The sequence below is a fragment of the uncultured Jatrophihabitans sp. genome, from assembly GCF_964244045.1.
Classification (GTDB): Bacteria; Actinomycetota; Actinomycetes; order Mycobacteriales; family Jatrophihabitantaceae; genus Jatrophihabitans.
Genome location: NZ_CAXTHK010000010.1, coordinates 1 through 55512 on the forward strand (window position 1 = coordinate 1; position 55512 = coordinate 55512).

Here is a 55512-nt window from a genome sequence, read left to right on the forward strand (position 1 = left end):
CAACCGCGGCCTGATCAACACACCCCGAGAGTCAACCGAACCCGGGGCAGTCCCGTCTACATGACCACCGTGTTCACCTGCGGGGCGATCTGCTCGGCCGTCACCGGCGTGCTGCACGACGCCTACGGCTGGACGGGCGTGTGCTGGTTCGGTACCGCGTTGCCGCTGCTCGGCTTCGGCGTGTGGGCGCTGCGTCTGCGGCCCTCGCAGGCCCCGGACCGGACCGCAGTCGCCGAACACAAGTCCGTAACCGCTGTCTGATTCGGTCTGCTGCCACCCGCCGTCGCGGATACCGTCAGTCGCCGCGCAGCGCTTAAATTGATCGGCGCCACCGCGGCGGCCTCACTTGCCGCCGCCTGCTCCTCGTCGTCATCGAAAAGCACTCCATCGATCCGCAGTGGCAGCTCACCCGCGCCCGACGGGGAAACTGCGCGGCAGTCGAGCCCAGCGCCGAGCCTCGCCGTGTCCACCTTGGTCACGGGCACATGGGACATCCACGCCGCGCGCTACTCAGGCACAGCAACGACACCGTCCCAGGTGACGACCGGACACATCGTCGTGACGCAGGACTCGTGGCGTCTGAGCCTGGCGGATGTGGACGGCGGGGTGTCCCGTCCGTCGGACATGACTGGCAACTGGACATCGAACTCCACCGGTATCGCTGCTCCCGTGAACGGCAGCAGCGGATACCGATTCGAGGACGACGACGGCGGCCCGACGTTCACCGGATTCACCGCACTGTCCGCACCCGCCCACCTCGCGGTGCCGACCAGCAAGACTCTTCAGTGGCTACCCAAAGAGCGTTCGACAGCCATCGACTCACCTCATCAACTCGACGTTCGGGTATCCACCCTTTCGTTGCTAAAGCTGACTTGGGTCGAACCACCCTCCGACGACGACGGCGTCGAGGATCCGGGCAGGCACGTGCGCATTACCTGCACGAAGCGGCAGTGACTGCGGCTCGAGACATCAGCCAACACGGTCAGCTGACGGTGGCCTCGGCCCGGCGCGGCAGGCGCCATTCGGGCCGCGGGAAGTGGCAGGTGTAACCCCACGGGATGCGCTCCAGGTAGTCCTGGTGCTCGGGCTCGGCCTCCCAGAAGTCCGCCACCGGCTCGACCTCGGTGACGACCTTGCCGGGCCAGATCCCGGAGGCGTCGACGTCGGCGATGGTGTCGAGGGCGACCCGCTTCTGCTCCTCGTCGGTGTAGTAGATCGCCGAGCGGTAGCTCGCGCCGATGTCGTTGCCCTGACGATTGCGCGTCGACGGGTCGTGGATCTGGAAGAAGAACTCGAGGATCTCCCGGAAACTGGTGGCCGCTGGGTCGAAGACGATCTCAACCGCCTCGGCGTGGCTGCCGTGGTTGCCGTAGGTGGCATTCGGGACGTCGCCGCCGCTGTAGCCGACCCGTGTCGAGATCACCCCGGGTTGCTTTCGGATGAGGTCCTGCATCCCCCAGAAACACCCGCCGGCCAGTACCGCTCGCTCGGTGCTCATCGCACGCCTCCTCAGACGACCCGCGCGACCCGAACGGCCCGCGCGCACAGCTTAAACGAGCACACGAGGTACCGGAATTCCCGCGCGCGCGGTGCCCGGAACGCGCGCGTCGTAGGGTTCGACCAACCTCGATCGGACGGAGCCCGCCATGGCACTGAGCGACTTCCCTCGCCACCCGCTGTTGTTCGGGCCTAGCCCGCTTCATCCGCTCGAGCGGTTGAGCGACGAGCTCGGCGGCGCACGCATCTGGGCCAAGCGCGAGGATTGCAACTCGGGCCTCGCGTTCGGCGGCAACAAGACCCGCAAACTCGAATACCTCGTGCCGGACGCGCTGGCGCAGGGTGCGACGCACCTCGTGTCGATCGGAGGGGTGCAGTCGAACCACACCCGGCAGGTCGCCGCCGTCGCGGCGAAGCTGGGGTTGCGAGCGCGTCTGGTGCAGGAGAGCTAGGTTGACTGGCCCGACGCGGTCAACGACCGGGTCGGCAACATCCTGCTCTCGCGGATCATGGGCGCTCACGTCGAGCTGGTCGAGGCCGGCTTCGGCATCGGGTTCAAGCAGAGCTGGGAGAACGCGCTCGAGGAGATCCGCTCCGGGGGCGGCGTGCCGTATGCCATCCCGGCCGGCGCGTCCGACCACCGCCTCGGCGGCCTCGGCTTCGCCAACTGGGCCTACGAGGTGCAGCAGCAGGAGCAGGAGCTCGGCGTCTTCTTCGACACGATCATCGTCTGCAGCGTCACCGGTTCGACCCACGCCGGCATGATCGCCGGATTCGCCGGCCAGGACCGGTCACGCCGCGTACTCGGCATCGACGCCTCGGCGAAGATCGACGAGACCCGTGCGCAGGTAGCCAAGATCGCGCGCAACACCGCCGAGCTCATCGGCCTCGGCCGCGACCTGCGCGATGACGAAATCACCGTCCTCGAGGGCTGGGCCGGCGACTACTACGGCATCCCGGTCGACTCGACCCTCGACGCCATCCGGCTCACCGGCAGCCTGGAAGGGATGATCATCGACCCGGTGTACGAGGGGAAGTCCATGGCCGGGCTCATCGACCTCGTGCGCCGCGGCGACATCGGCCGGGACTCGACCGTGCTGTATGCCCACCTGGGCGGCCAGCCCGCCCTCAACGCCTACAGCGCCCTGTTCCGGAACTGACCGCCCCTCCAGCGCTCAGAGCCTGAGCAACCGCTCGGCGTTGCCCGAGCAGATCAGCTGCCGTTCGGTCTCGGACACGTCGGCGTTGTCGGTGAAGTCCGCGGCACGGCGCATGGCCATGAACGGGTAGTCGATCGAGAACAGCACGTTCTCGATCGACATCGCCGTGATGGCGTGCCGCAACGCGGCCGAGTCGTGAACCCCGGCGGTCGTGATGGCGACGTTGCGCCGCAGGTAGAACGACGGCAGTTCGGCCAGCGGCTTTGCCTTGTTCATGACCGACCACCGTTCGTCCATCCGCCAGAGCTGAAACGGCAACGCCTCGCCGAGGTGCCCGAGGATCAGCTGCAGTGCGGGGAAGCGCTCGAACACGCCGCTCGAAACGAGGCGCAGAGTGTGTGCCGCACACTCGACGGCCCACCCGAACGACGCGTTCTGCCACTCCGGGTAGGCGCGCAACGCCACCGGGTGCTCCGGCGGCCCGGGATGCAGGTAGATCGGGACGTCCAGCGCCACGACTGCGACCACAGCACGTCGTATTCCGGGTCATCGAGGGACCGTCCGTCGGTCTGCCCGTTGACCAGGGCGCCGACGAACCCCAGCTCAGTGACGCTCCGCCGCAGCTGCTGCCGGGTCCTGGGTGGGCAAGCTGGCGAAACCGCGCAGTCGGCTCGGGTGCCGGGCCACCATCTCGGCCACCTCGTCGTTGCTGCGCCGGGCGGCGCGGACCGCTTCAGCACGGTCCGCGACGGGACTCGTGTTGGACAGCACCTGCACGTCGATCCCAGCGAGGTCCATCTCGGGGATTCGGTGGTCCACATCGCGCAGCAACTCGTTCAGCTCGTTCACCCGTTCCGGTGCGCGCCGAGCTGGGGACCGAAACCGAAGCCCTGCGTCGCGACCGCCTCCTTCAACACGATCTTGCGTACGGGAGCTTCCTCGCGAGCAGGGACCTCGGCTTCGGGCGGCAAGACGTCAGCTGACCTTCCAGGCCTTCAGGTACGGCGCCTGGTAGGTCGGCGTGCCGAACCAGTCGTAGGTCGCCCCTTCGGCAGGGGTCTGCTTGATCGTGGTGATGTTGCTCGAGTCGAACAACCGGGTGACGAACGGGTAGTTGGTCGGCACGGAGTCGCCGCCGATCATCCGGCACAACCCGTCGGCGGCGTTCCAACCCGCCAGGTTGCCGGCCGCCGCCACTGCGAACGCCAGGTGACCCTGCTTGACGTTCAGCAGCCCACCGACGCCGCCGCTCGGGCCGCCGATCTTGACCTTCGTGGTGGCCCGGGCGCTGGTCAGACCGGAGTAGACGGGGTTGCCGAACACGTCGGCGTTCTCCGGCAGCACCCAGTCGATCTTCGGGTTGCGCAGCAGCGCCCCGCTGACGACCGACGCGGCCTGATCGACGTGCGCGGACGAGACGTTCGACGTCGACACCTTGCAGTTCGGGCACTTGGCCTTGATGCTCGCGACACGTCGGCCTCCACGCGGACGGGAGCGAAGAAGCCGTCGTAGTGCGGGGTGGCAGGGAACCGGCCGGCGAGGATCGCCGTCTGATCAGCCTCGAACATGGACGACTTCCATCCACGCGGTTGTTTGAATTTGGACCACAGTGCAAGACCGCACCGAAGTCCGCCGACTCTAAACACGATAGTTATTGTGTAGTCAACGGTTGCAAAGTCATGGAGTCGCTTGTGAGTGGCGGTGCCGTCGAGCCGATTGCTGAGCCCGGTGACGTCCGCGCGATCACCGACGGGCGGCGGGCACGGCGGCGCGAGGTGCTGCGCAACAAGGTCTACGACGCAGCGATCGAGCTGTTTACGAAGCAGGGTTACGACACGACCACCATCGACGCGATCGCCGAGCGTGCCGACGTGGCCCGCAACACCGTGTTCAACCACTTCCCGCAGAAGATGGCTTCCTGCAGGGTGGGGGTTACGGCGTCGAGCCATCACGGTGGCCGCGCTGGAGCTGGACGACGTGCACGACGTCCCCGACGTGCCGGCCGCAAATCGCTACGGCGATGCATGGCCGAGTTGGCAGCCCTCAGTACTGCAGACCGTCGGCAGACCGTCATGGTCATGGACGCCTCCGCACGCCACAGCGACATCCTGAGTAGGCAGCCGCTCGCCGCGGTCTTCACCCCGATCGTCGCGGCGGGTCAGGACCGGGGCGAGTTCTCGACGACGCCGCAGCCGGACCTGGTGGGCGCCGTGCTGGCCGGCATCTACTGCACGACGCTGCTGCGCTGGATCGCCGAGGAGCCGGCACCCTTCCACCTCGCCACGCAGCTCGATGCGATGCTCGACATCGTTTTCACCGGGCTCTAGTCCCCCTGACTCGGTGGCGCTGCGCCGACAACCCGTCGCTCGGCACCGCCCTGCCGACTGCCCGCGACCCGCGTTGACTGCGCCGTCCGGAGGGCGAGCGCCGAAGCCCGGAACGCCGCCACCGGAAGGTGGCGGCGTTCGCTGGGCGAGCGGTGGGGCTGTGCCAAACGATCAGCTGCAGCCGCTGGTGCTGCCGCAGCCTTCACACACGAAGCAGCTGCCGGCCGGGCGCATCTTGGTGCCGCAGTTCATGCACAGCGGTGCGTCGGCGGAACTGCCGGTGATGAGCTCGAGCAACTCGGTGGAGCTGTGCGCTCCCGCTGGGGCGGGCAGCTCGGCGGCGTCGGCCTCGTCGATGACGTCGGTCGCCTTCGTGACCGGCGCGGACTGGGCCAAGGCTTCCATGTCGAGCTCGTCGGACTCGCTAGGAGCGTAGGAGCCCGTGTCGAGCTGGCGGGTGCGCTCCTGCGCCGTGTAGATGCCCAGCGCCGAGCGGGTGTCGAAGTCCAGGTGGTCCAGCGCCAGGCGGCGGAAAATGTAGTCGAGGATCGACTGCGCCATCCGCACGTCGGCATCGTCGGTGAGACCCGCCGGCTCGAAGCGCATGTTGGTGAACTTCTGCACGTAGGTGTCAAGCGGCACGCCGTACTGCAGCGCGATCGAGATGGCGATGGAGAAGGCGTCCATGACCCCGGCGAGCGTCGAGCCCTGCTTGCCCAGCTTGAGGAAGACCTCGCCGAGTTCGCCGTTGTCGTAGGTGCCGGCGGTCATGTAACCCTCGGCGCCCCCGACGGCGAACGACGTGGTGCGCGAATTGCGCGCCTTGGGCAGCCGGGTACGCGTCGGACGGAACTCGATGACCTTCTCGCTCGACGCCTGCGTCGTGGTGGCCTCGGCGCCGTTGTTGTCGCCCTTACCGGCCGACAGCGGCTGGCCCACCTTGCAATTGTCGCGGTACACCGCGAGCGCCTTGAGACCGAGCTTCCAGCCCTGGAAGTAGACGTCCTCGATGTCCTCGACGGTGGCCGTCTCGGGCAGGTTGACCGTCTTGGAGATCGCGCCGGACAGGAACGGCTGGACGGCCGCCATCATCCGCACGTGACCCATCGCCCTGATTGGTCGCGCTCCCATCGCGCAGTCGAAGACCTCATAGTGCTCGGTACGCAAGCCCGGCGCGTCGATGACGTGCCCGTTCGCGGCGATGTATTCGACGATCGCCTCGACCTGCTCCTCCTGGTAGCCCAGCAGGCGAAGTGCACGCGGGACGGTCTGGTTGACGATCTGCATCGACCCGCCGCCGACGAGCTTCTTGAACTTCACCAGCGCGAGATCGGGTTCGACCCCGGTGGTGTCGCAGTCCATCATCAATCCGATGGTCCCCGTCGGTGCCAACACACTGGCCTGCGCGTTGCGCCATCCGTTGCGCTCACCGATCTTGTTGCCCGCGGCCCACTCGGCCGTGGCCAACGTCAGGACGTCGCGGTCGTTCTGGTGCAGCGAGCGGACCGAGTCGTTGGCCGCAGCGTGCTTGCGCATGACGCGGGCGTGGGCTGTGGCGTTGCGGGCGTATCCCTCGTACGGGCCGACGATGCCGGCCAGCTCGGCCGAGCGACGGTAGGCGACGCCAGTCATCAGCGAGGTGATGGCGCCGGCCAGCGCGCGACCGCCGTCGGAGTCGTAGGCCAGGCCGGTGGCCATGAGCAGCGCGCCGAGGTTGGCGTAGCCGATGCCCAGCTGACGGTAGGCCCGGGTGTTGTCGCCGATGGCCTGGGTCGGGAAGTCGGCGAAGCAGATCGAGATGTCCATCGCGGTGATGATCAGCTCGACGGCCTTGACGAAGCGCTCGGAGGCGAAGGTGTTGTCCTTCTCCAGGAACGTCATCAGGTTCAGCGAGGCCAGGTTGCACGAGGTGTTGTCGAGGCTCATGTACTCCGAGCACGGGTTGGACGCGTTGATGCGGCCGGTCTCGGGGTTGGTGTGCCAGTCGTTGATCGTGTCGTCGTACTGGATGCCCGGGTCGGCGCACTCCCACGCCGCCTGCGCGACCTTACGGAACAGGCCCTTGGCGTCGACGGTCTCCAGAACGCGGTTGTCGCTGCGAGCCCGCAGGCCGAAGCCGGTGCCCTCGTCGACCGCGCGCATGAACTCGTCGCTGACGCGCACCGAGTTGTTCGCGTTCTGGTACTGCACGGAGGTGATGTCCGAACCGCCGAGGTCCATGTCGTAACCCGCGTCGCGCAGGACGCGGATCTTGTCCTCCTCGCGCGCCTTGGTCGAGACGAACTCCTCGATGTCGGGGTGGTCGATGTCCAGAACGACCATCTTGGCCGCGCGGCGCGTAGCGCCGCCGGACTTGATGGTGCCGGCCGAGGCGTCGGCGCCGCGCATGAAGCTGACCGGGCCGGACGCGGTGCCGCCGGAGGACAGCAGCTCCTTGGAGGAGCGGATGCGGGACAGGTTCAGCCCGGCGCCCGAGCCGCCCTTGAAGATCAGACCCTCCTCGCGGTACCAGTTCAGGATCGAGTCCATGGTGTCGTCGACGGCGAGGATGAAGCAGTTGTGCACGCGGAGGCCGCCCGAAGACAAGTACTCCCCGCTGTCGGTCTGGATGTCGTATACGTCCATCTCGCCGCGCGAGGTGATACTGGCGATCTCGAGGCGCTTGACGTCCTTCGCGGACCGCCCTGGCAGGTCGAATGACGCGTCGAGCTTGGCGGTCTTGACCGGGTCGAGGAAACCGATCTCGTCAGCGAAGATGCGCCGGTCCCCGGCGTTCTGAATGCGAATCTCCCAGGTGTCATGCCGGTCGGCCCGCTTCTCGAGCTTGTGCCCAACGCGGGCGAAGATCCCGAACCGGCTCAGCAGTGCCTGAATCCCGCGCACCAGGTCCTCGCCGATCATCGCCATGCCGATCATCGTGGAACGTTCGCGGGGCGATACAAATCCTTCGGCCTGGAAGATGCTGCGCAGGTAGGCAGCCACCACCGGCAAGGGTGCGCTGAACAGTTGCGCGGGCACGACCTGCTCAGTGCCGCGTGCCCGCAGATCCCAGCGGGTGACGAACTCATCAAGCACATTTCCGTAGAGCCGCGTGCGACGGCAGTCAAGATCCGGACTCTGCGTGCTGACCCGACGCTCGTGCCGATGCACGTCTGGGAACACCGTGTCCAGCGCGGCGGTCACCCAAGACAGCTCGGCGTCGTTGACCGTCATGGCCTCGATCGTCAGCGAGCGGTTCGTGCCTTCGTACTGACCGACGAACCCGTCGCTCTGCAGCCAACCGGCCAATGCTGCCTCGGCGACACCGAGTGAGGTGATCTCCGTTTCCCCGTGCGCGCTGCGGCGGTGCCATTCGAGCTGGTCTCCGACGCGCAGCTCCCCTGCGGGCACGAATGACCCGGTGCCCTCGCCGGTGCTGCGCCACACCAGGTGATCGGCAGTGACGTCAAGGGCGTGACCGGCTTTCGTCACGACGCGCAGGACCTCTTTCACCCCGTTGTGCTTGGTGGCAAGGACGCTCGTCAACCCGTGCGCGTCGAACACCTTGGCGCCCACCGCGTCCCGCTCGACGAGCTCACCGATCGGGACGAGACCGGCCGGCGTGCTCACCAACGCGTCGTACGGCTGGCACGCGCTGACCTGTTGCGGCGAGGTGGTGCCGACGTTGAACCAGACTGGTGAGTTGAAGCTGAACACCTGGTGCAGCAGCATCCACGTCAGCTCGTGCTCGAAGACCTCCGCGTCGCGCGGCGAGGCGAAGTAGCCGTTCAGCTCGCCGGCCTCGCGGTACTTGTGGACGACCCGGTCGATGAGCTGGCGCAACGACCATTCGCGCACGTCGCTGCCGACCGCGCCACGGAAGTACTTGGTCGTGACGATGTTGGCCGCGTTGACCGACCAGAAGTCCGGGAACTCGACGCCACGCTGCTCGAAGTTGATCGAGCCGTCGCGCCAGTTAGTCATGACGATGTCGCGACGCTCCCAGCTGACCTCGGCGTAGGGATGCACACCGTCGACGGTGTAGACCCGCTCGACACGCAGACCCTGCTCGGAGAAGACGGGTGTGCCACTGGACGCGGGGTCTCTGGACGCGGGGTCTTCGGAACCCGAACTCGCGGAGTGGGTCAGGTCGGCCTGGGTCATGCGGTGTCCTTCCGGGACGGTGGGCAGAGCGCGGGTCCGTGCTGTCGAGGTCGAAGCAGCGGTCGAAACAGGGGTCGGTGCAGGGGGTTGAACTAGCCGGCGGGGGTGCTCCCGGTGGCGGACGGATCGGTGCGGTTGCGCAGGTCGACGATGGCCTTCTCGAAGTCCTCAGCCGAGGTGAAGGCCTGATAGACGCTGGCGAAACGCAGGTACGCGACCTGGTCCAGTTTGCGCAACGGGCCGAGGATGGCCAGGCCGACGTCGTCGCTCGGGACCTCCGCGACGCCGGTGGCGCGGATGGCCTCCTCGACGGTCTGAGCCAGCTGGGCTAGGTGGTCCTCGTCGACCGGCCGGCCCTGGCACGCGCGCCGGACGCCGCTGATGACCTTGGCCCGCGTGAACGGCTCGGTGACGCCGCTGCGCTTGATGACCGCGAGCGTCGCTTGCTCGACCGTGGTGAAACGGCGGCTGCACTCGGGACAGGAACGGCGCCTGCGGATGACCTGGCCCTCGTCCTGCTCACGGGAGTCGACGACGCGCGAGTCGGGGTGCCGGCAATACGGGCAGCGCATGCGGGCTCCTCTCGCGATGGACGTACGGTGCGGCCGAACCGAGCAGATCTGTGGACGGAGCTGTCCAGAACCTGGGGACCAGCCTGTGGACCACTACCGCTTGCTGTGGACGGTGCACCCCAACCTGTGGACGAAGTACAACAGTGTAACTACTACATGTAGGGGTGAACCGTAGAACGACCACGGCTGTTCCGCAAGAGCCGACTGCGGCGCGTCGAGAATTGGCTATCGGCCGCGCGGTCAGCGCACGCGTAGGACCTGGCCCGGCATGACGCTGGGGTCGGTGAGGTGGTTCAGGCGCCGCAGGTCGGCGACCTCGGCCCGCGGGTCGCGCTCGGGCGCGATCCGCGACGCGAGCGCCCACAGGGTGTCTCCGGAGTGCACGGTGACGGTGGCCGGGCCGGCGCTCGTCGACCCGGCGGCCGCGGCATGGGGCGCCGACAGTGCGGCCAACCAGACGAGCAGCGCCCCGGCGATGGCGGTGAGCGCGGCCAGCACCATAACTCCGCGGCGGGTGAGCCGTAGCGGTGCGGCGATGGAGGACGGGGACGGCGCGTACAGCACGGACACCGACGGAGCGATCAATGTGGACGCATCGCGATCCGGTCTGGCGAGAGCGCGCGGTGCGTCGCCCACTGCCGGTTCGCACGGCACCACGCGCAGGCTCGGACGACGGGCCGGGACGGGTTGCGCCACGAGCAGGGAATCGAGATCCAGAGCGACCGACATGCCATGCTCCTTGCGGTTCGTAGGGCCCGTCCGCATCGAACAGGCATTCGAAAGAACGTCTGATCGAATGTGTACCAGCGGGGTCTGACAAAAACCATCGACGACGGCGTGTCGTTCGAACAGATGTTTGAGTTCACAGCGCGTCGGGGCTAGCGTCGGTGCCGTTCGATAAACCAGATTCGAAAGCACACAGGCGCTAGGAGGCCATCGGTGGCACAGGACAGAAGCGTTCGCGGCAGCCGCGGCGCAGCGACGGACGAGACGGCAGCTGCGGAACCGGTCAAGCGCCGCCCGGGGCGTCCCAAGGTCACCGAACTGCCCGACCCGGTTACCGGCCTGACCCGACGGCAGCAGGCCATCCTCGACGTCATCCGGGATTCCGTCGAGCGGCGCGGCTACCCGCCGAGCATCCGCGAGATCTGCGAGTCGGCGGGCCTGGCCTCGACGTCCAGCGTCGCCCACCAGCTGGCGATGCTCGAACGCAAAGGCTTCCTGCGCCGCGACCCGAACCGCCCGCGCGCCGTCGATGTACGTGGGCCCGGCTCGGACCGCACCGCAGGCACCGGTGCCCCGAAGCCCAAGGCGGCCCGCCGCGCAGTCGCGGTCACCGACGACGCTCCACGCGGCGAGACGCCGGTGTTCGTCCCGATGGTGGGGCGCATCGCCGCAGGCGGCCCGATCCTTGCCGAGCAGATGATCGAGGACGTCTTCCCGCTGCCCAAGTCACTGGTGGGCGACGGCACCCTGTTCATGCTGAAGGTGGTCGGCGACTCGATGGTCGACGCGGCCATCGCCGACGGCGACTGGGTGGTCATCCGCCAGCAGGAGAACGCCGAGAACGGCCAGATCATCGCGGCCATGATCGACGGCGAGGCGACCGTCAAGACCCTGCAGCGGCGCGACGGCAAGGCCTGGCTGCTGCCGCACAATCCGGCCTACTCCCCCATCGACGGCGATGACGCCACCATCCTCGGCCGCGTCGTCTCGGTCCTGCGCAAGATCTGAAGGGCAAGAGACCGCGCGCCGTCAGGCCTGATCGACAGCGCGTGCGGTCTGCACCAGCACCGAACCCAACCGGCGGTGCACCAGCCGGCCACGTCCAGGCGGCAGCGACTCCATCTTCTGCGAGCCCAGCACCGCACCTTCGTCCTTGCTGCCCGAGAGCAGGATGCCGGGCGTGCCCATGTCGCGCAGGTTGCGCAGGACCGTCTCGTACATGCCCTGACCCGCCCCACCGGCAGAGCGGGCGAGCACGACGTGCAGTCCGATGTCGCGGGCCTGCGGCAGGAATTCGACGATGGCCGGCAGCTGGTTGCCGGCGCTCGAGGCGATCAGGTCGTAGTCGTCGAGCAGCAGGAACAGCTTCGGCCCGCTCCACGTCGGCACCTCGCCGGCGACCGGGTCGACCTGGATGCCGGCCAACCGGTCGCGCAGCGCGGCGACAATGTTGCCGACGACGTCCGGCGCGTTGACCGAGTTCATGACGTAGCCGATCTGGTGCCCGGTGGTGACCGCACCCAACATGCCGCGCCGGAAGTCGAAGGTGATGATCTTCGCCTCGTCCGGCGTCCACCGCGTCGTGATGCCGCGGGCGATGGTGCGCAACAGGTTCGACTTCCCCGACTCGACATCGCCGATGACGATGAAGTGCGGCTCGGCGTCGAAGTCGACCGACACCGGCGACAGCGTGTCCTCGTCGACGCCGATCGGCAGCGACGCGCCCAGCTTCCGGATCGGCGGCAGGTCACGGTAGGGCAGCTCGCGGGGCAGCAGCCGGACCGGCGGCGCCACCGGCCCGCGCCACGCACCGTGCACCGCACTCACTAGCGACCCGACGCCGTCGACAAGGTCGTCGACGGAGTTCGTGCCGTCGATGCGTGGTAGCGCGGACAGGAAGTGCAGTTTGTGCGGGCTGATGCCGCGCCCGGGCGCGCCCTCGGGCACGTCCTTGGCGACCCTGCGATCGAACTCGGACTCGCTCGGATCACCGAGGCGCAGCTCGAGGCGGTTGCTGATCAGGTCGCGCAGCGACGGGCGCAGCTCCATCCAGCGCTGGATGGACAGCACGACGTGCACTCCGTAACCCAGTCCCCGCGCGGCGATCTGGGTGATCGCTGTCTCGAGGGTCTCGTAGTCAGCGCGCACGGTGCCCCACCCGTCGACCACGAGGAAGACGTCGCCGAAGCCGTCACGGGGCACGGAACCCGCGGCCGCGAGCCGGCGGTAGGACGCCATCGAGTCGATGCGGTGGGCGGTGAACAGTTCCTCGCGCTGGGCCACCAGTGCGTTGATCTCGGCGATTGTGCGGCGTAAGCGCTCGGGTTCGAGCCGGGTGGCCACCGAGCCGACGTGCGGCAGGTCGGACAGGCCGGTCAGGGTGCCGCCGCCGAAGTCCAGGCAGTAGAACTGCGCCTGCTCGGGCGTGTGGGTGAGCGCCATGCCGGCGATCAGCGAGCGCAGCACGGTGCTCTTGCCGCTCTGGGGGCGTCCGACCACGACGAAGTGCGAGCTGGCCAGCTCGATCCAGTGCGGGTCGCGGCGCTGGTCGAAGGGCCGGTCGATGATCCCGATGGGCGCAGCAAGACGGGGGGCAACGGTCCAGTCGACCGGACGCAGGCCGAGCTCGTTCTCCACCAGCGGCGGCAGCAGCTCATTGATGGTCGGCGGGACGTCAAGCGGGGGCAGCCACACCTTGCGGGCCGGCGTCCCGGCACCCTCGAGCCGCTCGACGAGGATGTCGAGCATCGTCTCGCCCGGCGCAGCAGCGGCGAGCGGGTCGGGACCCTCGTCCACCTCGGGTTCGGGCTCGGGCTCGCGGGAGACGATCGGTGCGATCTGGTAGGGCAGCACCTGGTGCCGGGACCAGCCGTCGCTGATGTCCGGGCCTGACCGCGACGAGCGGACGTAGGCGCCGGAGACGTAGGCGGCCTTGAAGCGCACCAGGCCCTCGGTCGCCTCCTTCAGATAGCCGTTGCCAGGGGCGCTGGGCAGCTCGTAGGCATCCGGCACGCCGAGCACGACCCGCGACTCGATGGCCGAGAACGTACGGAGCCCGACGCGGTAGGACAGGTGCGTGTCCAGGCCGCGCAGCTTGCCCTCCTCCAGCCGCTGCGAGGCCAGCAGCAGGTGCACCCCCAGCGAGCGGCCGAGGCGGCCGATCATGACGAAGAGGTCGATGAAGTCCGGCTTGGCCGAGAGCAGCTCGCTGAACTCGTCGACGACGATGAACAGCGATGGCATTGGTTCGAGGGCCGCACCCTGCTCGCGAGCCCGTTCGTAGTCGCGTAGCGAGGCGTAGTTGCCCGCCGCGCGCAACGCCTCCTGGCGGCGCACCATCTCGCCGGCGATCGCGTCCTTCATCCGGTCGACGAGTATCAGCTCGTCCTCGAGGTTGGTGATGATCGCCGAGGTATGCGGCAGCACGTCGAGGCTGGCGAACGTCGCGCCACCCTTGAAGTCGACGAGGACGAAGTTCAACGTCTCGGACGAGTGGGTCAGCGCCAGCCCGAGCACCAGGGTGCGCAGCAGCTCGGACTTGCCCGAGCCGGTAGCGCCGATGACCAGACCGTGCGGGCCCATACCGCCCTGCGCGGACTCCTTGATGTCCAGCTCCACCGGCTGGCCGTTCGGTCCTAGCCCGATCGGCACCCGCAGCCGGTCGCGGGGGGCGCGGGGTCGCCACGTCAGAGACGTGTCGACGTCGCGCGGATCGCCGATGCGCAGCAGGTCGGGCAGGCTCAGGTCGACGGCGAGTGCGTCCTCGTGTTCGGCGGTGGCTGCCGACACCCGCTTCGGGCTCATCCGGCGCGCGAGTGCCTCTGCCTCCACGACGCTCAGCCGGTCCGGGGTGCCGAGTGCGGTGCGCTGGTCGCGGCCGTTGGCGTCTCGACGCGCCAGGGTGACCTCGTCGGCCGACACCTCGAGCCGCGCCACGCCCGGGCCGAACTCCGGCCCGGTGGCGTCCGACAGGTCGAGCACCGTGACGCCCTGGACGAGGCTTTGCGACAGTTGCGCCTCGGCCGGCACCCGGCCGCCGTCGACGACGACCACCACGTGCGGACCCTCGGTGCTCGCCCCGACGCCGAAGCGCGCGCGGCTCGTCAGGGTCTCGCCGACCAGGGCCTCCACGGCGAGCAGGTCGTCGCCAATCAACCGGGTCTGCCCTACCGCGTCGTGCTCGACCGGGCTGAGCGCGTGCGGGGCCCACTTGAGCCACTCCCACTGCGCAAGCGCATCCTGGCCCGCGCACACGGCAACGACCACGTCGTCGGGGGTGTGGAAGGCGAGCAGCTGCGCCACTACAGAACGGGCAAGGGCACGTGAGGACGAGCGGGACCCGCTGAAGGCGAGTCGACCGAACGAGGTCAGGGCCAGCGCGACCGGCAGATCGGGCACCGAGCCGTGGGTGCGCACGAAGCGACGCAGCGCCGCCGCGGAGATGGGCTCGAGGTCCTCGATCGGTTTGGTCTCGGGAACGACGAGGCTGACTGCCAGGCGCTGCGGGCCGCGCCCGATGCGGGCAGTGAGGAAGTCTTCGTCGCCCGGCCGGCGCTCCCACAGCCGCGAGCCGACCGCGATGCACCACAGGGTGTCGGGATCGGGGTGGTGCCAGAGCCGGGCGACGCGCTGCTGCTCGGCGGCGGCGCGTACCCGGCGGCGCACCTGCTCGAGGTAGCGCTGGTAGTCGCGCCGATCGCCGTCCAGCCGGCGGCGCTTCTCACCCGAGCCGCGCCCCACGCTGCCCGCGGCCATGCCGACCATCGACAGGCCCATCATGCCGCTGGCCAAGTAGGTGACCGGTGATCCGCCACCCCCGCTGACGAACAGTCCGGTGGCGCCGGCCCCGGCCAACATGGGCAACATCGTCAGCGCCTGGCCGGCGCCGCCCCCGGCGACGGTCTCGGGCAGCTCAGGTGGGGACTCCAGCACGATCTCGCCGCGGGGTTCGGCCGGTGCTCGACGTCGCGCAGGGCGACGGAACAGCTCGGTGCCCAACGACGTCCTCCGTTAGCGTGTGACCCACCGGCCCTGACGAGCGGTGTCGGCAAGATCGTAACCGCGCAGTAAAGCGGCGCCCGAACGTCGATCGAAGGGTTGTGCATGACCGTCTCGACGTCAGCCAGTGTGGTGGCCAACAGCTGCCGGCTGACCATCATCTCCTCGACCCTGCGCGTGGACCTCGCAGTCCCGGTGCAGATCTCCGTCGCCGAACTGCTCACCATCGTGGTCACCAGCCTGGGCCCGGAGGCCGCCGACCTCGGCGCCAGCGAGGGTGGCTGGGTGCTGCAGCGGACCGGATCGGAGCCGTTGAACCCGGCAGAGACCCTTGCGGCGAGCGGTGTCGTCGACGGTGACGTCCTGCACCTGCGCACCCGCTCGACCAAGCTGCCCGAGCTGGCCTTCGACGACGTGCTCGACGCCGTGGCCGACGGCGTCCTCACCCGCACCCACCGGTGGACGGCGACACAGACAGCCCACGGCGCGACGATCTTCGCCGGCGCGTTGCTCGTGTTCACGGCAGGTACCGCGCTGCTGGTCGGCCCGCGCTGGATCGCGTCCGCGATCACGCTTGGCGTCGGCGCGGTCCTGCTCGGGCTGGCCGCGGTTGCCGTGGGTCGCATCTTCCACCGCCGCGGGCCGGCCCTGACGGCGGCCGCCTTCGCGATCGCCTACGGCGCGGGGTGTGGTGCAACCGCGCTGGGCGGCCGCCGCAGCATCGTCGACTTCGGTGCGCCGCAACTGCTCGTGGCCGTCAGCGTGGCGCTGCTCGCCGCAGTCGCCCTGCTCATCGTGCTGGCCGACGGCCTCGCCGGGTTCGTCGCCGTCGCCGCGCTCACCCTGCTCGCAGCGGTGGGTACCGCCTTCGCCACCGGCCTGGACCTACGACCCGCCGCGACCGCGGGCGTCGTCGCGGCGGTCGGGCTCGCGTTCTCGCCCTTCCTGCCCACGCTGTCGTTCCGGCTGTCGCGCCTGCCGCTGCCGGTGATCCCACTCGACGCCGCCGACCTGCGTCGCGACGTCGGCACCATCGACGCCCGCCAGATCCTCGGGCAGGCCGTACGCGCCGACCAGTTCCTCACCGGCCTGGTCGGCGGGGTGTCACTGGCCATCGCCGGGTCGGCCGTCGTGCTCGCCGGCCAGGGGGTGTCCGAGGAGGTGCTCGCCGTGGTGGTCGGCCTCATCTGCCTGCTGCGGGCCCGCCTGTTCACCGGGCGCGGTCAGCGCATCCTGCTGCTGGTCTCGGGTGGCGTGGCGCTCGTCGCCGAATTGGTCGCGGCCACCAGCGAGGCACACGGCTCGGTGCGGCTGCTCGCCTTCGCGGTGCCGGCCGCGATCGTCGGGCTGGTGCTGCTGGGGCTGACCATCGTGCTGCCCGGACGCCGATACGCGCCGCCCTGGTCGCGCGCCGCCGACGTGCTCGAGTCGCTGCTCGTGCTGTCGGTGATCCCGCTGGCCATTGGCGTGATGGGCGTCTACGGGTCGGTGCGCCAACTCGTCAGCTGACGGGGCGGTTCACGGCACGGCAGGTAAAAGCTGTGCCTCGGCCGACGTGGGGTTCAGCGACACGTACTCGATCCGCCCCCGGCGCAGGACGGCGAACGATGTCGCGTCCAGGCGGGCCAGCGATTCGGCCGAGCGGACCGGGATCTCGAACGCCCGCGCGACGCCTGGCACGAACTCGGCCGGCAGCGCCCCGAACACCGTGATGTCGCCGTGCGCGAAGCCGCCCAGCTGGGCCGGCGTCCACTGCGGGCGCAGGTCGAGCCGGCACTGCCAGGGCAGCAGCTCGACGGAACCCCGCGGGTGCGCCGCCCGGTCGTCGACCACGAGGGTGGGGCCGCCGGCACCAGCTCGCGTCTCGGTGGCCGTCACCAGGTGCCCGCCGTCGCCGCCGAGCAGCGGGCGCCAGAAAGCCGGCCGCTCGGTGACCACCTGCACCGGCGTCCCCGCGGCGGCGACCCGCACGACGAGCAGCTGCGCCGGCACCAGCCGTGCGGCTACCACGACCCGGGTACCGCCGAGGCGGAACAGCCGTAACCGCACCGGGCCGCGCTGCCCTATCCCGAGCTGCACGCCCGACATCGGCGCGCCGATCTCGACCTGGTCGTCGAGGCAGGCGTCGAGGATCCCCCGCTTCACGCCCCCACCCATCGTTGATCAACAGCGTCGAATCGTCGCTGAGCGACGGTTCGACGCTGTTGATCACGAAGGGCGGGGGTGCTCATGCGGCCTCCCCCATCCCGACGGGGACGGTCGCCTGCAGCAGCGCGCCCTGCTCGCCACCCGAACGCTGAACGACCAGGTCGTAGGCGCGAGCGAGCAGCATCATGGCCTGGCCGGCATCGGCGTCCGCTGCGGAATCCGGAACGCTGAACCGCACGATGATGGCCGTCTCGAGGTCGGCGACCTGCACTCGGCGGGCACCTGTCGTGACCTGTATCCGGTCGCGGCCAGACCTGCGGCGTAACAGCAACGCCGAGCCCACAACCGCCGTCGGTGCCGCCGCGGCCAGTCGGGCCACGCGCTCCGGGACGTCGGCGCCCGTACCGCCGATCGCGAAAGACACCGACCGGGTCCCGGCTACCCGCACGTCACCCCAGGACTCCCCCGCGCGATCGCTGCGCCGGCCTCCGGACACGCCGGCGGGGCCCAGCCAGGTGGCGAACAGGTTGCGTACGGCCGGCTCCTGCAGTCGGTGCACGGTCACCCCGGCGGTGGACAGGGTCTGCTCGGCCTGCACGGCGCAGCGTCGAAGGATTTGGTTGACCGCGTTCTCGCCGCCACCGCGCGCCGCGATCGCCTCGCTCGCCCGACGTGTGTCGAGGGTGATCAGGCAGTAGCGCGCCGCGATGGGGCAGAGTGCTCGCTCGGGACCCGCCGGGGCCTGCGGCGGCACCTGCGCCGGCGTGGTCAGCGTGAACAGCCGCACGCTGGACAGCGGGACGTCCTCGACCTGCATCAGCTCCGCCAGCAACCGGATCGGCACCGGCGGGTCGTCGTTGAACACCCCGTCCAGGCCCAGGACGAGCGGCAGGCACCACGTCGTGCCGGCGCGCACCGCCGCGAGGTCGCCGCCGCTGCTGCCGCCGGGCACCGTGACCACGGTGTGCTCTCCGAACAGCGCCTCCAGACCCGCGCGCCGGCCCAGGCGGCGTCGGCGCCGGATGAGGCCCAGCCAGGACGCGCCGGCCTGGTACAGCCACCGGCGCTGCACCGGGACGATCGCCGCCAGCAGCACCACGGTGCCGACGGCAGGCCCGACAATGCGTCCGACGCCGCCGTACGCAAGGCCCCCCAACGCCGCGGCCGCGGCGAGCTCGAGCAACGCGAGCTGCGCAAAGGCAAACCTCGGCACGCGTCCTCCCCTCGCCGTCATGCTGCACGTCCGGACGGCGCGCAAGGTACGGCCGGCCGTCGGGCGCCGATCATCGCATTCCGTTCGGTGAGGCTGAGCGCGCCCGTATCGTTCTGCACGTGCAGACCCGCCGCGATCAGCTGCAGGCCTACCGGTTCCAGAACCGTCGGGCCCTCGCCGCGCTGGTCACCGGCGAGCCGAACGGGGTCGAGGCGCCGATGCGCCGGCTCACCGTCACCACGCTGTCCGGGATCATGATCGCGATCCTGGTCGTCGCCGGCTTCGCGGTGTTCGGTCTCATCAAGCCCGCGCCCAACGACGACTGGAAGGCCAACGGAGCGGTCATCGTCACCAACGAGACAGCCGCGATCTTCGTCCGCCTCGACGGCGTGCTGCACCCGGTGCTGAACTACGCCTCCGCCGTGCTCGCGGTGTCCGGCAGCGGCAGCCAGCAGGCGAACGTCGTGCACGTCGACAGAGACGTGCTCGACGGCGCCAAGCGCGGCTCGACGATCGGCATCCCGGGGCTGCCCACCTCGCTGCCCTCGGCCGACGGTCTGGTGACGGCACCGTTCACCGTCTGCTCGCGCACCCAGGCCGGCGCGGGCACGACCCTGACCACCAAGGTGTCCGTCGAGATCGGCGACGACCTCGGGTCCACCCCCCTGTTCACTGGCACCGGCGTCGTGGTGCGCTCGGCGGGCGACGGCACGAACTACCTGCTTGCCGGGGGCCGGCGCCTGGCGATCGGCTCGAGCCAGGTGGCGACCTCGCTGCAACTCAACACCTCGCAGGTGGTCACGGTGGGCACCGCGTTCCTGGACGGCGTGCAGGCCGGTACCCCCCTGCGCACCCCGACGGTCCCCGGTGCCGGCACGCCGTATCGCAGCCCGGTCAGCGGGCGCGGCGTGAGCGTGGGCCAGCTGCTCTACAACACCGACGATCGCCGGTACCTGCTGGTCCTGCCGGATGGCGTGGCCGACCTGACCGAGGTGCAGGCCCGGCTGCTCGAGACCCTGCCGCTGCCGCCGCGCAACGCAATCGCGCCGCCCGTCGAGGTCTCGCGTAGCGACGTCATCGATCTCCCGCAGTCGACCACGACCTGGTCTGCGGTGTCGCAGCAGTTCACCGGCCTGCCCTCGAGCATCCCGCGCACCAGCGCCGTGCCCGGCCAGCGGGGTGGGGTGTGCGCGCTGTATCGCGGAAACTCGAGCAATCCGACGCTCTCGGTGCCGCCGAGCCTGCTACCCAGCTACTCCTTGCCGCAGGTGTCGCAGTCGGCGCTCTCGGCCCGCGGCACCGCCGACAGCGTTGCGGTGTCGGGCGGCAAGGCTGCGATCGTCCGCTCGAACGACCACTCGGCGACCACGTTCCTCGTCGCCGAGCCCGGACGTCGCTACGCCGCGGCGTCGTCCGACGTGCTGGCCGGCTTCGGTTACGCCGACGTCACCCCCGCGACCATCCCGGCACAACTGCTGGCACTCATCCCGGTGGGCCTGGCGCTGGACCCGGTCGCCGCCCGGACGCCCGTGGCGAACTGACGGGTTGTCCACAGGATGGTCAGATCGGCGTTGTCGGTCGCGGTATGGGGCATATAAGCATTCTGTAACCCGGAAAGCCAGTTGTCCGATAGCTGGCATGCGCGGGTTTTAGGTACCTTTCGCACGGCAGAATCGATCACCACCGCCGACGCCGGCTCCGGCGCACGCGCACCGTCTCACGAGGAGGAACGACCGTGCCGCAGTACACAACCAGCCAGGAAGCCATGGCCGCTGGCGCCACCAAGGTGGAGAACGCCGCCACCGAGATCCAGGGTCACATCGGCGCGCTGCGCTCCGAGGTCGAGACCATGATGGGCGGCTGGCGCGGCGAGGCCGCGTCCTCGTTCATGCAGGTGCACGAGGCGTTCGAGTCGCAGGCCAACAAGATCAACACCGCGCTGCGCCGCATGCACGAGGCGCTCCTGGCGACGCACAAGACGTACGGCAGCCAGGAGAGCAACCAGACCCAGACGCTGACCGGCCTCGCCGGCCAGATCAACGGCTGACCAGACCGATCATCGAAACGGGAGAGGCATAGTCATGGGCGAGATCAGCGTCAAGTTCGAGGCCCTCGAGGCCGGCGCCACCGGAATCCGCAGCAACTACACCAAGCTCACCGCCACCATCGAGCAGCTCGAGACCGACCTGCAGCCGATGATCGCGTCCTGGAGCGGTGCGGCTCAGGAGTCCTACCTGGCCTGCAAGAAGCAGTGGGACGACGCCGCGACGGCGCTGTCGCAGGTGCTCAACAGCATCGGCCAGGCCGTCAACGACGCGCACCAGAACTACACCGCGGCCGAATCCGCCGCGCAGGCCAACTGGAGTTAACGGCCGGGAGCTGACCGGATCGGGTGGGCGTACTCGCGCCCGCCCGGCCGGCCCAAGCGTCGTCTGACCCATAACGAGAGAACGAGGACCATGCCCGAGATCGAGGTCAACCTGGGAACCCTGCAGGCCGGCCAGCCGGCGTGCAGCAGTTGTTCACCCGGTTGCAGGGCACCCTCGACCAGCTCGAGGCCGATCTCAGGCCGATGATCGACAGTTGGAGCGGGGCGGCCCAGGAGTCCTACCTGGCCTGCCACCGGGAATGGTCGGAGGCGGCGCAGTCGCTGACCACCGTCCTGAACACGGTGGGTCGCGCTGTCGGCTCCGCCCACGAGAACTACTCGGCGACACACCAGGCCACCATCCAGGTCTGGGCATGATCCGAGTCAAGACCAACCGCAGCCCAGCGCGGCCCGTCGAAAGGGAGCACTGATCGCTTTGAGTTTCGGAGTCGACACCGACGCCATGCAGCGCTCGGCGGGCCAGATCGGCGCGGCGGCCGAACAGCTCGACGCACTGCTGTCCAAGATGCGCACCGACGTGAACGAGATGCTGTCGGGTTGGTCCGGCGCCGGTGCCTCGGCCCACCGCGACCTGCACGCCCGTTACGAGGCCGACGTCGTTGCCATCAACAAGAACCTGCGCCAGATGCAGGCTGCGTTGCAGCGCACGCACGGGCTTTACGTGAACCAGGAGAACGAGCAGTCCGGCGACCACGTGGCCATGCGGACGACGATCAACAGCTGAAGGGGGGCGCGACATGTCCGGCAGAAATCCAGCCAGCGATTCAGCCAGTGACATCTACGTCGAGCACGCGAAGATCGAGGCCGCAGCCGGGCACCTGCGCGCGCACAAGAAGAGCTTCGACGACATCCTGTCCACGCTCGAGGGCGACCTGGCCCCGATGGTGGCCACCTGGTCCGGCGAGGCCCGCGATTTGTATCTGACGAAGAAGCGCAACTGGGATCGTGCCGCGGCTGATCTCACCGCGCTGCTCGCGCACATCGCCACGATCACCGAGACCGCGCACAACACATACACCGCCACGGTCACCGAAGTCGGCGAGATGTGGGTCTGACGAGCGTCGATCCATCGATTGGAGAGCACCATGGCCAACCCCAGCAAACCCAGCACCGTCAAGATCAACGTCATGAAGCGCGTGCTCGAGGACCTGCAGTCGATCCAGTACGACATCCAGAACCCGCCCGTCGACTCCTTCGAGTCGATCACCGGTGACATGCACGCGCTGTTGAAGAAGTCCGACGACACCGGTCTGCAGGAGAACGGGACCAAGGTCGCCGGTGACCGCTACCACTCGAGCGTGCACTACCTCCAGCAGGGTTGGCGGGACACAAGTTCTGGCGTCAATGCGCTGGTCACCCTGCTGCAGGCGACGATCGCCAAGCACAGCGCTGCGGACGGCCAGGCGGCCGACAACGCCTCGAACACGAACACGTCCACGTCGGGCGCGAGCAAGGGGGCCTGACCACGATGGCGTACGGATTCGATGGCGGAAACTATCACCACCTGTACGAGACCGAGGGCAAGGAGCCGATCGACGGCACCTTCCACTTCACCCGGCACAGCTTCCTGGGCTCGGAGTACAACGACGGCAAAGCCGATGCCTTCCGCAAGGTCAAGGAGGGCATCGACGTCGAAGGGCTGCAGGAGCAGGCCCGCGGCTGGGAGAACGTCCACACCCGTCTAGCCGGCATCTACACCAAGCTCGACACGGCCTACCAGGACCTGTTCTCCCAGGGCTGGGACGGCGACGACGCAGACAAGGCGAGGAAGACGTTCGGCGACACAACCGCGTCGGTGCAGTCCATCCGGGACTCCGCGGATCAAATGCGCGCCGGCACCAAGCGGATCGCCACCGCCGCCGCAGCGGCCTGCGGCACCGAATCCGACGGGCCCAGCGGCGGGGCGAAGTTCGTCAACGCCACGATCGGGCCCTTCGGCGGTAACGGCGACGGCGGCGCCGACGAGCAGGCCTACTTCACGCTCGTCGGCGAGGTCGACGGCGGTCGAGACCAGATGCCCGCCCAGCTGGAATGGCAGACCAAGACCAACGCCGGCGGCGGCGACAACACTCCGACCACGAACTACGGCGGTACCGGATCACACGGGTCCGGGTCGGGCGGGGGCGGCGTCGGCGCCGTGAGCGCGCCGAACAGCGGCGTGGGCACACCAGCCCACACCTCGACGCCCACGCACTCCATCGGGCAGTCGGGTCAGTGGCATGTCGCCAAGACGCCGAAGCCGGTCCAGCCCTCGCATCCCGACCCCGGCCCGGGAGGAGTCAGCGGCGTGGACGGCAGCGGAGGAGTTCTCGACACCGGCACGGATGGGCTGGCCAACGGCGGCGGCTCCGGCTTCGACAGCAGCAGTGTCAGCGGTGCCGGGATCGGCGGTCACGGGGTCGGAAATCACGGCGTCGGTCTGGACAGCGGGTCGACGCTGGCCGGTTACGACGGATCGGGTCTCGGCGGCAGCGGTTCTGGGGCCGGTGTCGGCGGTCCTGCGGGTGGTTTCGGCAGTTCGGCCAGTGGCTTGGGCAGCTCTGCGGCCGGTCTCGGCAGTGGTTCAGCCAGTGGTCTTGCCGGAGGGCTCGGCGCCGGTTCCGCAGCAGGTCTGAGCAGCGGGTCCGCGGGAGGTCTCGGTAGCAGGTCTACCGAAGGCAGCGGTGGTGGATCGGGTCGCGGCGCGGCCCGCGCGGGCACGGGCGGACGCGGCGTCGCCGGTGGCCAGATCGCTCCCATGCGTGGCGGCGGTGGCGCAGGCGGCGACGAGAGCGAGCGCGACCGCACCACCTGGCTGCAGGAGGACGAGGACGTGTGGGGCGAGTCGGACGCACCGCCGTCGGTGATCAGCTAACAGATGCCGCTGTCCCCCGGCCGACGCCACGCACCCCCGCGAGGACCACGTCGGTTACTCGCCCTCCTGGCCGTCCCGATCCTGCTTGCTGCGCAGCTGTTGGTCGCGGCGGCGGCGTCGGCGCAGGCGCTGCCGAAGGGGGCGTACTGGTACCAGCTGCTCGACCTGCCGAAGGCATGGCACACGAACGAGGGGGCCGGTGTCACCGTCGCGGTGATCGACCAGGGGGTGCAGGCGGATCTTGGTGACCTGCAGGGCCAGGTGCTGCCTGGGCTCGACCTCACCGGTCGCGACCCCCGAGGCCAGCGCGACGATGCCGAACCGGACACCGGCGGATTCGGTCACGGCAGCGACATGGCGGCCCTGATCGCCGGTACCGGCCGCGGCGCCGGGCTCATCGGCGTCGCACCCGAGGCCAAGATCCTGCCGGTGGACGCCTCGACGAACGGGACGTACGACATCGCCGACGTCGCCCGGGGCATCAGCTGGGCGGCCGATCACGGGGCCGAGGTCATCAATCTCAGCCTGGGCCGCCACGGCAGTTGCCCGACGGTGCTCGCCCAGGCGATCCGACACGCCTACGACCGGGACGTCATCGTCGTCGCGGCGGCCGGTGAGCCGGCCGGCCCGGTGTCCGCACCGGCCAACTGTCCGGGCGCGTTGGCCATCAGCGCAGTGGACTCGGCGATCAAGCCGTGGACGAAGACGGCCAGCGGACCCGAGGTCGCGTTCGCGGCGCCCGGCTACGGTCTTGTCAACGAGCTGCTGACCAACAAGCTCTACGGCCCCGACCCGCTGAACTCGGGCACCAGCCAGGCCGCGGCAATCGCCTCCGGCACGTTCGCACTGCTGCGGGCCGAGTTCCCGTCCGAGTCAGCGCGCCAGATCGTCACCCGAGCGCTGTACAACACCCACAACGGCCTGGGCGAGAAGTACTTCGGTACCAGAGCCGACGACTACCTGGGTTACGGCATGATCCTGCCGCGCTACGCCCTCACCGACCCATTGCCGGCGAACGCGCGCAATCCGATCTACGACCAGTGGGCGAAGGACTTTGCGCGCTCGGGCTCGGTAGCGCCCGCTACGCCGTCTTCGAGTGCACCGTCTTCGAGTGCACCGCCTGCCGGTTCCGGCTCGGCGTCTCAGAGCCCGACGGTCACGGCATCGGCCGACGGCGGCGGCGGGTTGTCCCCGGTCCTGATCGCCGTCCTTGTCGTGGTGGTGCTCGGTGCGGTGGCGATCGCAATCCTGCGGGTCCGTCGACGTGGCGCCATACCGCCCGGCTACGGGCGCTGAGCGGTGGGTATCGAGTTGCCAGGTGAGCTGACCGAGCCGCTGGGTTGGATCGGACTGATCTGGCCACAGGCCGACGAGGACAAGCTCTTCGAAGCGGGCCAGACGTGGCTCACCTATGGCTCGACGCTGCGCGGCCACGCCGAGCAGGCCGACGCCACCGCGCAGAGCGTGTGGGGCGAGCATGCCGGCGAGGCGATAGACGCCTTCCGTACATGGTGGATGAAGCAGGACGGGCCGGGGCTCACGCTGCCCGACAACGCCACCGCTGCCGAACTGATCGGCGCCGGGCTCATCGTGATGGCCGGCATCACGCTCGCCCTGAAGATCCTGTTCATCGCGCAGTTGATCATCCTGGTCATCGAGGTGGCCCAGGCCATCGCCACCGCCGTCGCCACCTTCGGTGCCACCGCTGCCGAGATCCCCGGCTTCGTCGCCGCGACGCGCGCGATCTGCCGTGAGGCGCTCAACACGGTGATCTCGATGGTCGAGCGCGAGATCGCGAAGCTGTTCGAGCAGGCCGCGAAGCTGTTCGAGAAAGTGGGTGCCAAGACGCTGGCCGGCGACACCGCCAAGCTCGGCGAGAAGATCGCCACCGGATCGGCGCAGACCCGCGAGTTCGCCGGGCTCATCGGCAAGGCGGAACGGATGGATGTCAGCAGTCCCAAGGACGGCGCGGTGTTCTGGTCGGGCCGCGACGCCGACAAGGTCAGCATGCGCACCTACGCCGAGAAGAGCACAGACGGCGTCACCAGCACGACCCTCGAGCAGACCCAGGGCGGCAAGTACTTCGACGACCTCGACCTCTACGGCTCCAACGAGGGACTCGTCAGCAGCTCCCAACGCGACAAGATCTGGGGTCGACTGTCCGAGCGGTACGGCCAGAACGCATCAGGCGACGTCACCGCCTACGTGCACGACGCGCGTCCCGGCGGCTTCTGGAAGACCCGCGAGGTGCCGGCGCTGCGCGAGAACCCGAACGTCACCACCATCACCGAACGCGACCCCGTCGGGCCCGGCGGCCCGACCGACACCCGTATCTTCGGCCGATGACTCGCCCCCCCGCCCCGGGACGCATCGTGCAGACCGGCCCGCCAGGGCGCGTCGGCCCCGTGCGGTGCCACGACACCAGTACGGGCGCCGACATCGTCTCGGCGGGCCGTGCCGAGCTGGCCTACGAACTCGGTGGCCGCTCGGCGCGGATCTTCGTGGAGTACGGGGTGCACGAAACGGTGATCGTGTACGGCGTCTCCGACACCTGGGACGACGGCAGTGCCCTGACCCCGGACCAGCGCCGCGACCTGGCCGAGACCCTGCAGCTGGTGGCCGATTTCCGGCACTGGAGGCTCGACGTCGTGTACGACCTCGTGACCGGGGAGAAGCGATGATTGTCGAGGAGCTCGGTTCGCAGGCCGTCGCGCACGACAGCGGCGCGATCGTGGCCAGCGTGGCCCGCGACAGCTTCGTCTACGCCCGGGCCGGGCGCACCATCTCGCTGCCGGTCGAACCGCTCGACATCTACTACGTTCGGTTGCCCGACACCGCGGTCTGGAGCGACGGCCGCCCGCTGGGCGCCGACGAAGCCCAGCAGCTGCTAGCCGACGTCACCGCCACCTTCGAGCACTGGGGTGAGCGCTGTGAGTTGGTCCGCCCCGACGACCCGCGCATCCTGCGCACGCTGGATCAGCTCGTCACCTACATCCGTGCGGAGGCGGGCGGGACATGAGTGAGGTGGGACCCGAGATCTTCGACGGGCAGCGCAGCACACTGACCCGTCGCCAGGCCGACCTGATCTGGGACCGGATGAGCGCGCGTTACGCGGCGCAGGCTTCGGGCCAGGTCACCCTGCACGCGCACGACGTGCTGGTGCCCAGCGTATTCCTGCAACGCGACCTGCCCGCCTTGCGCGCGAACCCGCAGGTCACCAGTCTGCGCATCGTCGATCCGGTGACGGGCGACGAGCGGGTACTCGAGCGAGGGGAGTTCTGATGGCAACCGACGACGTGGCGGCCCGGTTGGCCGATGCCCGCCACGAGGCGCACAGCGACGACGCGTCGATGACCGCCGTCGTCGACGGATCAGGCCAGGTGCTCGACATCGCTCTGGAGCCGAAGGCGATGCGCCTGAGCGCCGAGACGCTGGGCGCATCGATCGCCGAGACGGTGCGCGCCGCCCAGGCGGCGGCCCGGGAGGCGCTGCCCGAGGCGCTGCTCGACACCGCCGCCCCGTCGCCGGACGTCGAATCATTGGGTCGCCTGGCCACCGAGCTGGGGGCGGGTGCCCAGCAGCGGCTGAGCGACATCTCCAGCACCCTGGACCGGCTGCTCGCGCGGGACAGCACTCCCCGGACGGAGGCCTGACGTGCTCACACCGATGCAGGTGACGCCCGAGACGATGAGCAGCCAGGGCGCGCAGCTGACGACGACCGGCGAGGCCATGGCGTCCGGGCTGCAGAGCCTCGCGGCGACAGTCGATGGCGACGGCTATCCCTGGGGCGGTGACGAGCAGGGCACCCTATTCGCCGGGCTGTACCAAACCGTGCTCAGCAAGGCTTTCGACGCCATCTCCTCGCACGTCGAGCAGGTGCAGTACGCCGGCGCGGCGCTCGGCGCGCAGGCCGAGAGCTACCGCGGTGTGGAAGCCGGACTGACCCAGGGCTTCACCTCGGCGGCCGGCGAGATCGCCGGTTGACGGGCCGTTACCGGCGCACAAGCGTCCCGCGATCGCGGTCGGGCTCGCTCGGGGGTAGCGGTCCGGCCCGGCGTCGACCGCCGGCGCGCAGAATGCCCGCGGCCACCAACGTCAAGACCGTCAGCCCGATCAGCCCGAAGGCGAGCCCGAGCGCGACGTGCTGCAGGGCGCGGTCGGCAGGCTTCGCGGCCTGCGGGGCAGGCAACGGCGTCGCCTTGGACGGCCGGGGCAGCGCCACCGAGCCGTCGCGCACCGTGGTCACCGCAAGATAGGGATTGACGATCCCGTAGCCGTACAGCGGGTCGGGCACATCCGCGGGCGGCGCGTCAGCGGTCACTTCGAGCCGGTCGCGCACGTCGGCTGGTGTCATCGGACTGGTGCCGGGGTCCTGGGCAGCTGCGGCGAGCATCAGCGCCACGGTGCCGGTGACGTACGGGGCCGCGAAGCTCGTGCCTGCCGCGTTCTCGTAACCGCTGAGGCTCGACGGGACGGGCACGTCCTTGCCGGGCGCGGCCACCGTGACGTAACCGCCGGCGTTCGCGAAGTCGGCAACCACGTCGTTGCTGTCGGTGGCCGATACGGCGATCACGTTGTCGAAGGTCGTCGAGTAGGCCGCCGGGTAGGCCTTGGCCCTGGACTGCTGGCCGTCGTTACCGGCGGCAGCGACAATGACCCGGCCCTTGGCTCGGGCCTGCGCAACGGCAGCGGTGAGATCGGGTGTCGGGGCGTTGACCTCGACCGAGATGTTGATGACCTGCGCGCCGGCGCTGATCGCGGCCCGAATCCCGGCTGCGATGCCTGCGGGCTGACCGGACTTGTCGTCCTTGGTGTTGGTCTGCTTGATCGGGATGATCGTGACGTCGGGTGCCACGCCCAGGAAGGTCTGATCGGCCAGCGGTCGGGCGGCGATGATGCCGGCCACCGCGGTGCCGTGCCCGACGCAGTCGCGGGTGGTGCGGTCGAATGTGGGGATGACGCTAACGCCGGTCTCGTGCCGGATGCCCCGCAGCTGCGGGTTGATGAAGTTCACGCCGCTGTCGACGACGGCGACCTTGACCCCGGCGCCGCGGGTGATGCCCCATACCTGCTGGAAGTCGAGCCGGCGCTGCGGCCAGATGTCACCGACGGCCGTGCCGGGCTTGAAGGTGCAGTCGCTCGGGTCTGCTTCGGCGCGTTGCGACGGGACCGCGACGACGGCGGTGCTCATCGCAAGCAGGACAGCCAGCGCGCCGCGAAACAAACTCACGGGACCGCTCAGCGGGTGCCGATCACTGGCCCGTCTGGCGCGCTTCGCCATTGGCACTGGACGCCGTCGGCCGGGGGGTAGGGCGCGGACGGGACGGTCCGGCCGCATTGGGGTTCTTGATGATCTGGGCCGGCGGGGGCTCGATGGCCTTGGGTGTCTCGGCCTCGGCGCGTTCTTTGTCGTCCTGGCTCATGCCCTTGATCTCGGTCTTGAACACCCGAAGGGAACGGCCCAGGGACCGCGACATGTCCGGCAGCTGCTTCCACCCGAAGAACAGGAAGGCAATGACGATGGCCAGGACAACAAGGTGTCCGGGCGAGAAGAGCTCCATCGGGCCTGACCTCCGGGAACGGGTGGGTGATCGAAGCCGAGCCTACCCCTCGGGGCGTTACGGCACCTGAACGAACGCGTACGGCGCCAGCAGCCGGGCCAGCGCCGGGCCGACCCGAGCCCGGACGAGGGTGCCGCCGCCGGTGTGTTCGGTCGTCAGGATCTCGCCGCGCTCGTGCACGCGCGCCATGAGGTCTCCCCGGGTGTAGGGCAGCAGCACGGTGACCTCGATGTCCGGACGGGGCAGCCCGGCATCGATGCAGGCGCGCAGCTCGTCGAGCCCGCGGCCGGTACGGGCGGACACGAACAGCGCGTCGGGGGCCAGATGGCGCAGGCGCAGCACGGTCTCGGGTTCGGCGGCGTCGGCCTTGTTGAACACCAGCTGCTCAGGCACGTTCAGCGCGTCGATGTCGGCCAGCACCTCGCGAACGGCGCGGATCTGCGCCTCGGGATCGGCATCGGACGCGTCGACGACGTGCAGGATCAGGTCGGCGTCGGCGACCTCCTCCAGCGTCGAGCGGAACGCCTCGATCAGCTGGGTGGGCAGGTGCCGCACGAACCCGACTGTGTCGGCCAGCGTGTAGACGCGGCCGTCGCCGGTCTCGGCTCGGCGCACCGTGGGGTCGAGCGTGGCGAACAGCGCGTTCTCAACGAGCACCCCCGCGTCGGTCAGGCGGTTGAGCAGCGAGGACTTGCCGGCGTTGGTATAGCCGGCCAGCACGACGCTGGGGATGCTGCGCGTGCCCCGCTGACTGCGCTTGACGTCGCGGGCAGTCTTCATGCCCGCGATCTCCTTCTTCAACTTCGTGACTCGCGCCTTGATCCGCCGGCGGTCCATCTCGATCTTGGTCTCACCCGGGCCGCGGCCGCCGATGCCGACGCCGTTGGCTGCGCGGCCACCGACCTGGCGCGACAGCGACTCACCCCATCCGCGTAGCCGCGGCAGCATGTATTGCATCTGCGCGAGCTCGACCTGCGCCTTGCCCTCGCGAGAGCTGGCGTGCTGGGCGAAGATGTCGAGAATCAGGGCCGTGCGGTCGACGACCTTGACCTTGGTGACGCCCTCGAGCTGGCGCAGCTGGCCGGGGGTCAGCTCACCGTCACAGATGACGGTGTCGGCACCCTCGGCCACCACGATGTCGCGCAGCTCCTTGGCCTTGCCGGAGCCGATGTAGGTGGCAGGGTCTGGTTTGTCGCGGCGCTGGATGATCCCGTCGAGCACCTGCGAGCCGGCGGTCTCGGCCAGCCGGGCCAACTCGGTCAGCGAGTTCTCGGCCTCGGTGATGGTGCCGGTGGTCCAGACGCCCACGAGCACGACCCGCTCGAGGCGCAGCTGGCGGTACTCGACCTCGGTGACGTCCTCGAGCTCGGTGGACAGCCCGGCGACCCGGCGCAGTGCCTGGCGCTCCGCAAGGGCGCTCGTGGAGTCCCACCCGCCGTCGGAGAAAGGCGCGCCGTCGGTGTCGCGTACCTCGTCGAAGTCAGTCATCAACTCCATGGTGGCACGCGGGGGTGGCGGGTGCGACCGAATTCGCCGCGCTCAGTGACGGTTGGCGAGCGCGCGCAGCCAGGTGTCGTCGACCTCGAGGTCGGCGACGAGAACGGCCGGGCCCGTGAGCAGCACGCCGTCCGGTTGCCATTGGACGTCACATCGGCCGCCCGGGACGTCGACCCGCCACAGGACACCGTCGTCGGCCACCCCGTCACTCACCGCGGCGGCCACGGCGGCGGCGCAGATGCCGGTGCCGCAGGAGCGGGTCTCGCCGACGCCGCGTTCGTGCACGCGCAGCTGCAGGTGCCGCTCGCCGAGGCGCACCACGAACTCGACGTTCTGCCCGTTCGGCAGACCCGGTTCGACCCCTGGGGCCTGGGTGAGGTCGAGGTCGGCGAGCGCTCGGGCGTCCGGGACGGGCACGACCACGTGCGGGTTCGGGATTTCCAGGGCCGCCCCCACCGCGCGGTGGGACGGTCCGACGTGAGAGGCGGCGGTGACGATCGGCCGGTCGGCAAGAATCCGGGGCAGACCCATCTGCACAGTGACGTCTCCGTCGCCGCAGGCCCACGCACGTCGGACTCCGCCGCGAGTCGCCACCGCCGCACTGTCTTCAACGAGCGACTCGCGTTGGAGATACCGTACGAAAACGCGGACGCCGTTCCCGCACATCTCGGCCACGCTGCCGTCAGCGTTGCGGTAATCCATGAAGAACGGTGCGTCGGCCGCGTAAACCTTGGCCTCTGGGTCGTTCTCGCTGCGTACGACCCGCAGGATTCCGTCCGCGCCGACGCCCGCGTGCCGGTCGCACAGTGCCCGGACGAGTGCGGGAGTGAGGTCCAGATCACCATCGAGGTCGGGCAGGACGAGGAAGTCGTTCTCCGTCCCGTGCCCTTTCACGAGATGCATGACGCTCAGAGTACGGACCCGACACTCGCCAACGCCTGGTCGAGCAGGTCGGTGTCAGCAGCGTCCAGCCAGCGCACCCTCGGGTCGCGACGGAACCAGCGGCGCTGGCGCCGCACGAAGCGCAGGGTGCCCCGCACCGTCTGCGCGATCGCGTCGTCGAGGTCGCCGGCCACCTCGCCGGCGTCGTCGAGCACGGCCAACAGCTGCTGATACCCCAGGGCCTTGCCGGCGGTCGGGCTCTCGCGCAGGCCGAGCGGCAGCAGGGTGCGGATCTCGCCGATAAGGCCGAGCTCGATCATGCGCTGCACGCGCAGCTCGACGCGGTCGTCGAGGTCGCTGCGGTCCAGCCCGATCTGCGTCGTGTCGAAGATCGACTCGAAACCCGGCATCCGGGCCATGAACGGTTGCCCGGTGAGCTCGACGACCTCGAGCGCTCGAGCGATGCGTCGACCGTTGGTCGGCAGGATCGCTGCTGCGGCGACGGGATCGACCTCGGCGAGGCGGGCGTGCAGAGCCTCGGGCCCGATCTCGTCGAGCGCGGCGTACAGGCCTGCACGGAGCGCGGCGTTCTCGCCGGGGAAATCGAGGTCATCGAGGGCGCCGCGCAGGTACAGGCCCGAGCCGCCGACGAGGATCGGCAGGTGCCCGCGGGCGTGGATGTCGGCGATCGCGGCCCGGGCTCGGGTCTGGTATTCGGCCACTGCGGCGGACTTGGCCAGCGGCCACACGTCGAGCAGGTGGTGCGGCACGCCGCCGCGCTCGTCGAGCGGCAGCTTTGCCGTGCCGATGTCCATGCCCGCATAGAGCTGCATCGAGTCGGCGTTGATGATTTCGCCGCCGAGTCGCTGGGCGAGTCCCACGGCGAGGTCGGACTTGCCGGTCGCGGTGGGTCCGATGACGGCCAGGACGCGGATGTGGCTCGTGTCGCGGTGCGCGTCAGCCACGGGCCGTCCACGACGCAACGAAGTAACCGACGCCGTAGGGCGCATCGTCGTACAGCAGCTCGGCGTGCCACAGCGTGCCGCCGGCGGCGCGTGCAGTCAGCTCGTACGCCGCAGCGCATGTCGCGAGCAGAGCGGCCGCGTCACCGGCCTGCCAGAGGTGCAGCTGATCCGGGTCGCCGTCGGCCAGGGCGCGCGCGATGCGAGCGTCGAAAGCCTCGGCGCGCTCGTCGAAGTAGCCCGGCGCCTTGACGCTGCGGCGGGCGCTGCCGTCGCCCAGGACGAGGAGGCCAAGGTCGCCGCCGTCCCAGTGGTCGTCGATCTCGGACGGGTCAGCGATCGAGTACCCGACGGCGCCGCAGTTCGGGCCGAGCGCGTCGCGCAACAACCAGGCGCCCACGGTCAGCGAGGGCGGCAGGTCGACCGGCCCCGGCTCGTCCGAACCCAACGACACCGCCAGGTCGAGACCGAACCCCGCAAACGTGCCGCGCGACGTCGACGCGAATCGTGCATTCGCTGCTCCGTCACCGAGGACGACGAGCTGCCGGCCGGGTGCGACCAGCCGGCGGATTGCCGTGCGGCAGGCCGTCCGCAGATCGTCCAGCTCACCGGCCGCGCCCTGTGCAACACCCGGCACGAGCACCGGTGCTTGCGGGCAGAACGCGACGGCTGAGATCACGGCCTCACTCCGTTCGCCCGGCAAAGCCTGCGCCAACGGTTCGCTGCGCAACCTTCGCTCACCTCCGCGAGGCTAGTCGGCCCGTTCCGCCGCGCCCGTCCGTTCTCGTCGGTCGGGGGATCGTGTTCAATGCTGTGTCATGGAATGGGGACGGATCGACGAGGACGGCACCGTCTACGTTCGGACGGCCGACGGTGAGCGGGCCATCGGCTCCTGGCAGGCCGGCGACCAGGCCGCGGGCCTCGCCTTCTACACCCGGCGCTACGAGGATCTCGCGACCGAGGTGACGCTGCTTGAGAAACGTCTGGCCTCAGGCGCCGGTGACCCGGCGAGCACCCGCACCCAGGCAGGCGCACTCAAGGGCAGCCTCGACACGGTGGCCGCGATCGGCGACCTCGCTGCGTTGGCGACCCGGCTCGACGCGGTCACCGGCAAGGCCGAGGAGAAGGCCGGCGAGGCCGCGGCCGCGAAGCAGCAGGCGCGTGCCGACGCGATCGCCGCGAAGGAGGCGCTGGTCGCCGAGGCCGAGAAGATCGCCGAGTCCGCCACATCGTGGAAGAGCTCCGGGGACCGGCTGCGCCTGATCGTCGAGGAGTGGCGCCAGATCAAGGGCATCGACCGCAAGACCGACGACGCGCTGTGGAAGCGTTTCGCAGCGGCCCGCGACGCCTTCGGCCGCCGGCGCGGGCAGCACTTCGCCCAGCTCGACGTCGAGCGCGACACCGTCAAGCAGGTCAAGGAACGGCTGATCGCGCGCGCCGAGGAGCTGTCCGGATCGTCGGACTGGCGCGACACCGGCAACGCGATGCGCGACCTGATGACCGAGTGGAAGGCTGCCGGGCGCGCCGGCCGCGATGTCGAGGACGCGCTGTGGACGCGCTTCCGCGCCGCGCAGGATGCCTTCTTCGCGCGCCGCTCCGAGGTGTTCGCCGAGCGCGACTCCGAGCAGGTCGCCAACCAGCACAAGAAGGAAGAGCTCATCGCCGCGGCCGAGAAGGTCGACGTCGGCAACCCGAAGGTCGCGCAGAGCGCCCTGCGCGACCTGCAGTCCCAGTACGACGAGGTCGGGCACGTGCCGCGCGATGCCATGCGCCGTCTAGATGACCGGATGCGCGCCGCCGAACAGCGCGTCCGCGATGCCGTCGACGCCGAATGGCGGCAGAGCAGCACGTCTTTCAACCCGTTCCTCACGGCCATGAAGGACCGCCTGGCCGAGGCCGAGGCGAAGCTCGCCCGCGCGGTCAAGGCCGGCGACGCGGCGCGGATCACCAAGGCCGAGGCCGAGGTCGCGGAGCGACGCGCGCTCATCCCCGACTGATCGGCCCGCCGCTCGCTACAGCGCGACGCATGGTCGCGGTCGACCTATGCTCGGCGGATGGTGCTGGGACCCTCCACGTCTCGCAATCCGCTCACCACCCCGACCGCGCCGCGCGACGTCGTCGAGGCCTTTCTCGACGCGCTCGCCGATTCCGATCTCGAGCGCGCGAGCGAGCTGATCGCCGAGAACATCGACTACGTCAACGTTGGACTGCCGGTAATCCGCGGCCGAGAGCGGGTGCTGCGGGCACTTGCCCTGATGGACCGGCCGTCGGCCTCCTTCGAGGTGTACGTGCACGCCATCTCGGTCAACGGCCCAACGGTGCTGACCGAGCGCACGGACGTGTTGAGCTTCGGTCGCTTCCGTTCCCAGTTCTGGGTGACCGGCCGCTTCGACGTGGTCGACGGGCGCATCACGCTGTGGCGCGACTCGTTCGACTACCTCGATGTGCTGCGGGCGAGCGTGCGCGGCCTGGCCGCGATGGCCGTCCCGGCGCTGCGGCCTGCCGCGCCGGCCGAGACCGATGCCCCCGGGCGTCCGAAACGGCACTGACCCGGGTCCGCGCACCCCGTTGAGTGTCGGGTTACGCGTCGAGTGTCGATTTGTAACCCGACACTCGACGCGTAACCCGACACTCAACCGGGGTCAGGTGGGTGGGCGGCTGCCGATGGTGAGCAGCGCGGGCGACGGTACGGTGTGCTCCGACTTTCCCGCGCCACGCCAGCGGCGGTGCACGGTGACACCGGCGTCGGCCACCAGGTGGTGCGGCGCCGCGTAGGTGACGGTCGAGGTGACGACGTCGCCCGGGTGCACGATCGTCGGGTCGGCGCCGACGTGGACCAAGCGACCGTCGCGCGCGCGTCCCGAGACGCGGCCGGTGGCGCCGTCCTTGCGGCCGTCGGTGGCGTTGACCAGCACCTCGACCTCGCCGCCGAGCAGGTTCGTCGCCTCGGCGCCGGCGATGTCCTCCTGCAGCGCGATGAGGCGCTCGTAGCGCTCCTGCACGACGGCCTTGGGCACCTGGTCGACCATCGTTGCCGCGGGCGTACCGGGGCGCGGTGAGTACTGGAAGGTGAACGCGTTGGCGAAGCGGGCCGCGCGCACCGTCTCGAGCGTCTGCGCGAAGTCGTCCTCGGTCTCGCCGGGGAATCCGACAATGACGTCGGTGCTGATCGCGGCGTCCGGCATGGCCGTGCGAACCCGGTCGATGATGCCGAGGTAACGCTCGCGACGGTACGAGCGACGCATCGCGTTCAGAACCCGGTCGGAGCCCGACTGCAAGGGCATGTGCAGCTGCGGCATGACATTGGGCGTCTCGGCCATGGCCGCGATGACGTCGTCGGTGAAATCGCGGGGGTGCGGGCTGGTGAAGCGCACGCGCTCGAGCCCGTCGATCTCCCCGCAGGCCCGCAGCAGCTTGCCGAACGCGAGCCCGTCACCGAAGGACCGGCCGTAGGAGTTGACGTTCTGCCCGAGCAGCGTCACCTCGACAACCCCGCTGTCGACCAGTGCCTGGATCTCGGCCAACACTTCACCGGGCCTGCGGTCCGTCTCGGTGCCGCGCAGGCTCGGCACGATACAGAACGTGCAGGTGTTGTCGCAGCCGACGCTGACCGACACCCAGGCGCTGAACGGCGACTCGCGGCGCGTCGGCAGATCAGACGGGAAGTTCTGCAGCGCGTCGACGATCTCGACCTCAGCCTGCTTGTTGTACCGGGCCCGCTCGAGCAGCACGGGCAGCGAGGCCAGGTTGTGCGTGCCGAACACGACGTCGACCCACGGCGCCCTCTCGACGATGCGGCCGCGGTCTTTCTGGGCCAGGCACCCGCCGACCGCTATCTGCATGTCCGGGTTGGCGGCCTTGGCCGGGTAGAGGTGGCCGAGGTTGCCGTACAACCGGTTGTCGGCGTTCTCGCGCACCGCGCACGTGTTGAACACGACGAGGTCGGCGGTGTCGGTGCCCTCGTGGCGCTGGTAGCCGGCGTGCTCGAGCAGCCCGGCGAGGCGCTCGGAGTCGTGGACGTTCATCTGGCAGCCATAGGTGCGGATGTCGTACGTGCGGGCGCTCATAACGAGTCGAGGATAGGCGCTCGAGCTGATCTACTTCCCCGCACGGCACGCACCGAGGTCGTGCTGCGCGCAGCGCAGGACGGGGACGAGGACGTCCTGTACCGCTGGCACACCGACCTGGACGGGTGGGAGCAACGCACGCCACGGCGGCCCGTCCGGTGACCCGTGAGGAGTTCCGGGCGAGGCGGGCCGAGGGCGGGGCCGACGAGGACAGTGTCGAGTTCGTCATCGAGGCGGCCGGTCGCGCGGTCGGACGCTGCGGGCTGTTCGGTTCTGACGACCTTGCCCGCCACGCCGAGGTGGGCATCTCGCTCGTCGCCCAGTCGCGGGGTCAGGGCATCGGAACGGCGGCACTGTCTCAGTTGGTCGCCTTCGGCTTCGAACGCTGGAATCTGCACCAGTTACACCTGGTCGTGCCGGCCTCCAACGAACCGGCGCTCGCGTCCTATCGTAAGGTCGGCTTCGTCGAGGAGGGCCGCCGGCGCGAGCACGCGTGGGTCCTCGGACAGGGGGACGACGAGGTGCTGATGGGCCTGCTGCGCGCGGACTGGCACGCGACCCGCCTGTAACGCCGTCAGTGGGCGATCTCGGTGCTGCGGGACTCCCTGACGACGGTGACCCGGATCTGGCCGGGGTAGGTGAGCTCGTCCTCGATCTGCTTGGCGATGTCGCGCGCGAGCACGGACGCGCCGAGGTCGTCGATCTCGGACGGCTGCACCATGACCCGCACCTCACGGCCGGCTTGCATAGCGAACACCTTGTCGACGCCGTCGTGGGCGGCGCCGATCTCCTCGATGCGGGCCAGCCGTTTGACGTAGGACTCCACGGATTCGCGCCGCGCGCCGGGACGTGCGGCTGAGCAGGTGTCGGAGGCCTGGGTCAGCACGGCCTCGATGGTGCGCGGTTGCACTTCGTTGTGGTGGGCCTCAACGGCGTGCACGACGGCCTCGTCCTCGCTGTACTTGCGCAGCAGGTCGGCTCCGACGATGGCGTGGCTGCCCTCGACCTCGTGGGTGAGCGCCTTGCCGATGTCGTGCAGGAACGCCGAGCGCTTGACGAGCGTCGGCTCGACGCCGAGCTCGGCGGCCATCACCCCGGCGACGTGGGCGGTCTCGACGAGGTGGGCCAGCACGTTCTGGCCGTAGCTGGTGCGGTACTTGAGCCGTCCGAGATAGGGCATCAGCCGTTCGTCGATGGCACCGACGCCGACCTCGGCCACCGCGTCGCGCGCCGCGCGCAGGCACAGCTCATCGACCTCGATACGCGACTGCTCGTAAGCCTCCTCGATGCGGTGCGGGTGGATGCGGCCGTCCTGCACCAGCTTGGCGAGGGTCAACCGCGCGGTCTCGCGGCGGACCGGGTCGAAGCAGGACAGCAACACAGCCTCAGGGGTGTCGTCGATCAGCACGTTGACGCCGGTGACGGCCTCGAAGGCGCGGATGTTGCGACCCTCGCGGCCGATGATCCGGCCCTTCATCTCCTCGCCGGGCAGGTGCAGGACGCTGACGACAGCCTCGGTCGTCTGTGCGCTGGCTACCCGCTGCACGGCCTCGACGACGATCTGCCGGGCGCGGTCGGTGCCCTCGGCCCGAGCTTCACCCTCGATGGAGCGCACGAGCGCTGCGGCGTCACGGCGGGCGGTGTTCTCGACGGCGGCCAGCAACTCGGTGCGCGCCTGCTCGGCGGTCAACCCGGCCACGCGTTCCAGCTCGCGCTCGGCCGCGTCCGCCGTGGCTTGGACGGCCAGGCGCTCGGCGTCGAGGTCGGCGGCCTGCCGGTCGAGGTCGGTCTTGGTGGAAGCCAGGTCGGCGCTGTGCTTCTGCAGGCCTGCGGCCCGTTGGTCGAGACGGGCCTCCTGGGCGTCGAGGCGGGCCTCGACGTCGTCGAGTCGGCTCATCCGCGCCGCGAGTGCCGCCTGCTGGCGCGCCAGGTCGGCCGTCAGGGCCTCGCTCTCCCGCTCGCCCGCGCGGCGGGCCTCAGCGAGCAGTTCAGCGACCTGCTGGCGTGCATCCGCCAGCACGGTCTGGGCCTGGGCGCGGGCCGCGGTGGCCTCACCGCGTGCGGTGTCGGCGTCCGAGCGCGCAGCCTGACGCAGTGTCTCGGCTTCTTCGCGCGCCGCACGGCGCAGCTCGTCGGTCTCGTCGGGTGTCGTCGCCCGTGCCGTTTTCGCCGCCGATACGGGATGCGCCGACGGCGGCCCGGCATCGTCGTTCTGTTCAGTGCCGTCTGAGGTGAGCGGGCGGGCGTCGTGCTCGCTGACGCCGTGGCGGCCGGCCGGACTGGTGCTGCGCCGGGCGTAGACGACCAGGAAGAGCAACCCCAGGATGAAGGCGGCGCCGATCGCTGCGTACCAGACCCCGTGCATACGTACCTCCTGACCGCTTGGACGTCCCGATGGACGCCACTGACCAGGACCCGCGTGCTGACGGGCGCTCATGCGCGCCGCGTGGTCGGCGCACAGGCATGCAGTCGTTCGCGGACGTGACCGGCCGGTCATGTCCGGGTGGGCAGCTCCTCTCGGGCTCGGCTGTTGATCGGTCTAGCTATCGGGCCCGTGGGCCGCGCAACGTCGGACGGGTCGTCCATTGAGTGATTTCTGTATTCGAGCGTTACTCCTGGTATCCGTCGAGGTTATTAATGCCGGACTCACAAAGCAAGTACCGATGCGGTCCGGGAGCGTCCGAGGCGAGCCGGCGGGGTCAGATACCGCCGGAATCCAGGTTGAAGGCGTCTTCGTCGGCGGCATCGGCCAGCTCAGCCCGCACGATCTCGTAGGTCATGCCAGACGGGTAGCCCTTGCGGGCCAGCAGGCCGATCAGCCGTCGGGTCTGCACCTCGATCGGCAACCCCGACAGGGCGCGCCGCCGCCGGGCGACCAGCTGGTGCCCCCGCCGTCGCTCGTCGTCAGAGTCGATCCCGGTGAGCGCCTCGGCCACAACCTCGTCATCGAGGCCACGCTGACGCAGCTTCGCTGCCACGGCACGACGGGCGAGCCCCCGTTCGCGATGCACCGCGCCGGCCAGGCTCTCGGCCAGCGCGGCGTCGTCGATCAGGCCGACGTCGGCGAACCGGTCGAGTACCCGGCCCGCCGCGTCGTCAGGGACACCGCGCTTGGTCAACGCCGCGGCTAACTCGGAGCGACTGCGAGCCCGCTGGTCCAGCAGTCGCAGACAGACGATCCGAGCCACAGCCTCCGGGTCACCCGGAGGCTGTGGCTTGCTCTCGGCCGACGCACTGGACGCCGATGGCCACGAGCGCACGATCAGAAGTCGACCGGGGCCGGCAGCGGTTCGATCGGGGCCGCTGCGCCGTCGACGCGAGCACCGATGCCCAGCTTCTCCTTGATCCGCTTCTCGATCTCGTCGGCGAGGTCGGGGTTGTCACGCAGGAAGTTGCGGACGTTCTCCTTGCCCTGGCCGAGCTGATCGGACTCGTAGGTGTACCAAGCCCCCGACTTCTTCACCAGGCCCTGCTCAACGCCGACGTCGATCAGCGAACCCTCGCGGCTGATCCCCTCGCCGTAGACGATGTCGAACTCGGCCTGCTTGAACGGCGGCGCCACCTTGTTCTTCACGACCTTGACCCGGGTCCGGTTACCTACCGCGTCGCCACCGTCCTTCAGCGTCTCGATACGCCGCACGTCGAGGCGGATCGAGGCGTAGAACTTCAGCGCCTTGCCACCCGTGGTCGTCTCCGGGCTGTTGTGCACCATCACGCCATCGGCGAAGTAGTTGTGGTTGCCCTCAACCTCGATGTCGAAGCGATGCATCGACCGGGTAGGGGGCTTGATGTGCACGTCGAGCACCCGGGCCGGCACGGGCCGTTCCACCGCATCCACAAACTCCGGAACGACCTGGCAGCGACCGCGCTGGTTGGACAGCAGCTTGTAGTCCATCGAGGAGTGGACGTACGGGGCGACCAACTCGAGGAAGCGACGCGATGAGGCTGTGTCGAACGTCAGAACCGCTTTCTGCCGCGCTCCGGCGAGCCGACAGGTCACCGTGAAGCCATGCGTGTCACGCAGGTAGTCACGTAGCCGCTCGCGCGAGCCTGCACTGAGCGCCTCGACGCAGAATTCCACGCGACCGCTCCCGCCGGCGGTGCGTTCCTGCACGCCCTTGGATCGGACGGTGAAGGTGCCGTCATCCATGAACCACACCGCGAGCGCCAGCGGAGTGAGTGCCTTCAGGTACTCGTCGCTGATCGTTTTCTTGCCGTCGCCGAAGTAGACGGCGCGTTGCAGTTCGGCGAGTTCGGGCAGCGGACGGAAGTCAGCGAACACCGCCCCCTTGGCGTTCTCGCGCCGGGAGCAATCGATGTTGCCCAGCAACGACAGCTTCCAGTCGAGGTAGGCGCTCTGTGCATGGCCATGACCCAGCCGGAAGCGCACGCCGTTGCGATCGTGCCGGTTTGGCGACAGGTTTCCGTCGCCGAGCAACGATCCCAGCACTATTTGCCACTGCTGCCCGCTGAGGCGGTGAGTCTCGCTGGCCATCACCCGATCACCCGCGATCAGCTCGCCGGCCTCGCGCCATCCACCAGGAGTGCGGATGAGGTGGTTCTCGGTGGCAGCGAACTGCGCCCGGCCATTGCCACCCGACTTCTCGACGGTGAACTGCAGGAAGCGCTCAGCAGGGCCGTTGTTGAACCAGTTGACCACCCGGCGCGGCGTGATCTCGTCCCGCACCGGGTCATAGGACAGCACCTCGACGTCCATCTTCTGGTTGACGATCTTGCCGATCTTCTCGGTACTACCGTCCGCGAGGGTGACCCGGGTGCCGTAGGACAGGCAGCCGAACATCACACCGATTTTTTCCCGGAGCTGGTTGATGAAGATCGCGGTGGTGCCGGAGTTGCTGAGAGCACCGGTAATCTTGCGCAGCGCCTGGCTCATGAGCCGGGCCTGCAGGCCGACGTGGCTGTCGCCCATCTCGCCCTCGATCTCGGCGCGGGGCACCAGGGCGGCCACCGAGTCGACGACCACGATGTCTATGGCGCCGGACCGGATCAACATGTCCATGATCTCGAGCGCCTGCTCACCGGTGTCGGGCTGGCTGACCAGCAGCGCATCGGTGTCGACACCCAACGCACGCGCGTAGTCCGGATCGAGCGCGTGCTCGGCGTCGATGAAGGCGGCGATGCCGCCCGCGGCCTGGGCGTTGGCCACCGCGTGCAGGGCGACCGTCGTCTTTCCGCTCGACTCCGGGCCGTAGATCTCGACGACCCGGCCACGCGGCAGGCCGCCAATGCCCAGCGCGACATCGAGGGCGATCGACCCGGTGGGGATCACCTCGATGGGGGCGGCCACCCGGTCACCGAGGCGCATGACCGCGCCTTTGCCGTGCTGCTTGTCGATCTGGGCCAGCGCGACGTCGAGCGCCTTCTCGCGGTCGAAGCTCGTTGCCATGGAGGGCACCCTTCGTGGAAGTTTCTGGTGGACTGCTCTGGTCTGTGGTGTTCGTCGACGACGCTAGAGCCGGGTACCGACAGAACTGGATTGCCGCGCGGAGCTGTGGACGACTGGCAGATCTGACCTCGGCGCTGGGGACAACGGTGGACGAGCGTTCGTCGTGCTAGCAGAAACGATAGCCGAACACGTGTTCGACCGACGAGAAGACGCCAGGCGTGTTGCGCCACGTTTGCGAGCGCTGGGTTCCGAGCGTCAGCGCAACTGAGCAGGCATCTCGAACTCGGCGCAGACCGCCCGCCAGATCTCCTTGGCGTCGACCCCGGCGGCAAGGGCCTCATCGACGGTCGACCCGAGCAACGGCAAGCGGTAGTCGGCGGCCAGGCTGACGGCGTATCCCGAGCCGAAACGCTCGTTCATCCGGGCCCAGAACTCGGTCAGTCGCACGACAGTGACTCTACGATCTGAGGTCGTGGCGGTCGCGCGGGTGGGTACGTCGGGATGGCTGTATCCACCCTGGCGCGGGGTGTTCTACCCGAAGAAGCTGCCGCACCGGCGCGAGCTCGAGTACCTGTCGGGTCGGCTGGCCACCGTCGAGATCAACGGCACGTTCTACAGCCTGCAGCGACCTGATTCGTTCCGTCGGTGGCACGACGAGACGCCCGACGGGTTCACCTTCGCGGTCAAGGGACCACGCTTCGTCACGCACATGAAGAAGCTGGCCGACGTCGAGACGCCGCTGGCGAATTTCTTCGCCTCCGGAGTCCTGGCGCTGGCCGAGAAGACCGGTCCGCTGCTGTGGCAGTTACCGCCCAGCCTGGGCTTTCGCCCCGAGCGACTGGCCGCCTTCTTCGCACGTCTTCCCCGATCGAGCGACGAGGCCGCCTGGCTCGCCCGCCGGCACGACGACCGGATGACCGGTCGGGCACTGCTGGTCAACGACACGGACCGCCCGTTGCACCACGCGCTCGAGGTCCGGCACGGCAGTTTCCAGACACCTGCCTTCGGCGAACTGCTGCGCGAACACGTCATCAGCCTGGTGGTGGCTGATACTGCAGGACGCTGGCCCAAGATGTTCGACGTGACCGCCGACCTCGTCTACGTGCGGCTGCACGGCGACGCCGAGCTGTACACCAGTGGGTACAGCGAGACCGCCCTGGACGAGTGGGCGAACCGGATCCGCGGTTGGCTGGCCGACGGTCACGACGTCCAGGTGCACTTCGACAACGACGTCAAGGTGCACGCCCCGTTCGACGCACTGGCCCTCGCCGGACGGCTGCGGGCCTGACGCCTCACTCCTCAGCCGGCGCCGTCGACATGTTCTGCGAGATCAGGTCCATGACCGACGAATCCGTCAGCGTGGTCACGTCACCGAGCTCCTTGTGGTCGGCCACGTCGCGCAGCAACCGGCGCATGATCTTGCCCGAACGCGTCTTCGGCAGCTCGGCCACGACCATGATCTGACGGGGCTTGGCGATCTTGCCGATCTCCTTCGCGACGTGGTCGCGCAGCTCGCGCACCAGCTTGCCGCCCTCGTTCTCGTCGACCGGCCCACCGCCGCGCAGGATGACGAACGCGACGATGCCCTGACCGGTGGTCGGGTCCGACGCGCCGACCACCGCCGCTTCGGCCACCGACGGGTGCGACACCAGCGCCGACTCGACCTCGGTGGTGGAGATGCGGTGACCCGAGATGTTCATGACGTCGTCGACGCGGCCGAGCAGCCACAGATCGCCGTCGTCGTCCTTCTTGGCGCCGTCACCGGCGAAGTAGTACCCCTGCTCTGCGAAGCGGGACCAGTAGGTGTGCTTGAACCGCTCCGGGTCGCCGTAGATCCCCCGGGTCATCGCCGGCCACGGCTCGGTCAGCACGAGCAGGCCGCCCCCGCCGTCCGGGACGGGGGTGCCGTCATTGTCGACGACCTCGGCGCCGATGCCCGGCAGCGCGCCAATGGCCGATCCGGGTTTGGTGTCACTCACGCCCGGCAGTGGGCTGACCATCATGGCGCCGGTCTCGGTCTGCCACCAGGTGTCGACGACAGGGGTGCGCTCGCCGCCGATGTTCTTGCGGTACCAGATCCACGCCTCGGGGTTGATGGGTTCACCGACACTGCCCAACACCCGCAACGACGACAGGTCATGCGCGGCCGGGATGTCCTCGCCCCATTTCATGAACGTGCGGATCGTGGTCGGCGCCGTGTACAGGATCGACACCTTGTACTTCTCGATCATCTCGAACCAGCGGTGCTCGTTCGGGGTGTTCGGGGTGCCCTCGTACATGAACGAGGTCGCCCCGTTGGCCAACGGCCCGTAGACGATGTAACTGTGCCCGGTGATCCACCCGATGTCGGCGCCGCACCAGTACAGGTCGGACTCCGGCTTGAGGTCGAAGACCGCCCAGTGCGTCCAGGCCGCCTGGGTCAGATAACCGCCGGACGTGTGCAGGATGCCCTTCGGCTTGCCGGTGGTGCCGGAGGTGTACATGACGAACAGCGGCTGCTCGGCGTCGAAGAACTCGCACTCGTGCTCGGCCGAGGCAGGATCCACGACGTCGTGCCACCAGACGTCACGGCCCTCGGTCCAGTCGACGTCCTGTCCGGTGCGCTTGACGACCAGCACCGAACGGACGTCCGGACACTTTGCCAACGCCTCGTCGACGGCCGGCTTGAGGGCAGACGGGTCACCGCGGCGGTAGCCGCCGTCGGCGGTGATGACGACCCGGGCATCGCAGTCCAGGATGCGGTCGACGAGGGCGGTCGAGGAGAACCCGCCGAAGACGACGGTATGCACCGCACCCAGCCGGGCGCAGGCCAGCATGGCAACGACCGTCTCAGGGATCATCGGCAGGTAGATGGCGACCCGGTCGCCGGCCTGGACCCCGAGCTCGATCAGTGCGTTCGCCGCTCGGCACACCTCGTCCTTCAACTGGGCGTAGGTGATCGCGCGGGTCTCCCCCGGCTCACCTTCCCAGTGATAGGCGACTCGGTCACCGAGCCCGGCTTCGACGTGCCGGTCGACGCAGTTGTAGGCGACGTTGAGCCGGCCGCCCACGAACCACTTGGCGAAGGGCTTGTCGGACCAGTCGAGGACACGGGTCCACTTCTGCTGCCAGGTCAGCCGTTCGGCCGCCTCGGCCCAGAAGGCCAACCGGTCGGTGCGGCCCCGGTCGTAGGCCTCGGGTAGCACGTTCGCGGTCTTCGCGAACTCGCCCGGTGGCGGGAACCGGCGTTCCTCGTGGGACAGGTTGGACAGGGTTTCGTCACTCATGTGTCGAACCTAGTTCCGCTTCTCGCGACCGTAAACCGCCGGCTGCAGCGGGACGACGGGCAGCAGCGTGCGTTGGAAGGTCGACTTGGTCACCCCGGCGAAGGACGCGTACCAGGCCAGGATCGCGGTGACGAGGCCGAGCCATCCGCCGGTCTTCACCAGGCCGGTCGAGGCGTTGTAGTTGCCGATGCAGAGCCGAAGGACGAGAACGCGGTCGCCCCGAACGTGTTGCCCTTCGTGAATTCCCCCATGCCCGCAAGCAGCTGCGCGATACCGCCGTAGCAGATCGCCAGGCCGAACACGCCGGCCTCGACGGTCCCGGGGAGCAGGTTCGAGTTGACCGCCGAGGAAGAACGTCGTCGCGGCGAAGGCAGCAAGACCGAGTGGCCCCGGGTCGCAGATGTGGGCGCCGAACCCGACAGGCGCCGGCGCGGTTGGATCCACTGCGGCTTCCGACGACGGGCGGGGCGAGCGTTCGGCCGGGTGGGTCATGGGCGAAGTCCTTCCGAGAGGCCGCGGATGCGCGTACTTCGGAACCTGCCAGTAGCGCCGGACGGACGCCGCCGTCAATCGGTGAACGGCGCCGACGGGGCGGCGAGCGGGCGGATCGGACCGACGAACGGCGGATGCGCAGGTCTGAGTTCGCGCAGGTCAGAGTTCGCGCAGGTCGAGTTCGCGCAGGTCGAGTTCGCGCAGGTCGAGTTCGCGCAGGTCCAGGTCATCATCGACGACGAGCACCTGCAGGCCGGTCGACGCCTCGACGGCAGCCTCGACGCTCATACCCGGCACGCTACGCCGATCATGTAGCGACGAGCACTGGAAAGGCTGGGCTGGGCAGGGTCGCCTTTTCAGGCGTCAGGCGTCAGGCGTCAGGCGTCAGGCGGCGGCGCGGCTCGCGGCAAACAGCGCGCGTAGGTCGCGCATCGCCGCGACGGCATACTCGCGGTCCATGCGCTGGATCGCGTAAACGGCGAGCGTCTCCTCGCCGGGCAGCCGCAACCGGGCGAAGCGCACGTTGCTCGGGAACTCGACGGCCACGATCGCGGCCCACGGGATCGTGCGCCAGTCACCGAGATAACCGCGGGTGCGCACGGACTCGAGGTCGGCGGTCATCCGCGGCCGGGCGGGCAGGCGCAGACCGCCGGCGACGATCAGGCCGATGATCACCGTGAAGACCTGGTCGGTGTGCCCGAAATAGGCGCCGGCGTTGTCGCGGCGCATCAGCAGGGCCACCACGATGAACACGACCAGCGCGAACGCCGCGCTGGCGTTGGCGATCCGGGCCGTGCGAACCGGCCGGGCGCTCATCGCCGTCGGTTCAGTCATAGCCGGCACGCCGCGATCGCGGTGACGAGGATCCCTCGCGCACCCAGCTCGTACAGCTCGTCCATGACCGCGTTGGTGTCGCGGCGCGGGACCATCGAGCGCACGGCGCACCAACCCTGCTCGTGCAGCGGCGAGACGGTCGGCGACTCGATGCCCGGGGTGACGGCGACAGCCAGCGGCACGAGGTCGGCGGCGATGTCGTAGTCCATCAGCACGTACTGCCGGGCGATGATCACGCCCTGCAGCCGGCGCACGAGCTGCTCGATGCGCTGCGGCTGCTCGACGCCGTGGCGCTGGATGAGGATGGCCTGGCTGGTGAGCAGCGGCTCGCCGAAGATCTCGAGTCCGGCATTGCGCAGGGTGGTACCGGTGGACACGACGTCGGCGATCGCGTCGGCCACGCCGAGCGGCACCGCGGTCTCGACCGCGCCGTCCAGGCGGATGACCTCGGCGTTGATGCCGTGCTCGGACAGGTAGGCCTGCAGCACGCCCGGGTACGCGGTGGCGATCCGCTTACCGCTCAGATCGGCGGCCGACGCGGCAGCACCGGGCAGGGTGGCGAAGCGGAACGTCGAGTGGGCGAACCCGAGCGGCAGGATCGCCTCCGCCTTGGCGCCGGAGTCCAACAGCAGGTCCTCGCCGGTGATGCCGACGTCGAGGCTGCCGTTGCCGACGTAGAGGGCGATGTCGCGTGGGCGCAGGAAGAAGAACTCGGTGTCGTTGTCAGCGTCGGTCAGGACGAGCTCGCGGACGTCCGCGCGCTGGCGGTAGCCGGCCTCGACGAGCATCTGGCTGGCGGGCTCGGCGAGCGAGCCCTTGTTGGGAACGGCGATGCGAAGCATGGCGACCTTGTCTCTGGGCGATCAGGGGGTGGACGTCGACCTAGAGATGTCGGTAGACGTCGTCGAGCCCGATGCCCTTGCCGAGCATGATGACCTGGATGCGGTAGAGGAGCTGGCTGATCTCCTCGGCCGTCCGGTCGCCCGACTCGTGCTCGGCGGCCATCCAGACCTCGGCGGCCTCCTCGACGACCTTCTTGCCCTGCTCGTGCACGCCGGCGTCGAGGGCGAGGACCGTGCCCGAACCGGCCGGGCGCTCCCGTTGGCGGTCGGTGAGCTCGGCGAACAGCTGGTCGAAGGTCTTCATGGCGTACCCGAGGGTACCGGCGCGCGGTCAGTCGGTTCCGGCACGTCTCAGCCGCCACGGCCGCAGGTGCCGGTACCCGCGCACAGCGACCGGGCGGATCGGGCGCAGTACGAACCCGTCGTCGTCGGCCAGTTCGTCGTGCAGGCCCTCGTCGACGAGCACCGAGTCCGGGCGGGCCACCGACGTCAGCCGGCTGGCGATGTTGACGGATTGGCCGAAGACGTCGCCGAGCCGGCTCACGACCTCGCCATAGGCGATGCCTGCCCGTAACGAGGGCAGGACGTCGTCGTCGGCCGCCCGCTCGACGAGGTCCAGGGCGATGGAGGCGGTGTCGGCCGGGGTGTCGGCCACGAAGAGGATCTCGTCGCCGATCGTCTTCACGATCTGCCCGCGGTGGTCGGACACGACGTCGGAGGCCAGGGATTCGAAGGCGGTCAGGACGTCGCGCAGCTGCGCCTCCGACGACTCGCGGGTGAAGGCGGTGAACCCGGCCATGTCGACGAACCCGACACCTCGGCGGGTCGTCGACCCGGTCGACGCCCCCGCGTTGGATGCAGCGCGAGAGAAGAACGCGGCCAGCTGCCGGCGCCACACGTAGCCGTGCAGGCCCTCGACTATCGGGGTCAGCTCCCCCATCAGCTCGGTGAGGGCCTCCGGTCCCTCGTCGCCGATCAACTCCGGACGTCGACCGACCAGCTCGAGCACCAGCTGGCCCTGCCAGGACGCGAGGCGGGCGAACGTCTGGCCGATAATGCGCGTCATCGCCCGCATCAGGTCCTCGTCGATGTCCCCGACGGCCTGCAGGGCCTGGACGTTGCGCAGCGCCTCGACGTCGGCATCGGTGAACGCCTGCTCGTCGTCTGCCGCAACGGCGAACCCGAGCGCCCGCCACAATCGCCGGACCTCGTCGAGGGGCAGCCCGGACCGCTCGGCGATCTGTAGCCGGGTGTAGTCGCGCGAGCCACCCAGCAGCCGATCCTCCGCCGAATCGAGCAGTTCCTGCAGCGCCGGCGCATCCCCTTCACCGAGCAGGACGGGATCGCCGGCCGGTGGCTGGGTGTCCTCGGCCACGGATGCGCTCAGGTGGTGTGGACGATGAGCACGTCGGTGCCGGCGTGCCGGGCGACGTCGAGCGGCACCGAGCCCAGGATGCGTCCGGTCAGCGTATTGAGACCGACGTTCCCGACGACGAGCAGATCCGCGTGGTAATCGGCAACGACCTTGGCAAGCGTGGCGGCGGGCTTGCCCTGCGCCGAAACGGTCTCGATCGTGGACGCGCCGGCGGCGACGGCGCGGTCGCGGGCCCGGCTCACGGTGTCGTCGGCCGGCGCCGAGCCAACCACCTGGTAGGCGTCCTCGCCGAGCTGGTCCTGGGCCACAGTGTCGACCTTGTCGGGCAAATAGGCGCAGGCGATGACGAGGGTGGCGCCGCTGTCGGCGGCCAGGGCTGCGGCGCGCTCGACCGCACGGAACGAGGTGTCGGAACCGTCGGTGCCGACCACGACCGTCTGGTATGCGCTCATGTGCTCCTCATTCCGGGGGGCGTACGCAGAACTCGCGACGACCATAGCGATCGGCGCTTCGCCGTGCCCGTCAGGCGCGCGGCCATTGAGCAAGTCGCAGGGCGGTGGCGAGCGCGGCCGTGACCGCCTCGTGCCCCTTGTCCTCGCCCGACCCGGGCAGGCCGGCGCGGTCGAGGGCCTGCTGCTCGGTGTCGCAGGTCAACACGCCGAACCCGACCGGGACGCCGGTGCGCTCGGCAACGGCGGTCAGCCCGCTGGTCGCGGCCTGGCAGACGTAGTCGAAGTGCGGGGTGCCGCCGCGGATGACCACACCCAGGGCGACGATGGCGTCGTAGCCGTGCCCGCTCAGCCGGGACGCCGCTACCGGCAACTCGAACACCCCGGGCACACGGAGCTCGGTGACGTCGGCCACCCGGGCGTCGGACAGCGCCCGGCGGGCACCGTCGAGCAGGCCGGTCATGACCGTCTCGTGCCACTCGCTGGCGACGACAGCGACCTTGAGTCGATCGGCGCCCTCGACGGTGATCGCGGGTGCGCCCTCGCCGGACACGTCACAGTCCGTTCTCGATGATGAAGTCCGGGTCGTGACCCATGCGGTCGCGCTTGGTCTGCAGGTAGCGCAGGTTCTCGGGATTCGCGTGTACCGGCAGCGGCTCGCGGCCGGTGACGTGCAGCCCGTAACCCTCCAGACCCGCGCGCTTGGCCGGGTTGTTCGTCAACAGGCGCATCGAACGGACGCCGAGGTCGACGAGGATCTGCGCGCCGGTGCCGTAGTCGCGGGCGTCGGCAGGCAGGTCCAGAGCGAGGTTGGCGTCGAGGGTGTCGGCGCCGGCGTCCTGCAGCTGGTAGGCCTGCAGCTTGTGCAGCAGGCCGATCCCCCGGCCCTCGTGCCCGCGCACGTAGAGCACGACGCCTCGACCCTCGCGGGCGACCGCGGCGAGCGCGGCGTCCAGCTGCGGACCGCAGTCGCAACGCAGCGAGCCGAACACGTCGCCGGTCAGGCATTCGGAGTGCACCCGGACCAGGACGTCCTCGCCGTCGCCGAGGTCGCCGTAGACGAATGCGACGTGCTCTCGGTCGTCGTAACTGGACGAGTAGCCGACCGCGGTGAACTGGCCGTGGCGCAAGGGCACACGGGCCGACGCGACCCGCTCGACGAGCTTCTCGAAGCGCCGCCGGTAGGCGATGAGGTCGGCGATGGAGATCATCGCGAGGTCGTGGCAGTCGGCGAAAACCCGCAGCTCCTCGCCGCGCGCCATGTGGACGGGGTCCTTCTCGCTGACGATCTCGCACAGCACCCCGGCCGGGTGGAGCCCGGCCAAGACGGCGAGGTCGACCGCGGCCTCGGTGTGTCCGGGCCGGCGAAGCACGCCGCCGTCCTTCGCTCGCAGCGGCACGACGTGCCCCGGTCGGGAGAAGTCCGCGGCAGTCGAGTCGGGGTCGGCCAGCAGCTTGATGGTGTGCGCCCGGTCGGTGGCCGAGATGCCGGTCTCGACGCCTTCGCGGGCGTCGACCGTGACCGTGTAGGCGGTGCCGCGGCGATCCTGGTTGGTGTGGAACATCGGCGGCAGGTCGAGCCGGTCGGCGTCGCTCTCGGACAGCGACGCGCAGATGTAACCGGACGTGTACCGGATCATGAACGCGATGAGTTCGGGCGTGGCCAGCTCGGCGGCGAGGATGAGGTCGCCCTCGTTCTCGCGGTCCTCGTCGTCGATGACAACGACGGCTTTACCCGACTTGATGTCGACGATCGCGCGCTCGACCGAGTCAAGGCGCAGGGTGCTCGTCACGCGACGACGCAGTCGGGGCAGGACCATACGGCATGGCCTCTGGCGGCCGTAGCGCAGCGGAGGTCGGTCACTTGGTCTCCATCAGTCGGGCGACGTACTTGGCGAGTACATCCGCTTCCAGGTTGACAGCATCGCCGGGTTGCCGCCCACCCAGGGTGGTCGCGCGCAGCGTCTCGGGGATGAGCCCCACCTCGAACCAGTCCGGGCCCACGCCGCTGACCGTCAACGACACCCCGTCCACGGCCACCGACCCTTTCTCGGCAAGGAAGCGCGCGAGCTCCGGTGGCACCGAGAAGCGCACCGCCTCCCACGCGTCGCCCGGGGTACGGGAGACCACGGTCCCGGTGCCGTCGACGTGGCCCTGGACGACGTGTCCGTCGAGCCGGGCGTCAGCTCGTACGGCGCGTTCTAGGTTGACCCGGTCACCTACTGCGAGACCGCCGATCACCGAGCGCGCGAGCGTCTCGCCCATGACGTCGAAGTCGAGGCCGACGGTCCCGTCGGTCGGCTCGCCCCACCCGACAACGGTGAGGCAGACGCCGTTCACCGCGATCGAGGCACCGTGGACGACGTCGTCCACGACGCGGGTGGCGCGGACGGTGAGCACGGCCGAGTCGCCGCTGCGGCTGATGGCGGCGACCTCGCCGACTTCCTCGATGATCCCGGTGAACACGTCTCAGCCGTCCCCAGTCGTGTCGGGCGTGGTCTCGTCTGCCCAACGAGGACGCGCCACGATCTTGATGTCACTGCCCAGGCGGGTCACCGACTCCACGTCTAACACGGCGGCGTCGGCCAGTGTTCCGATGCCCGCGTCGCCGAGGGCGCTCGGCCCGGCGCCGAGCAGGACCGGAGCCAGGTAACCCACGACCTCGTCGACGCAGCGCGCCTCGATGAACGCCCCGGCCAGGGTGGGTCCACCCTCGAGCAGGACGTGCCGTACGCCGCGGTCGTGCAGCGCCTTGAGCGCGAACTGCGGCGCAGCGGTGTCCAGGACAAGGCTCTCGGCGGCGGCGTCGAGCACCCGCGCGTCGTCGGGCACCCGGTGGCGGCGGTCGAGCACGACCCGCAGCGGCTGGCGCGTGGCGTCGATGTCACCGTCGCGGACGGTCAGCTGCGGGTCGTCGGTGAGCACCGTGCCGCTGCCGACCAGCACGGCGTCGACCTCGGCGCGCAGGCGGTGGACGTCGGCACGTGCGACTGCACCGGTGATCCAGCGCGACGTCCAGTCGGCGGCGGCGACCCGCCCGTCGAGCGTGGCGGCGTACTTCCAGGTGACGAAGGGCCGGCCGGCACGGACCGCGTGCAGCCATGGGCGCAGCGCGCCGGACTCCGCGGCGTGCAGCTCGACGCCGGCGACGACCTCGACGCCGGCGGCACGCAGGCGCTCCGCTCCCCCGCCGGCGACCGGGTCAGGATCGCCGACGGCGTAGACGACTCGTTCGATGCCCGCCGCCAGCAGCGCATCGACGCAGGGACCCGTGCGGCCGGTGTGCGCACAGGGTTCGAGGGTGGTGACCGCGGTGCCGCCGCGGGCTGCGGGACCTGCCGTGCGCAGCGCCCGTACTTCGGCATGCGGGCCGCCGGCAGGAGCGGTGGCGCCCTCGCCGACAAGGGTGCCGTCGGCGCCCAGAATCACTGCCCCGACGGCAGGATTCGGACTTGTCGTCCCGCGGACCGTCTCGGCCAGCGCGAGCGCCCGGTGCATCGCGGCCTGTTCAGCGTCAGTTGCTTCGGTCATACCGACATCGAACCGCGGGCCTGCGCACGCAACGCCTCGACGGCCCGACCGGGGTCGTCGGCGCCGAAGACGGCGGACCCGGCGACGAAAACGTCGGCGCCCGCCTCGGCAGCCGCCTCGATGGTGTCCGGCGCGATGCCCCCGTCGACCTCGATGAACAGCCGCAGGTGCCCGGCCCGGACGTGCTCGCGGGCAGTGCGAACCTTGGGCAGCACCTCGGCCATGAACTGCTGGCCGCCGAAGCCCGGCTCGACGGTCATCACCAGCAGCGTGTCGAACTCGCGCAGCACATCGAGGTACGGCTCGATGGGCGTACCGGGCTTGATCGACAACCCGGCCAGGGCGCCGGCCTTGCGGATCGCCCGCGCCGTTTGCACGGCGTCGGTGGCCGCCTCGACGTGGAAGGTGACGTTAGCGGCGCCCAGCTCGGCGTACCCCGGTGCCCAGCGGTCCGGATCGTCGATCATCAGATGGCAGTCGAGCGGGAGGTCGGTGTGCGCGTGCAGGGCTTTCACCACGGGCGGCCCGAGCGTCAGGTTGGGGACGAAGTGGTTGTCCATGACGTCGACGTGCAGCCAGTCGCAGTTGGCCACCGCGTCGGCCGCGGCGCCGAGGTTCGCGAAGTCGGCGGACAGGATGCTCGGCGCGATCATGGGCTCAGCCGGTCCGTGGGACGTCACTCTCACGAGTCTAGGAGCGCGGCGCCGTCGACACGTCAGCGGCGGATCAGGGCGCAGAACATGGCGTCGGTGCCGTGCAGGTATGGCCAGAGCTGCACGGTCGGACCGTCGCCGAGATTGGGGACACCCGGGAACGCCGCGCGGGCGTCGAGCAGGTCGTGGTCCGCGACGATCTCCGTCGTCTCGGCCGGGTGCGGTGAGCAGGTGACGTAGGCGACGACCCCGCCGCGACGGGTGAGGCGCAACGCAGCGGCGAGCAGCTCGCGCTGCAGGACGGCGAGGTCGGCAACGTCGTCGGCACTGCGCCGCCAGCGGGACTCGGGCCGACGGCGGAGCGCGCCCAGCCCGCTGCACGGAGCGTCGAGCAGCACCCGGTCGTACCCCCCATCGGCGGGCCGGGGCAGCTCCCGGCCGTCGCCGACCAGGACCTCGACGCCCCACCGATCGGTGACCCGGCGGACGAGATCGGCGCGGTGCGGGCGGACCTCGTTCGCGGTCAGCGTCGCCCCCCGCTCGACGGCCAGCGCAGCGAGCAGCGCAGCCTTGCCACCCGGGCCTGCGCACAGATCGAGCCAGTACTCGTCGCGCCCGTCGAGTGGTGCCGCCGCGAGAGCGAGCGCACACAGCTGGCTGCCCTCGTCCTGGACGCCGACCCGTTTGTCGCGCACGCCGGGCAGGTCGCCGGGGTCGCCGCCGGCCATCCGCACGGCGTAGGGCGAGTACGGCCCGGGTTCGGCATCAGGAAGAGCAGCCAGCAATTCCGTGACCGTGGCGACGCCGGGCCAGGCCACGAGGTGGGTGAGCGGGCGCTCGTCGTCGGCGGCGAGCGCGCGGGCGGTCTCGGCGAGGTCGCCGTCGACGTCGTCGCCCAGTGCGGCCGCGAACGCGGCGGCGATCCACTGCGGGTGGCCGGTCCGCACGGCCAGCGCCGCGAGCGGGTTACGACCGCGCGCCAGCTCGTCGGTCCAGCCCTCCCAGTCGTGCGCGGTCACCTTGCGCAGCACGGCGTTGACGAGCCCGGCCGCCCGGCCGTACCCGCTGGTATGGGCCAGATCGACGGTGGTGGCAACCGCGGCGTGGGCCGGGATGCGGGTACGCAGCGCCTGGTAGGCGCCGAGCCGCAGCAGGTCGCGGACACCGGGCTGTACTTCCGTCAGCGGCCGGTCGAGGCAGCGGCCGATGACGTCGTCCAGGGTGCCCAGCGCACGCAGGGTGCCGTAGCCCAGTTCTGTCGCCAGGCCCGCGTCGCGGGTGTCGAGCCCGGCGTCGGCGACGAGCCGCGGCAGCACCAGGTTGGCGTAGGCGTCCTGGCTGTCCACCGCGCGCAGCAGCGCAAGCGCGACCGTGCGGGCCGGGTCGACCGCCGGCGGCCGCGCCGCCCGGTTCTTGCTCGCCGGAGCCCCCGGTGGCCGTCCGGTGGGCCGGCGGGCCGGCCGGCGTTGGCCACCGCGGTGCGAGTTGGCCGGTCGCGAGTCAGGCACCGAGGCGCTCGCCAGACTCGATGCGGGCGCCGCGCGCCCAGTCGGCGGCCGGCATCGGGCGCTTGCCGGGCGGCTGCACCTGTTCGAGAGCGACCTCGAGCGTGGCGGTGCCGACCGCGACGCTGCCGCGTTCGACCCGAAGCTCACCGGGCGACAGCT

The 55512-nt window shown here is 69.8% G+C and carries 61 protein-coding genes and 1 pseudogene (1 of these 62 only partly in view); 25 read left to right on the forward strand and 37 right to left on the reverse strand.

Annotated features, from left to right (window positions below):
- Positions 1-60: 60 nt before the first annotated feature.
- Both ACFFC4_RS09640 and ACFFC4_RS09645 read left to right on the forward strand, forming a co-directional pair.
- A complete protein-coding gene (locus ACFFC4_RS09640; RefSeq protein WP_375500198.1) occupies positions 61-261 on the forward strand; it encodes a hypothetical protein in 201 nt (66 codons plus the stop codon).
- Positions 262-462: 201 nt separating this feature from the next.
- Positions 463-954, forward strand: a complete 492-nt coding sequence (locus tag ACFFC4_RS09645) for a hypothetical protein (RefSeq protein WP_375500200.1) — start codon at positions 463-465, stop codon at positions 952-954.
- Positions 955-982: 28 nt separating this feature from the next.
- Here the strand turns inward: ACFFC4_RS09645 and msrA are convergent, their stop codons facing one another.
- Positions 983-1498, reverse strand: a complete 516-nt coding sequence (gene msrA / locus ACFFC4_RS09650; protein ID WP_375500202.1) for a peptide-methionine (S)-S-oxide reductase MsrA — start codon at positions 1496-1498, stop codon at positions 983-985.
- Positions 1499-1646: 148 nt separating this feature from the next.
- Here msrA and ACFFC4_RS09655 point away from each other — a divergent pair.
- Positions 1647-2657, forward strand: a pseudogene (locus tag ACFFC4_RS09655) (1-aminocyclopropane-1-carboxylate deaminase).
- Between the two features lie 15 nt (positions 2658-2672).
- On the opposite strand, the gene ACFFC4_RS09660 reads toward ACFFC4_RS09655, so the two are convergent.
- The 3 genes from ACFFC4_RS09660 to ACFFC4_RS09670 all read right to left on the reverse strand — a co-directional run bounded on the left by ACFFC4_RS09660 (position 2673) and on the right by ACFFC4_RS09670 (position 4091).
- Positions 2673-3185: an amidohydrolase family protein gene (locus ACFFC4_RS09660; protein WP_375500204.1), complete on the reverse strand. Its 513-nt coding sequence runs from the start codon at positions 3183-3185 to the stop codon at positions 2673-2675.
- Between the two features lie 75 nt (positions 3186-3260).
- Positions 3261-3506, reverse strand: a complete 246-nt coding sequence (locus ACFFC4_RS09665; RefSeq protein WP_375500206.1) for an amidohydrolase family protein — start codon at positions 3504-3506, stop codon at positions 3261-3263.
- Between the two features lie 126 nt (positions 3507-3632).
- Positions 3633-4091: a hypothetical protein gene (locus ACFFC4_RS09670; protein ID WP_375500208.1), complete on the reverse strand. Its 459-nt coding sequence runs from the start codon at positions 4089-4091 to the stop codon at positions 3633-3635.
- A gap of 245 nt (positions 4092-4336) precedes the next feature.
- Here ACFFC4_RS09670 and ACFFC4_RS09675 point away from each other — a divergent pair, with 245 nt between their 5' ends.
- Positions 4337-4984 carry a TetR/AcrR family transcriptional regulator gene (locus ACFFC4_RS09675; RefSeq protein ID WP_375500210.1) on the forward strand — a complete coding sequence of 216 codons (648 nt, stop codon included), beginning with the start codon at positions 4337-4339 and terminating at the stop codon, positions 4982-4984.
- Positions 4985-5155: 171 nt separating this feature from the next.
- On the opposite strand, the gene ACFFC4_RS09680 is transcribed toward ACFFC4_RS09675, so the two are convergent.
- The 3 genes from ACFFC4_RS09680 to ACFFC4_RS09690 form a co-directional block, all read right to left on the reverse strand.
- Entirely contained in the window at positions 5156-9127 is a 3972-nt protein-coding gene (locus tag ACFFC4_RS09680) for a vitamin B12-dependent ribonucleotide reductase (protein ID WP_375500212.1), read from the reverse strand.
- Positions 9128-9219: 92 nt separating this feature from the next.
- Positions 9220-9699 (reverse strand): transcriptional regulator NrdR, encoded by a 480-nt coding sequence (gene nrdR / locus ACFFC4_RS09685; RefSeq protein ID WP_375500213.1) that lies wholly within the window; start codon positions 9697-9699, stop codon positions 9220-9222.
- Between the two features lie 240 nt (positions 9700-9939).
- Entirely contained in the window at positions 9940-10428 is a 489-nt protein-coding gene (locus ACFFC4_RS09690) for a LysM peptidoglycan-binding domain-containing protein (RefSeq protein ID WP_375500215.1), read from the reverse strand.
- Positions 10429-10638: 210 nt separating this feature from the next.
- Between ACFFC4_RS09690 and lexA the strand changes: the two genes are divergently transcribed.
- Complete coding sequence (gene lexA / locus ACFFC4_RS09695) at positions 10639-11433, forward strand: transcriptional repressor LexA (protein ID WP_375500217.1); 795 nt, start codon at positions 10639-10641, stop codon at positions 11431-11433.
- A gap of 21 nt (positions 11434-11454) precedes the next feature.
- Here lexA and eccCa read toward each other — a convergent pair whose 3' ends face one another.
- The gene (gene eccCa, locus ACFFC4_RS09700; RefSeq protein ID WP_375500219.1) at positions 11455-15423 is read right to left on the reverse strand and encodes a type VII secretion protein EccCa; all 3969 of its coding nucleotides are present in this window, start codon (positions 15421-15423) and stop codon (positions 11455-11457) included.
- Positions 15424-15528: 105 nt separating this feature from the next.
- Here eccCa and eccD point away from each other — a divergent pair, with 105 nt between their 5' ends.
- A complete protein-coding gene (gene eccD / locus ACFFC4_RS09705) occupies positions 15529-16932 on the forward strand; it encodes a type VII secretion integral membrane protein EccD (RefSeq protein ID WP_375500221.1) in 1404 nt (467 codons plus the stop codon).
- Between the two features lie 9 nt (positions 16933-16941).
- On the opposite strand, the gene ACFFC4_RS09710 is transcribed toward eccD, so the two are convergent.
- Positions 16942-17568, reverse strand: coding sequence for a hypothetical protein (locus tag ACFFC4_RS09710; RefSeq protein WP_375500223.1), 627 nt, complete (start codon positions 17566-17568; stop codon positions 16942-16944).
- An 82-nt stretch (positions 17569-17650) separates the two neighbouring features.
- Positions 17651-18784 carry a type VII secretion protein EccE gene (locus ACFFC4_RS09715; RefSeq protein ID WP_375500225.1) on the reverse strand — a complete coding sequence of 378 codons (1134 nt, stop codon included), beginning with the start codon at positions 18782-18784 and terminating at the stop codon, positions 17651-17653.
- 119 nt (positions 18785-18903) lie between these two features.
- On the opposite strand from ACFFC4_RS09715, the gene eccB reads away from it, so the two are divergent.
- From eccB to ACFFC4_RS09790, 15 genes are all read left to right on the forward strand, one after another.
- Positions 18904-20325 carry a type VII secretion protein EccB gene (eccB, locus tag ACFFC4_RS09720; RefSeq protein ID WP_375500227.1) on the forward strand — a complete coding sequence of 474 codons (1422 nt, stop codon included), beginning with the start codon at positions 18904-18906 and terminating at the stop codon, positions 20323-20325.
- A gap of 194 nt (positions 20326-20519) precedes the next feature.
- Entirely contained in the window at positions 20520-20831 is a 312-nt protein-coding gene (locus tag ACFFC4_RS09725; RefSeq protein ID WP_375500229.1) for a WXG100 family type VII secretion target, read from the forward strand.
- Between the two features lie 34 nt (positions 20832-20865).
- On the forward strand, positions 20866-21153 hold the full coding sequence (locus ACFFC4_RS09730; RefSeq protein WP_375500231.1) for a WXG100 family type VII secretion target: 288 nt from the start codon (positions 20866-20868) through the stop codon (positions 21151-21153).
- A gap of 140 nt (positions 21154-21293) precedes the next feature.
- A complete protein-coding gene (locus ACFFC4_RS09735) occupies positions 21294-21530 on the forward strand; it encodes a WXG100 family type VII secretion target (RefSeq protein WP_375500233.1) in 237 nt (78 codons plus the stop codon).
- A gap of 58 nt (positions 21531-21588) precedes the next feature.
- Positions 21589-21897 carry a WXG100 family type VII secretion target gene (locus tag ACFFC4_RS09740; RefSeq protein ID WP_375500235.1) on the forward strand — a complete coding sequence of 103 codons (309 nt, stop codon included), beginning with the start codon at positions 21589-21591 and terminating at the stop codon, positions 21895-21897.
- Positions 21898-21910: 13 nt separating this feature from the next.
- Positions 21911-22228, forward strand: a complete 318-nt coding sequence (locus ACFFC4_RS09745; protein ID WP_375500237.1) for a WXG100 family type VII secretion target — start codon at positions 21911-21913, stop codon at positions 22226-22228.
- Positions 22229-22258: 30 nt separating this feature from the next.
- Complete coding sequence (locus ACFFC4_RS09750) at positions 22259-22636, forward strand: hypothetical protein (protein WP_375500239.1); 378 nt, start codon at positions 22259-22261, stop codon at positions 22634-22636.
- Between the two features lie 5 nt (positions 22637-22641).
- A complete protein-coding gene (locus ACFFC4_RS09755) occupies positions 22642-24027 on the forward strand; it encodes a hypothetical protein (RefSeq protein WP_375500241.1) in 1386 nt (461 codons plus the stop codon).
- A gap of 3 nt (positions 24028-24030) precedes the next feature.
- A complete protein-coding gene (locus ACFFC4_RS09760; RefSeq protein ID WP_375500243.1) occupies positions 24031-25323 on the forward strand; it encodes a S8 family serine peptidase in 1293 nt (430 codons plus the stop codon).
- A 3-nt stretch (positions 25324-25326) separates the two neighbouring features.
- Positions 25327-26373: a hypothetical protein gene (locus ACFFC4_RS09765; RefSeq protein ID WP_375500245.1), complete on the forward strand. Its 1047-nt coding sequence runs from the start codon at positions 25327-25329 to the stop codon at positions 26371-26373.
- Positions 26370-26708 (forward strand): hypothetical protein, encoded by a 339-nt coding sequence (locus tag ACFFC4_RS09770; protein WP_375500247.1) that lies wholly within the window; start codon positions 26370-26372, stop codon positions 26706-26708. The genes ACFFC4_RS09765 and ACFFC4_RS09770 overlap by 4 nt, the downstream gene beginning before the upstream one ends.
- Complete coding sequence (locus ACFFC4_RS09775; protein ID WP_375500249.1) at positions 26705-27046, forward strand: hypothetical protein; 342 nt, start codon at positions 26705-26707, stop codon at positions 27044-27046. The genes ACFFC4_RS09770 and ACFFC4_RS09775 overlap by 4 nt, the downstream gene beginning before the upstream one ends.
- Positions 27043-27309, forward strand: a complete 267-nt coding sequence (locus tag ACFFC4_RS09780; RefSeq protein WP_375500251.1) for a hypothetical protein — start codon at positions 27043-27045, stop codon at positions 27307-27309. Before ACFFC4_RS09775 ends, ACFFC4_RS09780 begins: the two co-directional genes overlap by 4 nt.
- Positions 27309-27680 carry a YbaB/EbfC family nucleoid-associated protein gene (locus ACFFC4_RS09785; protein ID WP_375500253.1) on the forward strand — a complete coding sequence of 124 codons (372 nt, stop codon included), beginning with the start codon at positions 27309-27311 and terminating at the stop codon, positions 27678-27680. The genes ACFFC4_RS09780 and ACFFC4_RS09785 overlap by 1 nt, the downstream gene beginning before the upstream one ends.
- A 1-nt stretch (position 27681) precedes the next feature.
- Positions 27682-28011: a hypothetical protein gene (locus tag ACFFC4_RS09790; protein WP_375500255.1), complete on the forward strand. Its 330-nt coding sequence runs from the start codon at positions 27682-27684 to the stop codon at positions 28009-28011.
- 7 nt (positions 28012-28018) lie between these two features.
- Here the strand turns inward: ACFFC4_RS09790 and ACFFC4_RS09795 are convergent, their stop codons facing one another.
- Genes ACFFC4_RS09795 through ACFFC4_RS09820 form a run of 6 tightly spaced genes read right to left on the reverse strand, consistent with a single transcriptional unit; the run spans position 28019 to position 33608 of the window.
- Positions 28019-29257, reverse strand: coding sequence for a S8 family serine peptidase (locus ACFFC4_RS09795; protein WP_375500257.1), 1239 nt, complete (start codon positions 29255-29257; stop codon positions 28019-28021).
- A 22-nt stretch (positions 29258-29279) separates the two neighbouring features.
- The gene (gene tatA / locus ACFFC4_RS09800) at positions 29280-29588 is read right to left on the reverse strand and encodes a Sec-independent protein translocase subunit TatA (RefSeq protein WP_375500259.1); all 309 of its coding nucleotides are present in this window, start codon (positions 29586-29588) and stop codon (positions 29280-29282) included.
- Between the two features lie 57 nt (positions 29589-29645).
- On the reverse strand, positions 29646-31085 hold the full coding sequence (gene hflX, locus ACFFC4_RS09805) for a GTPase HflX (protein ID WP_375500261.1): 1440 nt from the start codon (positions 31083-31085) through the stop codon (positions 29646-29648).
- 42 nt (positions 31086-31127) lie between these two features.
- The gene (gene dapF / locus ACFFC4_RS09810; RefSeq protein ID WP_375500263.1) at positions 31128-31988 is read right to left on the reverse strand and encodes a diaminopimelate epimerase; all 861 of its coding nucleotides are present in this window, start codon (positions 31986-31988) and stop codon (positions 31128-31130) included.
- 5 nt (positions 31989-31993) lie between these two features.
- Positions 31994-32932: a tRNA (adenosine(37)-N6)-dimethylallyltransferase MiaA gene (miaA, locus tag ACFFC4_RS09815; RefSeq protein WP_375500265.1), complete on the reverse strand. Its 939-nt coding sequence runs from the start codon at positions 32930-32932 to the stop codon at positions 31994-31996.
- Positions 32925-33608 carry a hypothetical protein gene (locus ACFFC4_RS09820; RefSeq protein ID WP_375500267.1) on the reverse strand — a complete coding sequence of 228 codons (684 nt, stop codon included), beginning with the start codon at positions 33606-33608 and terminating at the stop codon, positions 32925-32927. The genes miaA and ACFFC4_RS09820 overlap by 8 nt, the downstream gene beginning before the upstream one ends.
- A 139-nt stretch (positions 33609-33747) precedes the next feature.
- Between ACFFC4_RS09820 and ACFFC4_RS09825 the strand changes: the two genes are divergently transcribed.
- Together ACFFC4_RS09825 and ACFFC4_RS09830 are read left to right on the forward strand one after the other, a co-directional pair.
- Positions 33748-34926: a DUF349 domain-containing protein gene (locus ACFFC4_RS09825; protein WP_375500269.1), complete on the forward strand. Its 1179-nt coding sequence runs from the start codon at positions 33748-33750 to the stop codon at positions 34924-34926.
- A gap of 57 nt (positions 34927-34983) precedes the next feature.
- The gene (locus tag ACFFC4_RS09830; RefSeq protein ID WP_375500271.1) at positions 34984-35478 is read left to right on the forward strand and encodes a limonene-1,2-epoxide hydrolase family protein; all 495 of its coding nucleotides are present in this window, start codon (positions 34984-34986) and stop codon (positions 35476-35478) included.
- Between the two features lie 93 nt (positions 35479-35571).
- Here the strand turns inward: ACFFC4_RS09830 and miaB are convergent, their stop codons facing one another.
- Positions 35572-36996 (reverse strand): tRNA (N6-isopentenyl adenosine(37)-C2)-methylthiotransferase MiaB, encoded by a 1425-nt coding sequence (gene miaB, locus ACFFC4_RS09835; RefSeq protein ID WP_375500273.1) that lies wholly within the window; start codon positions 36994-36996, stop codon positions 35572-35574.
- Between the two features lie 125 nt (positions 36997-37121).
- Between miaB and ACFFC4_RS09840 the strand changes: the two genes are divergently transcribed.
- Complete coding sequence (locus ACFFC4_RS09840; RefSeq protein WP_375500275.1) at positions 37122-37565, forward strand: GNAT family N-acetyltransferase; 444 nt, start codon at positions 37122-37124, stop codon at positions 37563-37565.
- Between the two features lie 5 nt (positions 37566-37570).
- On the opposite strand, the gene rny is transcribed toward ACFFC4_RS09840, so the two are convergent.
- From rny to ACFFC4_RS09860, 4 genes are all read right to left on the reverse strand, one after another.
- Positions 37571-39361 carry a ribonuclease Y gene (gene rny / locus ACFFC4_RS09845; RefSeq protein WP_375500277.1) on the reverse strand — a complete coding sequence of 597 codons (1791 nt, stop codon included), beginning with the start codon at positions 39359-39361 and terminating at the stop codon, positions 37571-37573.
- A gap of 334 nt (positions 39362-39695) precedes the next feature.
- Positions 39696-40256: a regulatory protein RecX gene (locus ACFFC4_RS09850; protein WP_375500279.1), complete on the reverse strand. Its 561-nt coding sequence runs from the start codon at positions 40254-40256 to the stop codon at positions 39696-39698.
- 2 nt (positions 40257-40258) lie between these two features.
- The gene (gene recA, locus ACFFC4_RS09855) at positions 40259-42403 is read right to left on the reverse strand and encodes an intein-containing recombinase RecA (protein WP_375500281.1); all 2145 of its coding nucleotides are present in this window, start codon (positions 42401-42403) and stop codon (positions 40259-40261) included.
- Between the two features lie 255 nt (positions 42404-42658).
- Positions 42659-42850, reverse strand: a complete 192-nt coding sequence (locus ACFFC4_RS09860) for a DUF3046 domain-containing protein (protein ID WP_375500283.1) — start codon at positions 42848-42850, stop codon at positions 42659-42661.
- A gap of 25 nt (positions 42851-42875) precedes the next feature.
- Between ACFFC4_RS09860 and ACFFC4_RS09865 the strand changes: the two genes are divergently transcribed.
- Positions 42876-43691, forward strand: a complete 816-nt coding sequence (locus tag ACFFC4_RS09865; protein WP_375500285.1) for a DUF72 domain-containing protein — start codon at positions 42876-42878, stop codon at positions 43689-43691.
- A gap of 4 nt (positions 43692-43695) precedes the next feature.
- On the opposite strand, the gene acs is transcribed toward ACFFC4_RS09865, so the two are convergent.
- The 16 genes from acs to ACFFC4_RS09945 all read right to left on the reverse strand — a co-directional run.
- The gene (gene acs / locus ACFFC4_RS09870) at positions 43696-45669 is read right to left on the reverse strand and encodes an acetate--CoA ligase (protein ID WP_375500287.1); all 1974 of its coding nucleotides are present in this window, start codon (positions 45667-45669) and stop codon (positions 43696-43698) included.
- A 9-nt stretch (positions 45670-45678) separates the two neighbouring features.
- Complete coding sequence (locus tag ACFFC4_RS09875) at positions 45679-45828, reverse strand: hypothetical protein (RefSeq protein ID WP_375500289.1); 150 nt, start codon at positions 45826-45828, stop codon at positions 45679-45681.
- The gene (locus ACFFC4_RS09880) at positions 45825-45971 is read right to left on the reverse strand and encodes a GPR1/FUN34/YaaH family transporter (RefSeq protein ID WP_375500291.1); all 147 of its coding nucleotides are present in this window, start codon (positions 45969-45971) and stop codon (positions 45825-45827) included. Before ACFFC4_RS09880 ends, ACFFC4_RS09875 begins: the two co-directional genes overlap by 4 nt.
- A gap of 349 nt (positions 45972-46320) precedes the next feature.
- Positions 46321-46449 (reverse strand): hypothetical protein, encoded by a 129-nt coding sequence (locus ACFFC4_RS09885; protein ID WP_375500293.1) that lies wholly within the window; start codon positions 46447-46449, stop codon positions 46321-46323.
- A gap of 96 nt (positions 46450-46545) precedes the next feature.
- The gene (locus ACFFC4_RS09890; protein ID WP_375500295.1) at positions 46546-46995 is read right to left on the reverse strand and encodes a PH domain-containing protein; all 450 of its coding nucleotides are present in this window, start codon (positions 46993-46995) and stop codon (positions 46546-46548) included.
- Positions 46992-47837, reverse strand: a complete 846-nt coding sequence (gene hisG / locus ACFFC4_RS09895) for an ATP phosphoribosyltransferase (protein ID WP_375500297.1) — start codon at positions 47835-47837, stop codon at positions 46992-46994. Before hisG ends, ACFFC4_RS09890 begins: the two co-directional genes overlap by 4 nt.
- 40 nt (positions 47838-47877) lie before the next feature.
- Positions 47878-48141: a phosphoribosyl-ATP diphosphatase gene (locus ACFFC4_RS09900; protein ID WP_375500299.1), complete on the reverse strand. Its 264-nt coding sequence runs from the start codon at positions 48139-48141 to the stop codon at positions 47878-47880.
- A gap of 27 nt (positions 48142-48168) precedes the next feature.
- Positions 48169-49212 carry an adenylate/guanylate cyclase domain-containing protein gene (locus tag ACFFC4_RS09905; protein WP_375500301.1) on the reverse strand — a complete coding sequence of 348 codons (1044 nt, stop codon included), beginning with the start codon at positions 49210-49212 and terminating at the stop codon, positions 48169-48171.
- A gap of 8 nt (positions 49213-49220) precedes the next feature.
- Complete coding sequence (locus ACFFC4_RS09910; RefSeq protein WP_375500303.1) at positions 49221-49664, reverse strand: universal stress protein; 444 nt, start codon at positions 49662-49664, stop codon at positions 49221-49223.
- A gap of 70 nt (positions 49665-49734) precedes the next feature.
- A complete protein-coding gene (gene ribH, locus ACFFC4_RS09915) occupies positions 49735-50214 on the reverse strand; it encodes a 6,7-dimethyl-8-ribityllumazine synthase (RefSeq protein ID WP_375500305.1) in 480 nt (159 codons plus the stop codon).
- 1 nt (position 50215) lies between these two features.
- Positions 50216-51454 carry a bifunctional 3,4-dihydroxy-2-butanone-4-phosphate synthase/GTP cyclohydrolase II gene (locus ACFFC4_RS09920; protein WP_375500307.1) on the reverse strand — a complete coding sequence of 413 codons (1239 nt, stop codon included), beginning with the start codon at positions 51452-51454 and terminating at the stop codon, positions 50216-50218.
- A 67-nt stretch (positions 51455-51521) separates the two neighbouring features.
- The gene (locus tag ACFFC4_RS09925; protein ID WP_375500309.1) at positions 51522-52127 is read right to left on the reverse strand and encodes a riboflavin synthase; all 606 of its coding nucleotides are present in this window, start codon (positions 52125-52127) and stop codon (positions 51522-51524) included.
- Between the two features lie 3 nt (positions 52128-52130).
- Positions 52131-53192, reverse strand: a complete 1062-nt coding sequence (gene ribD, locus ACFFC4_RS09930) for a bifunctional diaminohydroxyphosphoribosylaminopyrimidine deaminase/5-amino-6-(5-phosphoribosylamino)uracil reductase RibD (RefSeq protein ID WP_375500311.1) — start codon at positions 53190-53192, stop codon at positions 52131-52133.
- Positions 53189-53845 carry a ribulose-phosphate 3-epimerase gene (gene rpe, locus ACFFC4_RS09935; RefSeq protein ID WP_375500432.1) on the reverse strand — a complete coding sequence of 219 codons (657 nt, stop codon included), beginning with the start codon at positions 53843-53845 and terminating at the stop codon, positions 53189-53191. Before rpe ends, ribD begins: the two co-directional genes overlap by 4 nt.
- A gap of 62 nt (positions 53846-53907) precedes the next feature.
- Entirely contained in the window at positions 53908-55353 is a 1446-nt protein-coding gene (locus ACFFC4_RS09940; RefSeq protein WP_375500313.1) for an RsmB/NOP family class I SAM-dependent RNA methyltransferase, read from the reverse strand.
- Positions 55346-55512 carry the end of a methionyl-tRNA formyltransferase gene (locus tag ACFFC4_RS09945; RefSeq protein ID WP_375500315.1) on the reverse strand. It continues 763 nt past the right edge of the window, so 167 of the gene's 930 nt are visible here — the last part of the coding sequence; its start codon lies beyond the right edge, outside the window; it ends in the stop codon at positions 55346-55348. The genes ACFFC4_RS09940 and ACFFC4_RS09945 overlap by 8 nt, the downstream gene beginning before the upstream one ends.

What these genes read in the sequence shown, in the direction of transcription:
- ACFFC4_RS09760 (WP_375500243.1), top strand. Translation starts at nt 24,031, where the DNA reads ATGCCGCTGTCCCCCGGCCGACGCCACGCACCCCCGCGAGGACCACGT.
- ACFFC4_RS09825 (WP_375500269.1), top strand. Translation starts at nt 33,748, where the DNA reads ATGGAATGGGGACGGATCGACGAGGACGGCACCGTCTACGTTCGGACG.
- dapF (WP_375500263.1), bottom strand. Translation starts at nt 31,988, where the DNA reads ATGCATCTCGTGAAAGGGCACGGGACGGAGAACGACTTCCTCGTCCTG.
- acs (WP_375500287.1), bottom strand. Translation starts at nt 45,669, where the DNA reads ATGAGTGACGAAACCCTGTCCAACCTGTCCCACGAGGAACGCCGGTTC.
- hflX (WP_375500261.1), bottom strand. Translation starts at nt 31,085, where the DNA reads ATGGAGTTGATGACTGACTTCGACGAGGTACGCGACACCGACGGCGCG.
- recA (WP_375500281.1), bottom strand. Translation starts at nt 42,403, where the DNA reads ATGGCAACGAGCTTCGACCGCGAGAAGGCGCTCGACGTCGCGCTGGCC.
- ACFFC4_RS09640 (WP_375500198.1), top strand. Translation starts at nt 61, where the DNA reads ATGACCACCGTGTTCACCTGCGGGGCGATCTGCTCGGCCGTCACCGGC.
- ACFFC4_RS09900 (WP_375500299.1), bottom strand. Translation starts at nt 48,141, where the DNA reads ATGAAGACCTTCGACCAGCTGTTCGCCGAGCTCACCGACCGCCAACGG.
- ribD (WP_375500311.1), bottom strand. Translation starts at nt 53,192, where the DNA reads ATGACCGAAGCAACTGACGCTGAACAGGCCGCGATGCACCGGGCGCTC.
- ACFFC4_RS09780 (WP_375500251.1), top strand. Translation starts at nt 27,043, where the DNA reads ATGAGTGAGGTGGGACCCGAGATCTTCGACGGGCAGCGCAGCACACTG.
- ACFFC4_RS09785 (WP_375500253.1), top strand. Translation starts at nt 27,309, where the DNA reads ATGGCAACCGACGACGTGGCGGCCCGGTTGGCCGATGCCCGCCACGAG.
- miaB (WP_375500273.1), bottom strand. Translation starts at nt 36,996, where the DNA reads ATGAGCGCCCGCACGTACGACATCCGCACCTATGGCTGCCAGATGAAC.
- ACFFC4_RS09675 (WP_375500210.1), top strand. Translation starts at nt 4,337, where the DNA reads ATGGAGTCGCTTGTGAGTGGCGGTGCCGTCGAGCCGATTGCTGAGCCC.
- ACFFC4_RS09910 (WP_375500303.1), bottom strand. Translation starts at nt 49,664, where the DNA reads ATGAGCGCATACCAGACGGTCGTGGTCGGCACCGACGGTTCCGACACC.
- ACFFC4_RS09885 (WP_375500293.1), bottom strand. Translation starts at nt 46,449, where the DNA reads ATGAGCGTCGAGGCTGCCGTCGAGGCGTCGACCGGCCTGCAGGTGCTC.
- hisG (WP_375500297.1), bottom strand. Translation starts at nt 47,837, where the DNA reads ATGCTTCGCATCGCCGTTCCCAACAAGGGCTCGCTCGCCGAGCCCGCC.
- ACFFC4_RS09830 (WP_375500271.1), top strand. Translation starts at nt 34,984, where the DNA reads ATGGTGCTGGGACCCTCCACGTCTCGCAATCCGCTCACCACCCCGACC.
- ACFFC4_RS09775 (WP_375500249.1), top strand. Translation starts at nt 26,705, where the DNA reads ATGATTGTCGAGGAGCTCGGTTCGCAGGCCGTCGCGCACGACAGCGGC.
- rny (WP_375500277.1), bottom strand. Translation starts at nt 39,361, where the DNA reads ATGCACGGGGTCTGGTACGCAGCGATCGGCGCCGCCTTCATCCTGGGG.
- ACFFC4_RS09730 (WP_375500231.1), top strand. Translation starts at nt 20,866, where the DNA reads ATGGGCGAGATCAGCGTCAAGTTCGAGGCCCTCGAGGCCGGCGCCACC.
- ACFFC4_RS09690 (WP_375500215.1), bottom strand. Translation starts at nt 10,428, where the DNA reads ATGTCGGTCGCTCTGGATCTCGATTCCCTGCTCGTGGCGCAACCCGTC.
- msrA (WP_375500202.1), bottom strand. Translation starts at nt 1,498, where the DNA reads ATGAGCACCGAGCGAGCGGTACTGGCCGGCGGGTGTTTCTGGGGGATG.
- ACFFC4_RS09745 (WP_375500237.1), top strand. Translation starts at nt 21,911, where the DNA reads ATGTCCGGCAGAAATCCAGCCAGCGATTCAGCCAGTGACATCTACGTC.
- ACFFC4_RS09680 (WP_375500212.1), bottom strand. Translation starts at nt 9,127, where the DNA reads ATGACCCAGGCCGACCTGACCCACTCCGCGAGTTCGGGTTCCGAAGAC.
- tatA (WP_375500259.1), bottom strand. Translation starts at nt 29,588, where the DNA reads ATGGAGCTCTTCTCGCCCGGACACCTTGTTGTCCTGGCCATCGTCATT.
- ACFFC4_RS09750 (WP_375500239.1), top strand. Translation starts at nt 22,259, where the DNA reads ATGGCCAACCCCAGCAAACCCAGCACCGTCAAGATCAACGTCATGAAG.
- nrdR (WP_375500213.1), bottom strand. Translation starts at nt 9,699, where the DNA reads ATGCGCTGCCCGTATTGCCGGCACCCCGACTCGCGCGTCGTCGACTCC.
- eccD (WP_375500221.1), top strand. Translation starts at nt 15,529, where the DNA reads ATGACCGTCTCGACGTCAGCCAGTGTGGTGGCCAACAGCTGCCGGCTG.
- rpe (WP_375500432.1), bottom strand. Translation starts at nt 53,845, where the DNA reads ATGATCGCGCCGAGCATCCTGTCCGCCGACTTCGCGAACCTCGGCGCC.
- ACFFC4_RS09890 (WP_375500295.1), bottom strand. Translation starts at nt 46,995, where the DNA reads ATGACTGAACCGACGGCGATGAGCGCCCGGCCGGTTCGCACGGCCCGG.
- ACFFC4_RS09770 (WP_375500247.1), top strand. Translation starts at nt 26,370, where the DNA reads ATGACTCGCCCCCCCGCCCCGGGACGCATCGTGCAGACCGGCCCGCCA.
- ACFFC4_RS09755 (WP_375500241.1), top strand. Translation starts at nt 22,642, where the DNA reads ATGGCGTACGGATTCGATGGCGGAAACTATCACCACCTGTACGAGACC.